Annotated in this window: 50 protein-coding genes and 2 pseudogenes; 32 read left to right on the top strand and 20 right to left on the bottom strand. The window is 70.0% G+C overall.

Annotated features, from left to right (window positions below; translation table 11 throughout):
• The first annotated feature begins 584 nt into the window (after positions 1 to 584).
• The 5 genes from ACZ4UB_RS37130 to ACZ4UB_RS37110 all read left to right on the top strand — a co-directional run bounded on the left by ACZ4UB_RS37130 (position 585) and on the right by ACZ4UB_RS37110 (position 3,823).
• Complete coding sequence (locus ACZ4UB_RS37130) at positions 585 to 1,280, top strand: HNH endonuclease family protein (RefSeq protein WP_468077335.1); 696 nt, start codon at positions 585 to 587, stop codon at positions 1,278 to 1,280.
• 769 nt (positions 1,281 to 2,049) lie between these two features.
• A complete protein-coding gene (locus tag ACZ4UB_RS37125; protein WP_468077332.1) occupies positions 2,050 to 2,274 on the top strand; it encodes a hypothetical protein in 225 nt (74 codons plus the stop codon).
• A 6-nt stretch (positions 2,275 to 2,280) separates the two neighbouring features.
• Positions 2,281 to 2,943 (top strand): helix-turn-helix domain-containing protein, encoded by a 663-nt coding sequence (locus ACZ4UB_RS37120; protein ID WP_468077330.1) that lies wholly within the window; start codon positions 2,281 to 2,283, stop codon positions 2,941 to 2,943.
• A 308-nt stretch (positions 2,944 to 3,251) separates the two neighbouring features.
• Complete coding sequence (locus ACZ4UB_RS37115) at positions 3,252 to 3,584, top strand: DUF6233 domain-containing protein (RefSeq protein ID WP_468077328.1); 333 nt, start codon at positions 3,252 to 3,254, stop codon at positions 3,582 to 3,584.
• Positions 3,585 to 3,607: 23 nt separating this feature from the next.
• The gene (locus tag ACZ4UB_RS37110; protein ID WP_468077326.1) at positions 3,608 to 3,823 is read left to right on the top strand and encodes a hypothetical protein; all 216 of its coding nucleotides are present in this window, start codon (positions 3,608 to 3,610) and stop codon (positions 3,821 to 3,823) included.
• Positions 3,824 to 4,087: 264 nt separating this feature from the next.
• On the opposite strand, the gene ACZ4UB_RS37105 is transcribed toward ACZ4UB_RS37110, so the two are convergent.
• The gene (locus ACZ4UB_RS37105; protein ID WP_468077324.1) at positions 4,088 to 4,681 is read right to left on the bottom strand and encodes a hypothetical protein; all 594 of its coding nucleotides are present in this window, start codon (positions 4,679 to 4,681) and stop codon (positions 4,088 to 4,090) included.
• Between the two features lie 522 nt (positions 4,682 to 5,203).
• On the opposite strand from ACZ4UB_RS37105, the gene ACZ4UB_RS37100 reads away from it, so the two are divergent.
• Together ACZ4UB_RS37100 and ACZ4UB_RS37095 are read left to right on the top strand one after the other, a co-directional pair.
• Complete coding sequence (locus ACZ4UB_RS37100) at positions 5,204 to 5,419, top strand: DUF6207 family protein (RefSeq protein ID WP_468077322.1); 216 nt, start codon at positions 5,204 to 5,206, stop codon at positions 5,417 to 5,419.
• Positions 5,420 to 5,655: 236 nt separating this feature from the next.
• Positions 5,656 to 6,255, top strand: coding sequence for a hypothetical protein (locus ACZ4UB_RS37095; RefSeq protein WP_468077320.1), 600 nt, complete (start codon positions 5,656 to 5,658; stop codon positions 6,253 to 6,255).
• Between the two features lie 178 nt (positions 6,256 to 6,433).
• Here ACZ4UB_RS37095 and ACZ4UB_RS37090 read toward each other — a convergent pair whose 3' ends face one another.
• The 4 genes from ACZ4UB_RS37090 to ACZ4UB_RS37075 form a co-directional block, all read right to left on the bottom strand.
• The gene (locus ACZ4UB_RS37090; protein WP_468077318.1) at positions 6,434 to 6,976 is read right to left on the bottom strand and encodes a GNAT family N-acetyltransferase; all 543 of its coding nucleotides are present in this window, start codon (positions 6,974 to 6,976) and stop codon (positions 6,434 to 6,436) included.
• Positions 6,977 to 7,087: 111 nt separating this feature from the next.
• Positions 7,088 to 7,306: a hypothetical protein gene (locus ACZ4UB_RS37085; protein WP_468077316.1), complete on the bottom strand. Its 219-nt coding sequence runs from the start codon at positions 7,304 to 7,306 to the stop codon at positions 7,088 to 7,090.
• Complete coding sequence (gene dapF / locus ACZ4UB_RS37080) at positions 7,303 to 8,319, bottom strand: diaminopimelate epimerase (RefSeq protein ID WP_468077314.1); 1,017 nt, start codon at positions 8,317 to 8,319, stop codon at positions 7,303 to 7,305. Before dapF ends, ACZ4UB_RS37085 begins: the two co-directional genes overlap by 4 nt.
• Positions 8,316 to 8,558: a hypothetical protein gene (locus ACZ4UB_RS37075; RefSeq protein ID WP_468077312.1), complete on the bottom strand. Its 243-nt coding sequence runs from the start codon at positions 8,556 to 8,558 to the stop codon at positions 8,316 to 8,318. Before ACZ4UB_RS37075 ends, dapF begins: the two co-directional genes overlap by 4 nt.
• 135 nt (positions 8,559 to 8,693) lie before the next feature.
• Here ACZ4UB_RS37075 and ACZ4UB_RS37070 point away from each other — a divergent pair, with 135 nt between their 5' ends.
• From ACZ4UB_RS37070 to ACZ4UB_RS37000, 15 genes are all read left to right on the top strand, one after another.
• On the top strand, positions 8,694 to 9,452 hold the full coding sequence (locus ACZ4UB_RS37070) for a GntR family transcriptional regulator (protein WP_468077310.1): 759 nt from the start codon (positions 8,694 to 8,696) through the stop codon (positions 9,450 to 9,452).
• A gap of 47 nt (positions 9,453 to 9,499) precedes the next feature.
• Positions 9,500 to 10,690, top strand: a complete 1,191-nt coding sequence (locus ACZ4UB_RS37065) for an HNH endonuclease (protein ID WP_468077308.1) — start codon at positions 9,500 to 9,502, stop codon at positions 10,688 to 10,690.
• A 123-nt stretch (positions 10,691 to 10,813) separates the two neighbouring features.
• Entirely contained in the window at positions 10,814 to 11,719 is a 906-nt protein-coding gene (locus tag ACZ4UB_RS37060; protein ID WP_468077306.1) for a hypothetical protein, read from the top strand.
• A 28-nt stretch (positions 11,720 to 11,747) separates the two neighbouring features.
• Positions 11,748 to 12,908 (top strand): PIN domain-containing protein, encoded by a 1,161-nt coding sequence (locus tag ACZ4UB_RS37055; RefSeq protein WP_468077304.1) that lies wholly within the window; start codon positions 11,748 to 11,750, stop codon positions 12,906 to 12,908.
• A 152-nt stretch (positions 12,909 to 13,060) separates the two neighbouring features.
• A complete protein-coding gene (locus ACZ4UB_RS37050; protein WP_468077302.1) occupies positions 13,061 to 14,104 on the top strand; it encodes a fatty acid desaturase in 1,044 nt (347 codons plus the stop codon).
• Between the two features lie 198 nt (positions 14,105 to 14,302).
• Positions 14,303 to 15,544: a hypothetical protein gene (locus ACZ4UB_RS37045; protein ID WP_468077300.1), complete on the top strand. Its 1,242-nt coding sequence runs from the start codon at positions 14,303 to 14,305 to the stop codon at positions 15,542 to 15,544.
• Positions 15,545 to 15,761: 217 nt separating this feature from the next.
• Positions 15,762 to 16,400: a ParA family protein gene (locus ACZ4UB_RS37040; RefSeq protein ID WP_468077298.1), complete on the top strand. Its 639-nt coding sequence runs from the start codon at positions 15,762 to 15,764 to the stop codon at positions 16,398 to 16,400.
• Positions 16,397 to 17,416 carry a hypothetical protein gene (locus ACZ4UB_RS37035; RefSeq protein WP_468077296.1) on the top strand — a complete coding sequence of 340 codons (1,020 nt, stop codon included), beginning with the start codon at positions 16,397 to 16,399 and terminating at the stop codon, positions 17,414 to 17,416. The genes ACZ4UB_RS37040 and ACZ4UB_RS37035 overlap by 4 nt, the downstream gene beginning before the upstream one ends.
• Before the next feature lie 279 nt (positions 17,417 to 17,695).
• Complete coding sequence (locus ACZ4UB_RS37030; protein ID WP_468077294.1) at positions 17,696 to 19,801, top strand: type IV secretory system conjugative DNA transfer family protein; 2,106 nt, start codon at positions 17,696 to 17,698, stop codon at positions 19,799 to 19,801.
• Between the two features lie 155 nt (positions 19,802 to 19,956).
• The gene (locus ACZ4UB_RS37025; RefSeq protein ID WP_468077292.1) at positions 19,957 to 20,649 is read left to right on the top strand and encodes a hypothetical protein; all 693 of its coding nucleotides are present in this window, start codon (positions 19,957 to 19,959) and stop codon (positions 20,647 to 20,649) included.
• A 1-nt stretch (position 20,650) separates the two neighbouring features.
• Positions 20,651 to 21,151, top strand: a complete 501-nt coding sequence (locus ACZ4UB_RS37020; RefSeq protein WP_468077290.1) for a hypothetical protein — start codon at positions 20,651 to 20,653, stop codon at positions 21,149 to 21,151.
• Positions 21,152 to 21,174: 23 nt separating this feature from the next.
• Positions 21,175 to 23,256, top strand: a complete 2,082-nt coding sequence (locus ACZ4UB_RS37015; protein WP_468077288.1) for a hypothetical protein — start codon at positions 21,175 to 21,177, stop codon at positions 23,254 to 23,256.
• 162 nt (positions 23,257 to 23,418) lie between these two features.
• Positions 23,419 to 23,712, top strand: a complete 294-nt coding sequence (locus ACZ4UB_RS37010; protein ID WP_468077286.1) for a hypothetical protein — start codon at positions 23,419 to 23,421, stop codon at positions 23,710 to 23,712.
• A gap of 68 nt (positions 23,713 to 23,780) precedes the next feature.
• Positions 23,781 to 24,881 carry a hypothetical protein gene (locus tag ACZ4UB_RS37005; RefSeq protein WP_468077284.1) on the top strand — a complete coding sequence of 367 codons (1,101 nt, stop codon included), beginning with the start codon at positions 23,781 to 23,783 and terminating at the stop codon, positions 24,879 to 24,881.
• 100 nt (positions 24,882 to 24,981) lie between these two features.
• Entirely contained in the window at positions 24,982 to 25,179 is a 198-nt protein-coding gene (locus ACZ4UB_RS37000; RefSeq protein ID WP_468077282.1) for a hypothetical protein, read from the top strand.
• Positions 25,180 to 25,308: 129 nt separating this feature from the next.
• Here the strand turns inward: ACZ4UB_RS37000 and ACZ4UB_RS36995 are convergent, their stop codons facing one another.
• From ACZ4UB_RS36995 to ACZ4UB_RS36935, 13 genes and pseudogenes are all read right to left on the bottom strand, one after another.
• Positions 25,309 to 26,070: a hypothetical protein gene (locus ACZ4UB_RS36995; RefSeq protein ID WP_468077280.1), complete on the bottom strand. Its 762-nt coding sequence runs from the start codon at positions 26,068 to 26,070 to the stop codon at positions 25,309 to 25,311.
• 202 nt (positions 26,071 to 26,272) lie between these two features.
• The gene (gene tpg, locus ACZ4UB_RS36990; protein ID WP_468077278.1) at positions 26,273 to 26,830 is read right to left on the bottom strand and encodes a telomere-protecting terminal protein Tpg; all 558 of its coding nucleotides are present in this window, start codon (positions 26,828 to 26,830) and stop codon (positions 26,273 to 26,275) included.
• Positions 26,831 to 27,089: 259 nt separating this feature from the next.
• A pseudogene (locus ACZ4UB_RS36985) lies at positions 27,090 to 27,263 on the bottom strand (Pycsar system effector family protein); the annotation flags it as partial.
• 199 nt (positions 27,264 to 27,462) lie between these two features.
• Positions 27,463 to 27,660, bottom strand: coding sequence for a hypothetical protein (locus ACZ4UB_RS36980; RefSeq protein WP_468077276.1), 198 nt, complete (start codon positions 27,658 to 27,660; stop codon positions 27,463 to 27,465).
• A 12-nt stretch (positions 27,661 to 27,672) separates the two neighbouring features.
• Positions 27,673 to 29,364 (bottom strand): DUF2637 domain-containing protein, encoded by a 1,692-nt coding sequence (locus tag ACZ4UB_RS36975; RefSeq protein ID WP_468077274.1) that lies wholly within the window; start codon positions 29,362 to 29,364, stop codon positions 27,673 to 27,675.
• A 131-nt stretch (positions 29,365 to 29,495) separates the two neighbouring features.
• Positions 29,496 to 29,651 carry a hypothetical protein gene (locus tag ACZ4UB_RS36970; protein WP_468077272.1) on the bottom strand — a complete coding sequence of 52 codons (156 nt, stop codon included), beginning with the start codon at positions 29,649 to 29,651 and terminating at the stop codon, positions 29,496 to 29,498.
• Positions 29,648 to 29,782 (bottom strand): hypothetical protein, encoded by a 135-nt coding sequence (locus ACZ4UB_RS36965; protein ID WP_468077270.1) that lies wholly within the window; start codon positions 29,780 to 29,782, stop codon positions 29,648 to 29,650. The genes ACZ4UB_RS36970 and ACZ4UB_RS36965 overlap by 4 nt, the downstream gene beginning before the upstream one ends.
• Positions 29,782 to 29,973: a hypothetical protein gene (locus ACZ4UB_RS36960; protein WP_468077268.1), complete on the bottom strand. Its 192-nt coding sequence runs from the start codon at positions 29,971 to 29,973 to the stop codon at positions 29,782 to 29,784. Before ACZ4UB_RS36960 ends, ACZ4UB_RS36965 begins: the two co-directional genes overlap by 1 nt.
• A 225-nt stretch (positions 29,974 to 30,198) precedes the next feature.
• Positions 30,199 to 31,140 (bottom strand): hypothetical protein, encoded by a 942-nt coding sequence (locus ACZ4UB_RS36955; RefSeq protein ID WP_468077266.1) that lies wholly within the window; start codon positions 31,138 to 31,140, stop codon positions 30,199 to 30,201.
• Positions 31,140 to 31,550 (bottom strand): hypothetical protein, encoded by a 411-nt coding sequence (locus ACZ4UB_RS36950; protein WP_468077264.1) that lies wholly within the window; start codon positions 31,548 to 31,550, stop codon positions 31,140 to 31,142. Before ACZ4UB_RS36950 ends, ACZ4UB_RS36955 begins: the two co-directional genes overlap by 1 nt.
• 10 nt (positions 31,551 to 31,560) lie before the next feature.
• Positions 31,561 to 32,208, bottom strand: coding sequence for a hypothetical protein (locus ACZ4UB_RS36945; protein WP_468077262.1), 648 nt, complete (start codon positions 32,206 to 32,208; stop codon positions 31,561 to 31,563).
• Positions 32,205 to 32,591 (bottom strand): WhiB family transcriptional regulator, encoded by a 387-nt coding sequence (locus tag ACZ4UB_RS36940; protein WP_468077260.1) that lies wholly within the window; start codon positions 32,589 to 32,591, stop codon positions 32,205 to 32,207. Before ACZ4UB_RS36940 ends, ACZ4UB_RS36945 begins: the two co-directional genes overlap by 4 nt.
• Positions 32,592 to 32,605: 14 nt before the next feature.
• A complete protein-coding gene (locus tag ACZ4UB_RS36935; protein WP_468077258.1) occupies positions 32,606 to 32,779 on the bottom strand; it encodes a hypothetical protein in 174 nt (57 codons plus the stop codon).
• 300 nt (positions 32,780 to 33,079) lie between these two features.
• On the opposite strand from ACZ4UB_RS36935, the gene ACZ4UB_RS36930 reads away from it, so the two are divergent.
• The 3 genes from ACZ4UB_RS36930 (at position 33,080) to ACZ4UB_RS36920 (ending at position 36,499) form a co-directional block, all read left to right on the top strand.
• Positions 33,080 to 33,826 (top strand): GntR family transcriptional regulator, encoded by a 747-nt coding sequence (locus ACZ4UB_RS36930; protein ID WP_468077256.1) that lies wholly within the window; start codon positions 33,080 to 33,082, stop codon positions 33,824 to 33,826.
• Between the two features lie 64 nt (positions 33,827 to 33,890).
• Complete coding sequence (locus ACZ4UB_RS36925; RefSeq protein WP_468077254.1) at positions 33,891 to 34,205, top strand: helix-turn-helix domain-containing protein; 315 nt, start codon at positions 33,891 to 33,893, stop codon at positions 34,203 to 34,205.
• A gap of 422 nt (positions 34,206 to 34,627) precedes the next feature.
• Complete coding sequence (locus tag ACZ4UB_RS36920; protein ID WP_468077252.1) at positions 34,628 to 36,499, top strand: hypothetical protein; 1,872 nt, start codon at positions 34,628 to 34,630, stop codon at positions 36,497 to 36,499.
• Positions 36,500 to 36,760: 261 nt separating this feature from the next.
• On the opposite strand, the gene ACZ4UB_RS36915 is transcribed toward ACZ4UB_RS36920, so the two are convergent.
• Positions 36,761 to 36,961 carry a hypothetical protein gene (locus ACZ4UB_RS36915; RefSeq protein WP_468077250.1) on the bottom strand — a complete coding sequence of 67 codons (201 nt, stop codon included), beginning with the start codon at positions 36,959 to 36,961 and terminating at the stop codon, positions 36,761 to 36,763.
• Positions 36,962 to 37,176: 215 nt separating this feature from the next.
• On the opposite strand from ACZ4UB_RS36915, the pseudogene tpg (ACZ4UB_RS36910) reads away from it, so the two are divergent.
• From tpg (ACZ4UB_RS36910) to ACZ4UB_RS36900, 3 genes and pseudogenes are all read left to right on the top strand, one after another.
• A pseudogene (gene tpg, locus ACZ4UB_RS36910) lies at positions 37,177 to 37,626 on the top strand (telomere-protecting terminal protein Tpg); the annotation flags it as partial.
• Positions 37,627 to 37,708: 82 nt separating this feature from the next.
• Positions 37,709 to 37,948, top strand: coding sequence for a hypothetical protein (locus tag ACZ4UB_RS36905; protein WP_468077248.1), 240 nt, complete (start codon positions 37,709 to 37,711; stop codon positions 37,946 to 37,948).
• A 441-nt stretch (positions 37,949 to 38,389) separates the two neighbouring features.
• Positions 38,390 to 38,593: a hypothetical protein gene (locus ACZ4UB_RS36900; protein ID WP_468077246.1), complete on the top strand. Its 204-nt coding sequence runs from the start codon at positions 38,390 to 38,392 to the stop codon at positions 38,591 to 38,593.
• A 533-nt stretch (positions 38,594 to 39,126) separates the two neighbouring features.
• Here ACZ4UB_RS36900 and ACZ4UB_RS36895 read toward each other — a convergent pair.
• Positions 39,127 to 39,279: a hypothetical protein gene (locus ACZ4UB_RS36895; RefSeq protein WP_468077244.1), complete on the bottom strand. Its 153-nt coding sequence runs from the start codon at positions 39,277 to 39,279 to the stop codon at positions 39,127 to 39,129.
• Between the two features lie 220 nt (positions 39,280 to 39,499).
• On the opposite strand from ACZ4UB_RS36895, the gene ACZ4UB_RS36890 reads away from it, so the two are divergent.
• The 4 genes from ACZ4UB_RS36890 (at position 39,500) to ACZ4UB_RS36875 (ending at position 42,758) form a co-directional block, all read left to right on the top strand.
• The gene (locus ACZ4UB_RS36890; protein ID WP_468077242.1) at positions 39,500 to 40,801 is read left to right on the top strand and encodes a hypothetical protein; all 1,302 of its coding nucleotides are present in this window, start codon (positions 39,500 to 39,502) and stop codon (positions 40,799 to 40,801) included.
• A 614-nt stretch (positions 40,802 to 41,415) separates the two neighbouring features.
• Complete coding sequence (locus ACZ4UB_RS36885; protein WP_468077240.1) at positions 41,416 to 41,616, top strand: hypothetical protein; 201 nt, start codon at positions 41,416 to 41,418, stop codon at positions 41,614 to 41,616.
• Positions 41,617 to 42,147: 531 nt separating this feature from the next.
• Positions 42,148 to 42,408 (top strand): hypothetical protein, encoded by a 261-nt coding sequence (locus ACZ4UB_RS36880; RefSeq protein ID WP_468077238.1) that lies wholly within the window; start codon positions 42,148 to 42,150, stop codon positions 42,406 to 42,408.
• On the top strand, positions 42,405 to 42,758 hold the full coding sequence (locus ACZ4UB_RS36875) for a hypothetical protein (protein ID WP_468077236.1): 354 nt from the start codon (positions 42,405 to 42,407) through the stop codon (positions 42,756 to 42,758). The genes ACZ4UB_RS36880 and ACZ4UB_RS36875 overlap by 4 nt, the downstream gene beginning before the upstream one ends.
• The last annotated feature ends 710 nt before the right edge of the window (positions 42,759 to 43,468 follow it).

Raw genomic sequence — 43,468 nt, 5'->3', positions numbered from 1 at the left:
CGCCGAGGTGGAAACCGCCATGAGCAGGACCGGAACCGAGGCGACCGCCAGCGCAGCCCGCCCCTTAGAAATCTTAAACATTCGAAATCCCCCATTTACCTAGCACGACAGCACTACGGATTATCACCCGCCCGTCCGGCTGGTCCCGGATTTGCGGTGAATTAATCCCTGCGAACACCTCGACACTATCCAGGGATAAGCGGGCGCTCAACAATGTTGATGAAAATTTGAGGTGGAGCGATAAGTTCCGCTTGCCGATTCATCCGACATGACGCCAACAGGAAAATCGCCTGGATCGTCAGTCAGTCGGGCCCAACAATCAATGCGACGGCCTTCGCCCAGGCGTATTAAGGCAGTTGGTGTGCGGAGCACACAAGCGCGGGGGCTACGCGGGGCGGCCCGTGTCCGTCAGCAGCCCGCAGAGCGGGCGGTGCCAGGCGTACGGCCGCCACCGCAGTCCCACACGCAGGACGCAGGGGCGTTTCTGCGGTGAATTCGGCCACCCTGGCGGGTGAGTTGGCTGCTCGGGGGCTGTCGCAGGTGGTCTTCGGGCGGCTACACCCGCCTATGTGATCAAGAACTTGATGCGCCGCGGTCTGCCCGCGCTCGCGCTCTGCGCCCTCCCCCTCCTTGCCTCCGCACCCGCCGCGCACTCCGCCCCCACGGGGAGCGGCGTCGCGGCCGCTGGCCCGAGCGGGTACCGGGCTCCGCTGCCGTTGTTCGAGGCGATCGACCGGCTCCCGGTCGCCGCCGAGCACCGCGAGGGCTACAAGAGGGACCTGTACAAGCACTGGAACCGCGGGCTGAACACGGTCGATGGCTGCGACACCCGCAAGGAGGTCATCCTGGCCGAAGCCGCGGTGGCGCCGCAGGTCGCGGCCGGCTGCAAGCTCACCGGCGGCTCCTGGCGCTCCGCGTACGACAACCTTGTGGTGACGGACGCGGGCCGGCTCGATGTCGACCACTTCGTGCCGCTCGCCGAGGTCTACGACTCCGAGCAGACTCCGTGGTCGGCGGCGCGGCGGGAGGCCTACGCGAACGACCAGGGGTCGCCGGACACCCTGATCGCGGTCTCGGCCGCCTCCAACCGCAGTAAGTCGGACAAGGACCCGGCCGAGTGGCTGCCCTCGGACGGCTCCTACCACTGCACCTACGCCGCGAGCTGGGTCGGCACCAAGCTGCGCTGGGACCTGGCCGCCGACGACGCCGAGGTCCAGGCGCTCCTCGGGCTCGCCGAGGACTGCCCCACCACCACCGTCGTCTACGAACCCGCCCCCTAGCAGCAAGCGCCGCCCAGGCTCCGCCTGCGGCTTGCCGAACCAGGTCGCAGGCAGGTGCATGTCCGTAGGGCAGAGGCCCGGCCGGGCCAGGACGTTGACTGGCGACGGAGGCTGGGCAGCGCTACCCACCGAGCAGCGTGAGCTTCAAGGGGCGCTCCCCGCCGCCGACGAGCCCGTCGGGCCTAGTCGTTCACTGGCCCGCTCGCTTGCGTTGGGGGACCGGGGAGCCGGGCCTGGGGGGATGTGCCGAGAGCCGGCACCCGTGAAGGGTGCCGGCTCTGTTGGCAGTTTCGCGCGCCAGCGCGATCGTGCGGATTCCCTGGAGGTGCTTCGGTTGGAACCGTCAGCAGCAGGGCGCCTTACCGGGCGAGCCCGGCCAGGCGTTGATGCTCTCAGCCGCGGGCGGGGTTGGGCAAGCAGGCGCGGGACGAAGAGGAGCCAATCAGGCTCTCCAAGATCACCATCAGCGAAGCGCAGGCCATAGCTGGTGGGTTGGGGCGGCGTTCGCCCTGATAGCCGACTATCACACCAGGCCGCGCATGCCCTTCTCGTGGATGAGTTCGATTTTGTTCTCACCCGGACGGCCAGGAGCCAAAGGGCGCGCAGGGTGAAGAGCGGCGCACACGGGGTGACAGGATGCTCTTGGGTCGCGACGGCGCCAGACGCCGCGACCCGCGTGAATCAGGTTGGAACCGCGGGGACTTGACGTCCCCTTTCCCGCCCTGCCCGCCACGTTGTGCGGGCACGGCGCCGAACTCAGGGAAGAGCCATGAACGACACCGTCTTCACCAAGCCGCAGCCCCCCAGCGGGCACGCCGTCGCGGTCGCCGTCTCCACGGCGTGCGCCACCGTCCTCACCGCGACGGGCACCTCGATCACCCACTCCCTGCTCCTGGTCGCCGGCGCGGGCATCGCCGGGGCCATCTCCGGCCGCCTCAGCAGCGGCCGGCCCGTCCGCGAGGTCGTGCGAAGCCTCCTCAACTCCCCCAACTAGACAGCCGTGGGCCGGCCCGAGAAGCCGGTGGCACGCCAGGCCCGAGCCCTGGGGCGCCTCGCCCTGGGGCTGCGGGCCGCCCGCCACCAAGCAAAGCTGTCCTACCGGGACCTGGCCGCGAAGAGCGGCTTCAGCCGGCCCGTCCTGCAGCGCGCCGCCTCCGGGACGACCATCCCGACGAAGGACGTCATCACCGCCTACGCGAACGCCTGCGGCATCGACCCCGCCCCCTTGCTGATCCTGCGGGAGAACGCCAAGGCCAGCAGGGAACAAGCCGCCCGTGGCGCCCGGACGCGGCCTCCCGCCGTCCGGCAGATCCGCGACGAGGCCGACATGGGCGCAGCCCTCGGCAAGGTCCACCGGGGTGCGGGCGCGCCGACGTACCGCGAGATCGACCAGCGCACCCAGACCACGGTGGGGATCATGCGGGTCAACAAGACGACCGTGCACCTGATCCTCTCCCGACAGCGCTTCCCCAGCTCCCGCGCGCAGCTGAAAGCCCTGCTGGTCGTCCACGAGGTCCCCGCGGCCCAGCACCGGGAATGGATGCGGGCCTGGACCCGCGTCAACCGGATCATCCAGGCCGAACGCCGCGCCAACCGCGCCCGCCGCGCCAAGCTCAAACTCCGCATCACCCGCACCCCCCGCCCACTCGCCGGGACCCTCTAACCCCAGCAGCACCCGTCCCGGGGCGCACCTCTCCGCGGTGCGAGGCGGTGGCGGAGGTGTGCGGCACGGCACCTAGGCAAGAAATTCGAACATGCGATCTAATGGAGGGAGGTAGTCCGCACCGTCGAGGAGCACCCCGTGAGCACCACCGCCTCCACCCCCGCCAGAGCCCAGCCCGTCACCTGGGCGCCCAGCCAGACCGGCCCGTGCGCGGCCTGCCACTCCCCCTGCTGCCGGTACGGGGTCGGCGCCTCGACCTTGTGCGTGAGCTGCAGAAACGCGCGTCAGATGGTGGTCCAGGGCCGGTGATGTCCGAGCTGCCGCCGGACGCCGCCCGGCTCCGCACCGTCGTGACCTACCTCCGCACCGAGCTCACCCGCGCGGAGCGCGCGCTCCTGGTCGCCGAGCAGGAGGAAGCCGCGACGGCGCAGCGCAGGACGCCGCCGGCGCCGCCCGCGTGGCTGGTCGAGCACGGGATAGGTGTCGGGCGCCCACCCACCCAGGTCCACGTCGGGGACTGCTGGGCCACCGGAAAACGCTGCGTGCCCGCCTCCGCCGAGCAACTGCGCGAACTCCTCGCCCGCGGTATCCCCGCCTGCATCCACTGCCGCCCCGACACCGCCCTCGGCGTGCTGGAGTGAACGCCTGCCCACAGGGTGAGCGCATGGACGCTGAAGCGCCGCGGATCCTCGTCGAGGCACCCGACGGCCAAGGCCGCCGGCGCGTCCGCGTCGACGGGATAGGCCTCGGGCGCGCCCGCGATCTGCGCGACATCTTCGAGTTCCTCCGTCGGGCCGGTCTCGACCCCGACGACATCGACCCCTACGACCGCACCCTCTTCACCTGGGACGGCGCCGGCCCCGGCTGGGGCCAGCCGTAGGACGGCGTGCCGGGTTCGGCCAGTTCCCCGATCTGGAGGCGCAAGGAGACGCGGCCGCACCCGGAAAGCTGCTGCCGGCCTCGCGCGCCCGCGCAGCTGGCGGATCCGCGGCAGCGCGCTGCCTGGCTCGCCCAGGTGAGGGTAGGCAACCCCCTCGACCGCTGCGGGATCGACGGCTGTGGTCGCCGAGCCGCGGCCCTGGGCAAGCCGCGCTCCGGTGGGCTTGCCCAGGGTCGCCTCAGGCTTGCCCACCACGTCGTGGGCTTACCGGCCCCGGTAGTGCGCGAGGAGGTCTTCGGCCTGGTCCGCGTTGATGCCCAGCGCGACGCCGACTTCCGCCGGTTCCATCGACCGGCCCGCGATGTGGGCGGCGTCGTAGCCGATGCTCCGCGCGAGGATCTCCAGCCGGCCCGCGGCCTTCAGCGCGCCGGCCGGCGCGTCATCGACGAGCCGGTCGAGTGCCTCGGTCAACTTCTCCAGCAGATGGTCGACCTCCTTGGGGAGCGCGATCGTCGATTCCTCGACGGCGGCGATGTGCCGGTCCCAGTCCTCCCGGCACCTCGCCGCGTCCTGGTGCGCCGGCTCGTCCTCGTACAGCGGCGCATCGCCGATCCGCGCCCAGTCCAGCGGGTACCGGTCACCGGTCCAGCCGCACGCGCACACCGCGCGCAGCAGCTCGGCGCGGGGCCCGTAGAACGGGCGCCCGCTGTAGCCGGCCCAGAAGTCGCTCGTGTGCCCGACCGCGGAGTTCCCGTCGAAGTACACCGGCTCCGGCACGCTGCCGTCCTCCAGCAGCACCCCCACCCGGCCCCGGTGCGACGTCCCGAACTCCTCCGTCGTCCACGACTCGTTCCGCATCCCCAAACCCCTTTTCCGCCCCTGCACACGCGGCCGCGGGCACACCAAGACCATCCCGCACCCGGTGACCCACACGAGGCGGAATCCCGAAGAACACAGCGAAGGCATGACGGCACTGCGGGCCAGGGTCCAGGGGTACAGCACGAGCGCAAAGTCGCCGGCTGCCGGCCGGAATACGAGGAGACCTCTCCCCTCGACTATCGTGAGGAAAGAGGTGTCGTTCTCCGAAAGAGGCTTGCCCACGGCCCCTGACCTGCACGAATGGAAGATCACCAAGTTCGGGGGGTCCCACCCACGGTCACACCTGCGGTCCCCCGCCTAGTGCACCCCTGCAGACAACCCTCCAGCCCCCTTCCGGTGCAACCCTCCTGCGGGGCAGGGTGCGGCGCCGGCCTCCGCGGCCGGGGAGGCTTGCCCAGGTGCGATGGACGGACCGGACCTGAGCTACCGTCTCCTCCCTCGTACGGGTGGCTCCGTCACCGCCGGCGAACCGCCCGGCGTCGTCGTGCTGTCGCAGTGGGCATGAAGCCGATCGACGAGCAGCACATCGCGGAGCCCGGCCTGGTGGTGCTGGACATCACCGGCGGAGACGAGGACACCGTCCGATCCGTCGCGGCCGCGCTGGAGAAGCGCTGGGCGACCTCGGGTATCGGCCCGGTGCGCAGGGATCCCGGCGAGCCCGGTGTCCGGGCCCGGATCTACGCCGACGTCCTGCGCCCCGGGCGCGGGAGCCCGTAGCCGAAAGCCTGGGCAAGCCGCCCCTGACGGGTGGCTTGCCCAGGCTGTCCTAAGGCTTGCCCCTCGGGGGCCGCGGTCAGCTGTGGCGGCGGAAGAGCTGTGCCGGGGCGGTCCGGCACATGCTCCTCGTCCAGCAACGGCGGCGCGGCCGCTTCGAGCCGGCGCTCTTGCGGCTGTGCCGCGGGTTGTCGGACCGTAGGGGATCTGACGTACACCACAGGGGAGAGAACAAGTCCGTGAAGGCAGTGGTGCTCTACACGATTCTCTGGGCCGTCACGGCCGGGGTCGCCTGGCGGTGCTGGAGGAGGTGGCGCCAGGGTGCCGACCAGTTGTGGCCAGCGAAGTGGGGTGCCCTGTCCGTGACGCTTCTTACGCTGGCCTTTTCGACGGTGTTGACGCTTCATTCCCTCGGCGTGGCGCCGGCCGTCACCATCAGCGTGGTCACGGTCCTGCTGGGAGGGGCTGCAGCGAGCATGATCGCCACGCCCGTGTCCGTCCGCCGTGCCGACGCCGCGACCCGGGCGATGCGCAGTGAGCTTGGGCTTCCCGTGGAGAGGCGCATGTGGCGCCCTGCCACCATCTGCACCCTGTGGTGCACGGGCGCCTTCGCGCTGTGGATCGTATGGATGTTCGCCCTCTCGATCAACCAGCAGCGACGGGTGATAGAGCAGTCTTTCGATCGCGGTCTCGCGATCTTGTTCTGCGTCATCGTCGTAGGGCTCGTGCACACCGGCGTCCAGGAGATGCGCGTCCTGCGGGAACAGCAGCGCGTCCGCGATGCCGAGAGCGCATACCTCGCCCCGTCCATACCGGACTCCGATCGGCCCCAGCAGTAGTTGACCACCTTGAGATCGACGGTGTCGGACGTCGAGTTGTGCTGGGCAAGCCGCGCCTCGGTGGGCTTGCCCAGGCTCCCCTAAGGCTTGCCCAGCAGCAGTCCGTGCTCATCAGTGACCCGCGACATCGAGGTGGCGAGCGGGGCGCCGTTCCGTGCTGGTGTTCCCGCCGGCCGTCTCACACGCTGGTGGAGGGGCCCTTCCAATGACGGGCGAGGAGTCCGTAGGTGTGGCTGTCCGTCCATTCACCGCGGATCAACTCGTCCTCGATGCCGTGTCCTTCGAGGCGGAATCCCGCGCGTTCCAGGACGCGGATCGAGTCGGTGTTGCGGGCATCGCAATGTGCTGAGAGGCGGTGCAGTCCGTGGGCGACGAGGTGGCCTACGACGCCGTGGACAGCTTCGGTGGCGTAGCCGTGGCCGTGGTGGTCGGGGGCGAGGGTGCAGCCGAGGTCGGCCTGGAGGCGGTTTTCGTGGAGGTCGACTCCGAAGTCGCCGATCAGCCGGCTGTCGGCTTTCAGCTCGATCGCGTACTGGAACCAGCCCGGGGCTTCGGGCTGGGCTTCGGCATATCCGCGGACGATCTCGGCGGCCTGGGCCACGGTGATTGGTGAGGCCCAGCTCTGGTATCGGGCTATGCCGGGGTCGGACCGGTAGGCGGCGAGGGCTGGCGCGTCGTCGGGACGGAACCGTCGGAGCAGCAGGCGCGGAGTCTCGATCATCGGATCAGCGTGCCACGTGGGGGCGGGCGTGAGGTTGGTGTCGTGGAATGCCGCGGCCCCGGCCCCCGAGGGTGCCGGGGCCGGGGCCGTGATGTGGTCGGTCAGGAACGATTAGGAAGCGCCGAGGGGTTCGATGTTCTCCAGGGCGGTGGGGAGTTCGACGCCGCCGGCGGTGGGGCGGATGTAGGCGCGCCGTGTCGTGCGGGGGGTGCCGTTGTGGGTGGGGAGGTCTTCTCGGACCACGGCCATCAGGTGGCCTTCGGTGCCTGAGGCGATGTCGCGGACTAGGCGGCCGATGAGGTGGTGGGGTTCGTGTCCGTCGCGGCTCATGGGGTGGCCTCTCGGTCGGTGATGCCGCTGTGTTGTTCCGCGAGGCGGGTGAGGGCGCGGTCGGCTCGGGCGAGGAGGGCGGGGGTCGGGGCGCCGTAGGCGGGTCGGTGGAGGCCTCGCTGGCCCCCGAGGCCGGCGTCGGGCCAGGAGGCGTAGAGGCGGACGGTGCCTTGGGTGGTGAGGTAGGCGGGGCCGGTCAAGGTCATGCTGCCGTCGGTGGCGACGTCAACCAGGAGGCGGCCGCCGACAGCGTCGACGGTGTACCGGAGCGGTCCGGTGGAGCGGGGACGTCGCTGGATGGCGGCGGCAACCGCAGCGCAGGCCCCGGTGCCGCACGAGGGGGTCTCGCCGACGCCGCGCTCGTGAACGCGGAGCACCAGGTGCTGGGAGCCGAGGTCGTGGACGAACTCGACGGTCACGCCCTGGGGGTAGGCGCTCATGGGCGTCACCGTCGGGGCGCTGGTGAGGGTTCCGGCGTGGTCGAGGTCCTCGACGAAGACCACGGCGTGGGGATTGCCGACGTCGACGTGGAGGGCGCGCCACGTGTGGGTGCCGGCGGTCACGGTGATGTGGTCCGGGCCGGGGAGGGTGGGGGTGCCCATGCGGACGCTGACATCGCCGTAGTGGGCGCCGGGGCCGGCGAGGACGTCGAGGTGGCGGACGCCGGCGCGGGTGGCCAGGGCGAGCGTGCCGTCGTGGTGTCGGCCGGTGGCGGTGAGGTAGCGGGCCAGGACGCGGATGCCGTTGCCGCACATCGCGCCGAGCGAGCCGTCGGGATTGCGGTAGTCCATGAACCACTGCGCGCGGTCGGACATCGCGAAGGCGTCCGGGGCGGCGGTGCAGCGGACCAGGCGCAGCAGGCCGTCGGCTCCTATGCCGCCGCGGCGGTCGCAGAGATGGGTGATGTCGGCGGGGGTGAGGTCGAGGGCGCCGTCCGGGTCGTCCAGGACGATGAAGTCGTTCCCGGCGCCGTGGCCTTTGGCGAAGGGGACGCCGATGGGGATGGAGGTCATGAGCGGGGGTCTCCCGGTTCGATGCGCAGCCAGACGGTGCTCTCGCCGGCCGCGGTGCTGGTCATGCCGTAGGAGGTGCCGGTTTCGAGGACGGCGACGAGGCGCTGCCAGTGCTCGGCCGGGATGTGGGAGGTGTCGGCCCGGATGGTCACCACGCCGTTGTGCTCGGCGGTTTCGGGTGCCTGGCCGGTGAGCTCGGCCAGGGCTTCTATGGCTGTCGTGGCGCCTGATTCGTGCATTGAGCCTCACCCCGGACGATCGGAATCACGCATCGCACTTCTAGTCCACTAGTTTTGAACTAGTGGACTAGATTGTCAAACGGATCAGGAAACTCGCTGACCGGCAGTCAGCACCGCGACGGACAACGGAGACTCATGGCCGACACGACCAGTGCCCCCTACCTGGTGGTCGCCGCCGCCTTCCGCACCCTCATCACCAGCGGCGACTGGGCCGTCGACTTCCGGCTCCCCTCGCGAACAGCCCTCGGCGAGCAGTACGGCGTCGGGGAGAACGTGATCCGCCGCGCCCAGGAACTCCTCATCACCGAGGGCCTGCTCGAAGGGCGCCCGGGGGCCGGGACGTACGTCCGCGCGCCGCAGGAGCGCCTGCACATGCTGCGCTGCCCGGCCCCCGGATACCCCAGCGCCCCGCTCGCCCCGGCCGGCATCTCCACCTGGGACGCGCAGAGCACCGCCAAGCTCGAGGCCCCCGCTGACATCGCGGCACGGCTGCAGATCAAGGCCGGCCAGCACTGCGTGCGCACCGAGTACGAGTTCCTCGACGCCGCCCGGCGGCCCGTGATGAGCAGCACCAGCTGGGAACCGATGTCCATCACCGGCAAGAGCGCGGTGGTCCTCCCCGACGGCGGGCCCTTCGCCGGCCGCAGCGTCGTCGACCGGATGGCGCACCTGGGCATCGCCGTGGTCCGCGCGGTGGAACGCACCCAGCCGATCCAGACCGACCGCGATCAGGCCCAGCAACTCGGCGTGCCCGCCGGCTCCCTGGCCACCCTGATCGAGCGGACCTATTACGACAGCGACGACCGGCCCGTGGAGACCGCGGACATCGTCATCCCCGCCGACCGGTGGACTATCGACTACGACGTGGCCCTGACCCGCACAAGTACGGCCTGAGACCTCCGGGCATCCTGACTGTCAGTGCAGCGCGCTAGCGTCGCAGCGTGGCCAAACGATTACTTGACGACAAGCAGGCTCTATGGGCGCGGGAGATGGTGCAGTCCGGGCAAATGAGCCAAACCGCCGTTGCTGAGAAGCTGGGCGTGACGCTGTCTCGGATCAACCAGTTGGTTCAAGGCAGGACGTACAAGCACCTGCACGGGACAGCGGGTATGCGCATAACCGATGGTGGCAAGCGCTACGGCATCATCGAGACGCCAGAGCGGCGCGCTTACCGGGAGGCCCGGTTTTGGAGCCGTGTCGATCGCTCGGCGGGGCCCTACGCGTGCTGGCCGTTCAAGGGTGTCAAGGGCAACGCATACGGGCACACAGCGGCAGGCCAGAACATGACGGGGTCGGCAAGCGCTCACGTCGTCGCCTTCACCCTCGCTCACGGCCTTTCCCAGGCACTTCCCGGCAGCACGCTGCTCAGACATCTCTGCGACTTCAAGCCCTGCTGCAATCCGGCGCATCTGCGCCCTGGAACCAAGAGCGAGAACAACCGCGACACCTGGGTGGCACGACGGGAGGGACGCACAGGAGCTCGTGCCGTGACGTCCCCCGAGCCTCCCCCCGCCGACGGATGGAAGATCACAACGGGTGACATCGACGGATTGGACCGTCTCGCCCGGATATCGGAGTTCTGGGCACAGATCGACCGAAGCGGCGGAGAAGACGCCTGCTGGCCCTGGCTGGCCAAGAGCCGAAACCAATTCGGGTACGGGCAGTTCCGTTGGGAAGGTGTCCAAACAGCCCTGACGCACCGCATCGCCCACGCACTCGATCGCGAGGTCTCCTACAAGGACCTGGAATCCTCGACCATCCGTCACGTCTGCCCAGAGCCCACATACAGGAACAACTGCAACAACCCCAGGCATCTCGTGGCCGGCACCCAGGCCGAGAACATCGCCGACAAGACCCTGCACGGCACCATGCCCCTGGGGGAGAAACACCACATGGGCAAGAGGTTCCCCGACAGCCTGATCCGGGAGGTGCGGACGCGCTATTGGCTGGCGCCTCCAGGCCGACGGCCGACCTTCACCGAGCTGGCAAACGAAGCTGGGACCTCTGTCACCGTGATGAGCCGCTGGCTCCGCGGGGAGTCCCGGACCGAAGCCGGCGGACCAATCCGTGATCTTCCTGGCCTCGCCTCCCCATCCGTCCCCACCCAACAAGTGGCGCCCGAGGCGGATTGAGCGAGCGGCCGGACGAAATCCGGCCGCTCGACCGCGATCCCGTCATTTTCGTGAGGCCTCCGCACAACCTCGGGAATCATGGTCCCTATGGCCTGACCAGGCCGACATGGGGGAGGAACCGAGATGTCCCAAGCGCAGCCGAGCCCGCTCAGCCGAGCCAGCGCCGCATTGAATTCACCCGCGCTCGGCGCAGTTCTCACCATCGTGGGATTCATCGTCCCCGTGGTCGGATGGGTCATGGACCGCGTCAACCTGAAAGCGCTGCTCCTCCTCCAGGCCGTGCTGATCCTCATCCTGGCCATCGGGCACTACTGGACGCAGAAGACCTTCATCCAGCTGCGCCGGATCACTAACCTCAAGTCCATGGATGACGCCCAGTACTACGACCGGGTCCGTGCCCAGCTCGAAGCCGAACTCATCAGCGACTACGGCGAGATCGCCGACGGCCACCTGCGCGTGTACGCCTCCGAGGTGCCGCGCCTATCCACCCTCCTGGTGAACACCGTCACCGAGGCCCAAGCCCAGCCGCAGCGGATCCTCGCCGCGGACCTCACCACCGACCCCACGCTGCTCACCGGCCGCCGCGAGTACATCGCCGCGAACCGCCGCTTCACCGAGACCGGCGGCCGTATCGACCGCCTCTTCATCGTCCGCGCCGCCGACCTCGCCAACCAGGACTTCGCCGCCTCCCTGCTCGCCCTCGTAGGCCAGCACCGCGACCTCGGCGTCACCTGCGGCCTCGCCGTGCGTGACCGCCTGCGCGCCGACCAAGCCGTCGACGTCGTCATCTTCGCCAACGCCGCGGCCCTCGTCGAAGAGGAACAAGGGGACGCCGACTACCAGCGCGGCCGCTCCTCCGTGTACTTCAAGGGCGTCTCCCGGTGGGCCGGACGCTTCGAAAGCATCTGGGGCCACGGCGCCGACTCCGCCCCTCGCATCTTGCAGTCCTACGAGGCCACGGCCCGGCCGATGCTGGACGCCGGCACCTGGGACGACAGCCGCATCAACGCCACCGTCGCCAGCCTGTAGCAGCCATGCTCCGTGGGCGGGAGGCCCTGTGATCGTCCTCGACACCAACCAGTTCTCCAAAGCGGTCTTCCCCCACGGTCCCGCGCTCGGCATGATCCGCAAGCTCGCCGTCTTCCGCGGCCGGGTCCTTGCCATCCCCGAGATGGTCGCCGTCGAACTCGTCGCCCACCATCAGCACGCAGTGGAACTGAGCCTCAAGGCTGCCCGGGACGCGTTGGGCTCACTCAGTGATGCCTTCGGCCGGGACTTGGCAGCCTCGACCGGCGCGCTGTCGGCGGAGGAGGCCGCCATGCGGTACCGCGACGCGCTGAAAGAGGTGTTCACCATCCTGCCGACACCTCCCGGGGCCGCGGAGGAGGCACTGCGTCGGGAAGCCAACAGGATGGCCCCGGCAGAGCAGGTCTGGTCTGACGAGCGCGGCAAGAAGGTGAAGGCCCGCGGTGCGCGGGACGCCGCGATCTGGCTCACCCTCCTGTCCGCTGCCGAGACCGAGAAAGAGGTCTGGTTCCTCTCCTACGACGGGGACTTCGGATCGACGGACGGGTTCCACCCCGCGCTGGCCGAGGAGGCGCAGAACAGGCTCGGCGAGTCCTCCGGCCGGCTCCGTCTCATGAGCCGGGGCGTCAAGCAGCTACTCGAGGAGCTGGCCGAGGAGTTCACCCTGCCCACCCAGGAAGTGAACGCGATCATGGGCGGCCCGGTGGTACGGAAGGCCGTCACCAACCACATCGCGGGCATCACCACCTTCCTCACCCTGATGCCCACGGCGCACGGCCTGGAGAGGGCCTACCACTCCTCCGCCCCGCTTGTGCGGGTCGACAAGGTCATGGACGCGAAGGCGTACCACGTCGGTGAGCGCATCTGGTTCAGCGCGCACGTACGGTGGCAGGGCACCCAGGTGTACACCCTCATCGCGGACAAACCGAGCTGGGAACACCGGGTCGACTTCTCCTTCGACACCACCGTCCTGGTCCAGCGAGGCGAGGAAGGGGCCGCCTCTGTGGAGGTGGTCGCGACCGGCCCTCTGCTGGTCAACGCCCGCCACTTCGTGCACCTTGCCGAGGAAAGCGAGGAGATCGGCCGGGACCGGGAAGCCTTCGGCAACTGGCAAGCCGGGGACCATTTCACTCCCGCATGGCTTCACCGTCCCGACCGGGCGCACGCCCAGCTACCAGACGCTTCTGAATGAGGAGTCCAGCTCCGGACCTACAGGCGGTCTGACGGCGGCAGCTTCACAAGATCCCCAGTTGGGGAACCCACAACCACTAACTAGTCCACTAGATGTACGGTGTGTAAGACCGGTGGGGTTGTGGCCCACCCCTGTCTTACGGGACGTTCCTCATGCTGCTCGCGTTATCCCTGATCGCCCTCGGCTTGGCGCTTCGTCTGCCTGACCGCTTCCGCTTCGCCCGCCGTGTTCCCCGCGTAGCGGACGCCGCCCTCCTCATAGCCATCCAGCGGGCGCGGGCGAACGACTGGACACCGACGCTGTTGCTCATCGGCGAGTGGGTGCAGATCGTCGGCTACTGGCAGTTGGCCAGTCACGGCCCCTGGGCAGCCAGCGTCGCCGCAGTAGCCACTGCAGTGCAGCTGCGTCACCTCCAGGAGGTCAGCCACCACGCCGTCCACGGCGTGCTGGCCCGTACCCGCCGCGCCAACCGCATCCTGGCGGAGGCCTTCGCGCACTACCCCCTCGGCCTGATCCCGGAGCCGGTCCGCCGCGAGCGCCACGTACGCGGTCACCACCCCCAAGCCACCCTCGCCACCGACCCGAACCTCGCCGAACTCGCGCAAGCGGGGCTCCGCCCCGGCATCACCCCGGCCGGCTTCGCCCTCGCCCTGGTCCACCCCCTCACTCCCCGGGGCGTCCACGAGACGTGCCGCGCCCTCGCAACCGCGCTGCGGCCCAAGTCCGGCAACTGGGACCGCGGCGCCGCCCCGGTCGCCGTCCTCGCCGCCGCTTACCTGACCGGCGGCTGGCCCGCCGTCCTGGCCGGGGCGCTCCTCCCTCGGCTGGCGCTCTACCCGCTCCTGGCCTGGTGGTCGCTGGTCGCCGAGCACACCTGGTTCGACCCCGAGCACCGCGCCGGCACCACCGCCGAGATCGAGGCTGGCCGGTGCCTGCGCCTCTACCCGCACAACCGCGGTCTGGCCGCGCTCGCCGCCGCCACCTGGCTTCCGTACGGCGACCTCCACCACTACGCGCACTCCGCACACCCTGGTCTGCGCTGGAACTACCTGCCCGCGCTGGACCGCTACCTCCCCCGGCCGCACTTCACCCCGCGCGCCCTGTTCCTCGGCCCGGGCTCCGTCGCCCACCGCCACTACCGTGCCCTGAGCGCACAGGCTTACGGCGGCCTCCTCCAGACCGCGCGCCGCGCGTAGCGGCACCGCAGAACGGCCTCGGGCCCCGGCACCCCACAACGGGGGCCGGGGCCGCGGCGTTTCAGAGCGCCCGCGGGGCGCCCCCATCCCGCCCCGGCGGGATGCCCTGGCACGTTGCGAACCCACCCCCTGGCACTGCGGCAGTTCCGTCTTCGAAATCGGCTGACCGTCCGGGTGCGGGAGTGGATGATCAAGGGCATGACCCTGCATGCGCGAGACACCGTCACCGGGCAGCTCGTGACCCTGACGCCGGACCCGGCCAGCGCGGACCACCTCGCGCCCGGTCCCCTGGCGTCGGGGCGGTACCGGTGCATGAGCTGCGGGCGGCCCCTCGCGCTCTCCCGGCGCAGCGGCAGTCGCTCCGCCTATGCCCCTCGCTTCTCGCACGGCCAGAGCCTTGAGGCCGGGGCGGATAGCTGCGCGGCCAGGGCGGGAGTCCAGAGGGAGATCGAGGCCGGTCTCCAGGTCGTCATCGACCTCCGCGACCACCTGGCGAAGGCGTGGCCCGGGGTGCCGGCCCTCATCGAATGCCCCGAGCCCCAGACACCGGGCGAGGCCTCGCCGCCGGCGGTCATCGTCGCCACGGACGGCGGCCAGGTCCTCGTGATCGAGTGCCCCCACGGTCCGCTGGACGGGGCCGCCGTGCAGCGGCGCATGCAGGCCGTCCGGGCCCGCTACGGCTCGAACGCCGCGCACGTCTGGTTCTTCGCCGAGGACGAGCGCCACTTCCGCCAGGGCGGCCTCAAGGAGAAGGCCGTGCGCCCTGCGGGCGACGCGACCTCGGTGCGGCACAAGCGGGTGCGTCCCACGCAGCAGCAGCTCCAGATTGTCGAGGCCGGCGGGGCCGTCTACTGGGTGAACGGCGCGATGGTCTACATCCCCTACGGTGGCCACGAGTTCGCTCACGAGCCCAGGCTCGATCGCGAGGATTGGGGCGGCGACGTCGCCTGGCGCCGCAACGATTGGAGGATCAGCCACCCTCGCCCGCGGCCTGGGGCGCAGTGGTGGGGGCTCGTACCGATCGGCCTGTCCACGCTCCGCAGGGGCCGCGCCGGGTTCCACCCGGCCGAGGCGCACGAGGTGATGGAACGGCTCGAACGGTCCCAGGGTGCGCGCTGGTCCTCGGCCCGACGGCACGCACGCGAGCGCTACGAAGCTCTGCACCGCCCGCCTCCGCCACCCCCACCGGCGATCGACGCGGTCGAGGAGACCTCAGCGCCGGAGGTGCCCCCGGCGAGCCCGCTGCCTTCCTCTCCGCCGACCGAGCCGGCTCCTGAGCTGGCGGTCGTGGCGCGGGAGCCGGGAGAGGGCGCGCAGCGGCCGTTGGCCCTGCCGGCCCGTCCCGAGTACGAGCCGTACACACCACCCGCTGCTACTCCCCTGCCTCTGCCTCGCAGCCCTCTTTCCCGACTGCTGAAGTGGGCACGTCGCAGAAGCTGAGCGTCAGCCCGGTCATGCCCACGGGTGGGCATGACCGGGCCCTGGCCAGCGGGCCTATTGCCGGTTGGCTTCCTGGGCGCGGTGTCAGGCGGTCGAGCCGGGCCTGGCGGCGGGCTGGCTCCGCGTTGCGGAGGGGGGTCTGTGTATGGGGCAGGCCACAAGGCGTCTGCGGGGTGGTTGATGTGTTGATCTCAGTGATGGCCGTAGGGTCGTGACCATGCTCATTGCGAACGTGTCCCCGAGGACGATGGCTAAGACGACCGACACGGCGTGGCTCAGCCACGCCTTGATGGAGTCCGAGGCCGCGTACGAGATCGAGGGGTACGACGCCGACCACTCCATGCAGTTCTGGGACTGGTCGGTGAAGGCACCGTTCACCTTCACGGTTCACAAGAAGGCCACGGCGCAGTTCCACGAGGAGGTCGTCCCGATCCCGGGCCGGTTGAGCGTCGTTGACTGCGGCCACGCCGAGAACCATCCGCACATCACGGACAGCGTCTTGCGCGTCGCGGACCTGGTGATCTTGCACATGTCCCCCACTCAGGCGGACTGGCTCCGGGTGGACAAGCCGCCGGAGGCCACGCCGTTCCAGGACGTCATCCGCAGGTCGGGGTTGTTTCGCGCGGATGGGCGGCCACCGGAGACGTGGGTTTTGTTGAACAGGACCGTCACCAACGCGTCGTCGACGGGGTACTACCGCGGGCAGCTTGAGGAGAAGGGGTGGAACGTGTTCAGCACGACGATCCCCCGTTCTGAGACGTATGCGCTGTCGATGAACTTCCCGGTCATCGGAGCCAAGAAGAGCGCTTTCGGCGCGCTGGTGACCGAGATGGAGAAGCGAGGGCTGCTGCCGTGAGCAAGTACATGAAGCTCATGCAGAAGCAGGCCGCGGAGGAGCGCGCGCGCAAGGACGACCCCGCCGAGGCGGCGCCGTCCGTTCCCGGCCCCAGCGGAGAAGTGAACCCGGCGCCGGCCGCCGCGCCGGCGGAGAAGCCGGCCTACCGGCCGCAGCCTTTCACTCCTGACCTGATCCCCGAGCCCAAGGAGATCGAGGCCGAGGGGAACCTGACTGCGCAGGAAGCCGGCGATCTCGCGAACTGTGAGCAGGCGTTCGCGTACGCGGACCAAGCTGAGTGGATGAGGGGCAAGGCGGCGCACGCGGTGCGGTCGCGACGGCTGTACCGCGGCGGCGGCCGGCTGTGGCCGGAGTACTGCCAGGAGGTCCTCGGCGAGTCCGAGTCGGACGTCAACCGGAGGATCCAGCAGTGGCAGCTGGCCCGCGCGATCTTTCAGCTCTGGACTCGGCCGACGCCCGCTTCCCACATCCAGGCCCTGCTCCCTGCCGTCGACTCGTACGGGGAGGAGCAGCTGGCCCGCGGGTACGTAGAGCTGCGCGGCTGGGCTGCACAGAACGGGACGCGGGTCACCGCGGCCGACCTGAACGGGTGGGTGAAGAAGGCCCGGGCCGCGGTGAGGGAGAAGACGGCACCGCCTGCTCTGAGCGGGCAGACCCTGGCCCAGGTGCGCGCGGACAGTGAGCGCCGGCCCGTTCAGGCTTCCGTCCGCAAGGATTCGCGGGAGTCGCGCCGGGAGGCGAGCACGGTCCAGCAGGGGAACAAACCCGAAGAGATTGATTCAATGTTGAATCACCCAAATTTGGGTGATTCAACATTGAACGAAATGGCTGCTGCTCTACCCTCAACCAGCAGCGAGCACCCCGCCGTCCAGGGCTGGCGGGCGCTGGAAGTTCTGGCCGCAGGTCTGAAAGACCCCGGGGTTATGAGCGGCGCGAGCAGAGGCACGCTCATGGCGATCGAGCGGACCGCCCGAGGCCTGGCCAACGCCGCAGCCGAGATCCTCAAGGACAGGTAGCTGCACCGCTCCGGCAGGGGGAGGGGAGTAACCCAGATCTGGGTTACTCCCCTCCCCCTTTCCCCCCTGCGCGCCGAGCCCGTCCTGCCGTTGGGAAACCCGCAGGCGCCCCGGCGGACGAACAGTCAACCGACGCCATCCCGCCCCTGTAGGTGGCCGCCGCGCTCTCGGTCGCGGCGCCATCCGACCTGGAGGGTGGCCTTTGCCGTGCTCGGCCGGGTGGGCCGGGCACCGAGGCCACTACATTGAGCGATTGCACAGCAACAGGGCAGGGGGGCTATGGACGCCGACGGCATTCACGACACTTCTCACAGGGTTCCGCGTCCGGCGAGCCCTCCGCCAAAGCCGGGCACACCTCCTGGACTTGGCCACGTTCCGGCGCCGTCCCGTGCGCCCAGCACCGGCCCTACGCTCGGGGACTGGCTGCGGGTGCCGCGGCCTTCCGCCGAGGTCGGGGTCTGGCGGTACGGGCACGTGCCGCGCGCCGCCGAGGAGCCCGAGGTCACTCCGACTCGTCAGCTGATCAGCGGCGCCGCGCTCTCGTTGATCGTCGGTTTGATGCTGTGGTCCCTGCTGTGGAACGGCTACCTGGGCAGCTTCTGGATCTGGCCGTTGCTGATGTTCACCCCCGACTCCTGGCGCGGCACCACCGCCTTCGTCGTGGCCGGGTGGACGTGGTACGCCATCGTCGCCGTCACGTTGATCATCGTGTTCGGCCGCATGGGGCGGTGGCCCGAGCTGTTGCGCCGGCTCGTGCGGCGCCCCGCCACCGGGAAGCCGGCCGCGCCGCCGGCCCCCACCGTCTTGCCCGGTGAGCCGGCGGATCTGGCGGGCTGGCCCCAGCTGCGCTCCGCCGGGCTCGCGGAGGCGGCCGAGCGCTTGGCGCGCGAGGCCGAGTCCGGCCGGATGAACGACGTGGACTACGCGCGGATCGCCCGGGCCTGGGAGAGCGTACGCGTCGACGCCGCGCGACTGCGGCCCTTCGACGCGTCAGTGCGGGACAAGGGGGCCGCGGCGTGCGTGCACCCGTCGGGGGCCCGCGACCTGCCGGTGCGGGCGGCCCGGCACGACCTGTTGGAGCGCCAGGTGCTGCTCGGCACCGTCGATTCCGGCGCGCGGATCCCCTATGCCCGGCGCGGTACGGGCTTCGCCCTGGACCCCACGGTGCTCGGCACCTCTCTGCTGGCGGTCGGCCCGTCGGGGACGGGGAAGACCGGCCGGCTGGTTCGTCCGGTGGTGGAGTCCTTGGCGCTGCAGGCTCTGGCGGGGCAGGCCGCGGTCATCGCGGTGGCCGCGGCCGGCGCCCAGCTCGGCCCGGACGCCGCCTACGACGTCGTCGTGCGGATCGGCGATCCGGCCTCGGTCTACGACCTCGACCTGTACAGCGGGACCACGGACGCCGATGAGGCGGCCACGTTCCTCGCGGAGGGGTTCGTCGGGGACGTCCCCGGTATCGACGTGCGCCGCGCGGCGACCGCCCTGAGCCAGGTGCTCGGCCCGTTCCGGGCCGCGTACGGGCGCTTCCCGTCCGTCCCGGAGCTGCGGGAGCTGCTTGAGCTGATGAAGCCCGCGGTCGACGCCCTGCGCCAGGTGCTGGAGGAGGGTGGTCAGCAGACCATGCTCCGCGAACTCGACGCCCGGGTCCGCCAGCACCAGGGTCCGGGCGACCCCGGGGCGTTGCTTGCGGACCGGGTGGCGCTGCTGGACCGGCCGGCCTTCGCGAACTTCTTCGACACCAGCGGGGCGGGCCGCCCGTTCTCGCTCGCCGCGCTGGAGCACCCGCTGCGCGTACGGATCGACCTTCCCGAGCGCGCGCACGCCGACGCCTCGCGGATCCTGGCCAGGCTGCTCCTGGCTCAGTTCAACGCCGCGGCCACCGCGCGCGCTGACCGCTCGCTGTTCGCGTTCCTCGCCTTCGACGACGCCTCCCACACCCTCACCCCAGGCACTCTGCGGGGTCTGCAGCGGCTGCGGTCGGCGAACGCGGGCGTGCTGCTGGCGCTGCGCACCTTGGACGAGGTGCCGGAGGCGCTGCGCAGTGCGCTGTTGGGGGCGGTGGGGTGCCGGATGGCGTTCGCCGGGGTCACGACGTGGGACGGGCAGCGGTTCGCGGAGGCGTGGGGCACCGAGTGGGTCGAGACCCGGGTGGTCACTCACCGGACGGTGTTCGCCGACCAGCCGTTGACCCGGGCAATCCACTCGTTCCGCAAGTTGGTGAGCGGGAAGGCGGTGACCACGGATGCGGTGACCGTGCGCCAGGAGGAGCGGGAGCGGTGGTCGGCCTCCGACCTCGCGCACGCGGTGCCGCCGGGGCATGCGGTGCTGTCGTTGACCGCGGTCACGGGGGAGCGCGCGGCGCCGCTGCTGGTCAACCTGACGACCTGACGTCATCCAGCCAACTGTGGAGCCCGTTCCGGAACAGTTTCTCCCGTTCTGCCGTGAATCAATGTCCGGTGAAGGCCAGTTGACCTGCACAAGTGCGGTGTCGGCCCAGCTCGGGGGACGTAGATTCGGCTGGTGATCGAGGGGCGGGGGGACGGATGACAGAGGGCCAGGGAGCGTGGGATCCGGCGGACGGTTCCGCGCCGTACCCGGCGGCGCCGAAGGTCCCGCCGCCGCGCCCCGCCGAGCCGCCCTCGGCTGACCCTGCCGAGATCGCGGGCGAGGCGCCGGTCACCGACTGGTGGCGCTACCCGGACGTCCGGCAGGAGTGGCAGGACACCTGGGCGAGCGAGGGCCAGGAGGCCCGGGAGGCGGCCTGGGAGATCGGGGCGCAGATCGGCGAGGCGGTCACCGCCCACCTGCCCGCCCCGCCCGGCTCGGAGCCGACCCCGGCCGAGAAGGGCTGGCGGGGGCTGGATCTGGCGTGGCTGGGCCTGAAGTACAACGTGCCGGGCGTGCTGCTCGCGCTGCTGGTGACGTGGCGTGGGCAGAGCGCCGTCGACCAGATGACGCGGTCGGTCACCGAGGACGGGATCCTCGCTCCCCTGGGCTGGCTGCTGCTCGTCTTCCTCGTCGGCGTCGCCGTGATGGTCCTGCCGATCGGCCAGGTCCTCGCGGGCGTGGTCGCCTCCATGTTCCGGGGCCTGACCAACCTGATCGCGCAGGCCTGGAAGACCCCCTATATCGGCTATCTGATGCGCCTGATGGTCGCCATCGCGGCGTGGGCGTTCGTGATCGCCCTGCTCCGCGTCGGCGGCCGCGCGGCGATCCACTGGATGACTGGAGCGTGAAATGAACACAACGGGTGCCGCGGCCGGCGGGATCGGCTCGGTCGCGCTCGGCCTCGTGCTGCTCTTCTACCAGTTCGGCCGCTGGCGGGGCGGGGACCCCACCCCCAAGATCCACTTCTTCGCCGGGATCGCGATCGCCGCGCTGCTGCTCCTGGGCGGTGGTGTGCTCGGTGTGATGGGCGGCGCCGCGGCCGCGCTCGGCGACGGCGTCGGCCGGTATGCCCTGGAGGGGGCGACCGGTGCGGTCGCGACGGCCGGCTCGCACCCGCCGATGACCGGCGGCGAGAAGGTCGGCGTCGGCGGCGCGATCGCGGGCCTTTGTCTCCTCGCCCTGTACGCCGGGCTGATCAAGTCGGGCCGCTACGACCTCAAGAGCCCGCTGCTGCGCGGCGCCTTGGTCGGCGTGTGGCTGGGCGCCTCGGTGGGGCTGATCGGGATGGCCCTCGGGCTGATCCGCACCAGCGGCAACACCGTCGGCGATCTGCTCGTCGGCACGATCTGAGCCTGAGCGCGGGAGAACGAGCTGTGGCGAGAGCAGGCGGCACCGGCGGCGGGCTGGGTGCGGGAGCGGCACATCTGCGGGGCGAGTGGGGCCGCTGGTGGCGGACCGAGGACTGGACGGACACCCATGTCGCGCACTACGTCCTGAACGACCAGTTCAGGACGTGGCAGCGGTTCCAGCAGCGCAACCGCTCCGAAGTGCAGCAGAACATCGGTCTGCTGAAGGAGCAGCAGAAGATGCAGCGGCAGTCGCAGATGATGCAGATGAACATGCAGCGCCAGCGGCAGCGCCGCGGCGGGTACGGCGGGTACGGCGGCGGGATGGGCGCCTCCCCGGCGATCTCCTACCGGGTCATGCAGTGGGCCAGCCTCCAGATGCGCATGGGCCAGCAGGAGTTCCGGCATCTGGAAGTCACCCCCTCCATGCTGCATATCGGCCGCGGTCAGGTTCGTTCCCGCCGCCACTACGCCGCAGCCGCGTGGCTCCTTGGCCTCGGCGCCGCCTGGGCCGGCTTGTGGTGGGCCTCCGCCGCAGCCGGCTTGGCCGTCCTGCTGCTCGCCGCCGTCGGGTTCCTCATCGCGGCCGCGGCCGCCGGGCGCAATCCCAAGCCCCGCCGGCCCCCGGTGCCCAAGCTCCTGTTCATCCCGCCGTCCGCGCCCGCGCACACCGAACTCGCCGTCGAGCCGGAGCCCGAGCAGCAGCCGTTCCCGCTCCGTGAGGCCGGCCGGGACCCGCGCCAGGCCCGCGAGTCCGTCCGCCTGGCCCTGCTGAAGGAGCGGGCGAAGGTGTCCGAGGTCGGCCTGCCCGAGGAGACGGCCTACGGCTGGAAGGTCCCGCTGGTCCTGGAGTCCGGGACCGCCGGACAGCTGATCAGCATCCTGAAGGACGTCGCGACCACGCTGCGGGTGGGTGAGAGGCGCATCATGGCGCAGGCCACCTCCCCCGAGGACGCCGCCGCGGTCATGCTGCGCATCCTGCTGCGGGACCCGTTCACGACGCCGGCCCCGGTGCCGGTGAGGCTGCCCAACTCCTGCACGATCCGCGACGCGTTCGACCTCGGCCCCTCCATCGAGGCTGAAGGCACGCCCGTGATGCTCGCCGGGCAGCACGTGATCATCGCGGCGGACACCGGTGGCGGCAAGACCGCGCTCGTGCAGCGCATCGTGGAGTTCGTCACCGCCTGCACCGACGCCGTGGTCGTCGACGTCGACCCGGCCAAGCGCGGACTCAAGGTGTTCGCGCCGCTGGCCGCGCTCACCGCGCGCACTCCAGAAGAGGCCGAGGAGGTCCTGGAGCTGCTGATCGGGGAGGCCAAGCGGCGGATCGCGGCCATGCCCGCGATCCAGAACATCTGGCAGGCGACCGCACAGGACCCGGCGATCGTCGCGGTGCTGGACGAGTTCGTCCAGCTCTCCCCGCGGGGCAAGCAGCTGGCCGCCGAGCTGCTGCGGAACTTCGGGCGTGAGGCCCTCATCTCCCTCATCATCGTCACCCAGGACGCGACGAAGGACATGCTGGGCGACGCCATCGCGGACGTCCCCGGCGTACGGATCATGCTGCCCTGCCGCGTCGACGACGTGCCCCTCGTCGTCGGCCAACACAACGCGATCGCCCTCGGCTGGTGGCCGCATCTCCTCGTCCCCTCCCCCGACGAGAACGACCCCGCCGACGCCGGCCGCTTCTACGCGATCACGCCGAAGCACCGCGACCCCGTCCTGCGCTACGCCCCGCCGCTGCTCCCCGCGGACGCCGCGCGGCTCGTCGCCGAGCGCCTGGCCGCGCCCCGTCCCGTGCTGCGGTTGACCACGGCGGCCACCACGACGATCCCGAAGTTCGCCCGGCATCTCCTCGCCGCGTTCGCTACCCATCGTGATCCCGAAGCGTTGTCCGTCGAGCAGCTCCTGGCCCATCTGGCCACCGTGGATCCCAAGGTCTGGACGCAATGGGACCTGCGCGAGCGCGCGGACCGGCTCGCGCTGGCGGGCCGGCAGATCCGGAGCGAGTTGAAGGCGGCCGGCCTCACCGTGGCCTCGCAGCGCATCAGTTCCCTGCCCGGCCGGCCGACGGGCTACCGCCTGGCGGATATCCGAGATGCCCTGTCGTGACCTGCCACCGACCTGACACCCTCCTGTCATGGCCTGCCAACAGCCTGCCCGAGCAGCTAGCGACCTGCCGGCTGACCAACCAGCTGGCAGGCCAGCAGGCAGGTTGTGACCTGCGATGACAGGCCAGGCAGGTCAATTCGATACCCCCCCTCTGGAGGGCCTATGACGCACAATCCGGCCCAGTACGCCCGGGTCGCGGCCGACTCGCTCGACCGGCTCGTCGCGGACGTGCGTGCGGGCCGTGCCGAGTGGGCCCACTCGCACTCCGTCCGCCAGGCCGCCGAGGACCTGCTGCGCCTGTCCGACGCGATGGCCACCTCGCTCCAGCAGATGGCCGCCGCCCTCGACCCGCGTGACCCGACCACCCAGCGCAGCGCCGCCGCGCTCCGCCTCGCGGGCCAGGCCGCGGTCACCACCGCCGCCCAACTACGCAACGCCCGCCGCAGCCTTCACTGACCGTCACCACTGCTTCGCCACCCGAGGGGGAACCCGATGTCCACCACTCACGCCGCTACGGGGGCCTGATGCTCTTCGACGACCCCTGCGACGCGCTCTCGGGCCCCGTCCGCGACCAGTGCAAGCCCGGTAGCACGGGCGGCGGAGGCCTCCCCGGAGTGACCGACCCGGCCGCCGCGCTCGACCCGCTGGGCGAGCTGGCCCACTCCGCCGCGAAGGCGGCGCACTGGACCAGCGCGCAGCTGGGCAAGATGGTCGGCGACAGGAACGCCGTCGACCTGACGAACGCCAACTTCCTCAAGCAGTACGCGATCGTGTTCGCGGCCTCCACGATCCTGGTGCTGGTGCTCTGGCTCCTCGCGGTGGCCAAGCGCGCGATCCGGGGCGTACCGATGACCACCGCGATGTCGGAAGCGGTCGGCCTGCTGTGGATCGCCGTGGCCGCGAGCGCGTTCACCCCGCTGATCCTCTACACGGTGATCAGCGCCGCCTCCGCCGTCACCGACGTTCTCGTCAGCGCTCTCGGGAGTAACCCGAAGGGCCTGTTCGAGTCCCTCGGATCCGACCTCGAAGCGGGCAAGGTCGGCGGCGGCCCGCTGATCCTGCTCGTCGTCTCCCTCGCCACCATCCTGCTCTGCGGCGCCCTGTGGCTACTCCTGGTCATGAGGGCGCTCGCCCTCTACGTCGGCGCCCTCTTCAGCGTCGTCGTCTACGCGGGCCTGGTCGACCGGGACTGGTGGGGCCATACCCGCCGCTGGGCCGGGGCGATGTTCGCGCTGATCGCGGTCGAGCCGGTCATCGTGATCGTGATGGGCCTCGCCTCCGCCCTGGAGACCAGCCCGGACACCAGCAAGGTCGTCACCGGCCTGGGCATCACCCTCACCGCGCTCGCCATCGCCGTCTACCTGGTGGTCAAGGTCCCGGCCCTCGGCGACGCCGTGAAGGTCGCCCGCGGCGCTGGGAAGGTCGCCGGCGGCGCCGTCCGCGCGGTCACCGGCGGCGGCGGGTCCGCCGCGACCGGGGTGATGCGCGGCATCAGCACCCACGGCGACCGCGGAGGCGCGCGCAACGGGGGGTCCAGCAGCATCGGCACCCAGAAGGCGCCGAACAACGTCGCGGGCGGGATCGCCGCCCACTCCCAGCGCAAGCCGAAGGACGACCCGAAGTAGCGCCACCGCGAGCCCGGGCCTGACGCTCGACCGCAGCCCGTCACCGAAACCCGACCGGATCAGTCACACTGGAAGCCACCGACGAGGAGGGACGTCCCTGATGCCCGAGGACGTGATCGGCCAGGAGATGGCCCGCATCATCAACGAGAAGCTGCAGCGTGTGATCGACCAGCAGACCGAGCACACCGTGGCCCTCGCCAACCACACCGCGTCGCTGAACCGACTGGAACGGGGCCAGGAGGAGCTGAAGGGCCTTCTGGTCCAGCTCTTGGCCCACCAGCCCAAGGGCCAGCTGTAGCCCACCTGGCACGTCCCTGAGCCCCGGCATCCGTGCCGGGGCTCAGTCGTACCCAGATCCAGCAAGGCCCTCGTATCTGGCGCTGGGCGATAATGGCCTGGCCCGTGGACGGTGTACCGGGCTGTCGTACTATTTGGCGCATATCGCGTTGGGGTTTGCGGGAATCCAGGCTGACGGCCCCCCGGCGCCGAGTGCCCTGATTTGGAAGCATGCAGTGAACACAATCGCCTGCTCCCATTCCATGCTTCTGCGGTTCGGGGCCAGACGTGCGATCTGATTGGTCTCGGTATTGCGAATTTCATAACCGGTCACATCGGCGGCATCATCAACCCAGGCCAGGGCAATTTTATGGGGTTTACCGACGACTCTGCCGGCGTACAGCTGGGAAGACCCTTTAGCGGATCCGAAATTATGAGTTACGGTAAAATGCGCCAAAACTTCATCGGGAGAGTGGTATTCGCCATTCATTCCGGAAAGATTGACGCGCCTCGACGATCGCCCCTCACCGGTCACCGTGAATTCATTAGCTTCAGCATCAAGGTCACTATTGTCACAGACCGAATCTTCGAACAATTTCAGATCAGACGATGTGAAAACCGTCTCACCACTGAGTCGAACGTTGAACCTCAGATCTCCCCTGGCCTCACCACCTGCGCACTTGGACACCAAAAGGCGCGCCGACGGCCGATCATGCGTAAGAGTGGCCACCCTCGTGAAATTAACCTTCCTGGTGACCTCGCCCACCCCAAAGACCCCACAACAACTGGAAACCTGCAAGGAGCCTTTGATGACGACGGTGTGAGTGCTCGCTGCAGCTGCCGGCTCCACCGTGCCAGAAAGCGGGACAGGGGACAGAAACACCGCAACCGCAATGACACGTCCGAGCTTCATATCAGACCCCCACGATAGGGTCAGTTCGACAGGCATCGGGTCGCCAACTAGTGCGTCCACTATCCGTACCCCAAGGATCTCACCGGGGCAGTCCCGGCGCATCTCGCGAGGGGCGTCCAGTAGCGATCCTCTGTAGTTGATGACGCAAGGTCATGGTCGGCGGCATGTTCAAGATTCGGGGGCATGCGCCATAATTGATGGCTCAATAGTTGAGTTCGACGTAGTCGATGTCTGTGAATTCGACGAGCAGCCCGTCCGCGCGGCCGCCGCCGTCCTTGAAGTACACCTCCTGCAGCCCTTCCGCGACGATCCGCTGCAGATCGGCTTCGGCTGCCCCGGCTTCCTGGGCGGCCAGCAGGCGGTCCGCGTACTGCGGCGGGAGGTGCTGGGTGATCCGCCGCATCCGCCCGTCGTCCGTCGTACCGGCCGCCGCAGTAAACCCGAACCGTGCTCGCGTCTCGATCACGAGGCCGGTCTGCGTGGCAGCCTTCGCCCGGGCCCGCTTGCGCACCAGGGGCTGCCACCGGCGCCTGACCTCGCTCTCCATCCGGGCCGCGAGTGCCTGCTTGGGCTGCTTGATCTGGTCTCGCACGTACCGCTCGACGGTGCGCTGCGAGATGCCCAGCAGCCCAGCCACGACTTTGGTAGAGCCCTTGTGCTGCTGGACCAGGTACCGCATCTGCGCTCCGGCCGACTTCGGCACTGGGCGCGTGAAATGTGGCTCTCCGGCCCGGTCGAGACTGTCTCCGACGATTCCCATCTCGTCCTTTCCCGTCGCCTGTGGGCGACGTGCTGGTGGGCTCAGAGGAGGGCGATGCCCGCGGCCAGGGCGAGCGAGGTCAAGGAGGCCGCGGTGATGTCGATGGCGATGCGGAGCATCCGGAACTTCTGCAGGGCGAGATTGGAGAGGGCCACGATCCTTTCGGCGCTGCGGTCGACGGCGAGGTCGGCGACGACGTCGTCGGGGCGCAGGCGGCCCAGCGGAGGTAGGAGCCAGCGGCGGCGCCGCTGAGCCGGGGGCGGATGATCAGCAGGACCAGGACCGTCGCGACGGCCAGACCGACGATTCCTACGCCCACGAGAACGCTGGCAGCGGTGGAGAGGGTGCGGCCGGGGACGGCGGCGATGATGACCGCGAGCGGGATTCCCAGGACGGTCAGCAGTGCGCCGGCCTTGGCGTCGGTGCGGCCCATCTCGGCGAGCGTGTCCGTACGGGCCTGGAGGAGACGCTCGCGGGACTCGGACTGCCTGGGCTCCATGGTCAATTCCCCTTCTGCTTGTTCCCCCGCCCCGGGCCTGTACCGCCGGGGTGGGGAGGGTGGGATAGAACTGGGGCGAGGCCCGGGGCGATTGCAGCGCTCCGGGCCTCGCTCGCGGTCAGTGGGTATTGCCTCATCCGACGGAGTCGGACATGCGGGCCACGCAGTGGCGCAGGGCTCGGGTGCCGCCCGGATCGAGCCGGAGCCAGAGCCGGATGGTGCTGCCGTCCTCGCCCTTCGCGTAGGCCACGAGCGCGGCGGACCCGTCGGCGCCTCCTTCGAGGCCGAAGCTGGTCACCTCTCCGGTGAACTCCTGATCGGTGGTACTCATGATCTTCTCCTTCTAGGAGGCAGCGGGCTGGTGGATCTCGGGGTCGTAGCCGGTCGCCGGGTCGTAGCCGGCGCCGATCAGCAGCAGGGCCTGCTTCTTGTAGGTGGACGCGGTGGCCGGTGACGCGCCGCCGAGCAGCGTCGCAATGTGCCCGTTGTCGATGTCGCTCTCACGGTTCTCACGTACGAGCGGGTGCACGTACCGGGCGACCATGCGGGTCTTGATCTGCGTGGGCGACAGGTCCGCGAGCGCTTCGGCCTCGGCCGCCCGGCGGTTGTGTTCAGCGGTCACGCGGCGGGCTTCGGCGGTGGCCTTCTCCGATTCGGCGATCGCCTTCTGGTAGCCGGCCTTCTTCGACTGGAGCCGAGCCGTTTCCTCCTCGGCCCGCTCGATCTGCTCCTTGAGGCGCGCCTCGCGGTCGCGATGTTCAGCGGCCTTGGCGGCGGCTTCGGCGGCGGCCTGCTCGTCTTCGGCGGCCTTGCGGTTGCGTTCGGCCGTCCGAGCCCGGGCTTCGGCGACGCCGACGGACTGGTCGGCGACCTCCTGCGCGTCACGGCGGCGTTGCTCCTCGGTGGCCGCGCGCTGCACCGCGGACCGCTTCTCGCTCGCGCTGAGTTCGGCGGCCGCGGCATCGCCTTCGGCCTCGGCCGCGGCGACCTTCGTCGCGCCCCGCACCTTGGCGCGGAGCGCATCCAGGTCACCCTGCGAGCGGATCCGCTCCGCCTCGGCCGTGGCGGCTTCCAGCTCAGCCCGGTGCGCGAGGTTCCGCTCGTGCCGCTCGGCGTCGGCCTTCAGGTCGGCGGCCTCGCGTGCGGCGCGCTGCTCACGGTCCTGCTGCTCACGCTTCATCTTCGCGGGCAGGGCCAGCGCCTGGTCCAGGGTCACACCGTGCGGTGCCAGCAGGACCGGGAGCCGATCCAGGACACCGAGCCGGCCTTCTTCGAGACCAGCTTCGATCTGCTCCCGATGCTGGAGCCACACCTTGTGAATGGCCAGCTCACGGCGCTGCTCACGCACGTAGGCGTAGGTGAGGTCCCAGGTCTTCATCTCGCGGAAGATCCGCCAGGTATCGATGGGGTGCAGGGCCCACCGGTGCCAGGGAACCGGGTCGTACCCGATGCCGGTCGCCAGGGCGGCCTGGTGGACCAGCAGCTTGCGCGCGGCCTCGACGCTGATCACGAACAGCACGGGCATCATGCCGTGTGTGATCGCCTTGTCCCAGTGAGCGCCCAGCGATCCGAAGGCCAGGGCGTTGAACAGCACCGTGACGCCGGTGAGTACGTGTGCCAGGGGGCGCAGAACTCGGGAGGGGATGCGCAGCGCGGCGAAGAGCAGGTCGAACGCGAGGCAGGCGATGATCGCGCCGTCCACCCCGATGGCGAACAGCTTGGAGTCGCGGCCCGCGGCGAACCCGAAGCGGTCGTGGCCGGCCTTGGCCAGGTTGTGGAAGGACAGCCAAAAGCCGATCAGCCCGATCAGGAGACCCGCGGCGATGGCGACGGCCCACAGCGTGCGCCGCAGGGTCTTGCTCACCGGGCGGGCGGCCGCCGAGGCCTCGGCGGCGGTCCCCGAACCGGTGTCCGTGGCGGCCGAACGAGTCGGTGCGGTAGGCGAATCCGGGGCCGTGGCGGCCGAAGCCGGGTCGGGCGCCGCCGAATCCAGGGCGGTCGCCCTCGAAGCCGGGGCCGGAATGGTGGTGGTCACTGCTCTCCCTACTCAATGTGGTCAGGCGATGGGCCGGGCAGGCCCGAAGGCCCGCCCGGCAGTGCTGCTGGTGCCGCGGTGGCGATGTCCCATCTTCCGGGGTGCTCTTCCGCGGCAGGTGCGCCGGTGGGTCAGTTGCCGGACAGGTGAGCCGCGATGTTCGCCGCGAGGGCGGCGGCCGCCTCCGAGGCGGAGCGGGCGGCCTCGGCGGCCGCCTCGGCGGCGACCCTCGCGGCCTCGGCCTGGCTGGCGGCCTGCGCCGCCGCGGCCTGCATCTCCGCGCTCACTGGGCACCCCCGAGGGCGAGGGCCAGCAGACGGGTGGTCCAGCCACCGCAGCGGGCACAGACGTACTGACGGGACTTGGCGTCGTGGCGCATCCGGCGGCCGTGGCAGGCCGGGGCCGTGTGCCGCGCCATCAGTTCCACCACTTCCGGGCACCGGAAGAGTCCTGGTCCGTGGTGCCGGTGCCGGCCACCGGCTGCTCCTTGACCGGCTCCGTCCAGCCGCCGGTCTCGGCGGAGTAAGACTTACCGTGGCGCGCCCGGTCCGCGTCGGACTGCCCTGCGCCAAGCTCGGACTGACTGATCGACTTTCGGAAAAGTGCCATGATGGGAACTCCTGTTCCGTGAGGGATAGGTGTCCCCGGGGCGGCCGCCCATCTGCCAAGAAAAGTCGGCCGCCTCGGGGTTCTTCTTTGGTGCTCCCGGCCCCTCTCGGGGTCGGCATCCTGGGTGTCAGGGAAGGGCGTCAGGGGCCCAGTTAGGGCCTGTTAGGTGCCTGATAGAACCGCAGGTCAGACGGCCGATAGGCCGGTCTAACAGGCTTCCTGGGCCTACCCCTGGGAAAGGGCCGGGGAAGGGGCGGAATCGGGGTCCAGCAACCCCCCGGGAATCAGCCGCAGGACGGCCGGTGCGGGGGTGCTGACGGGGACCGGTGCGGGGGCCTCAGCAGGGGTGCCGGCGGCCGCCTCGGCGAGCCCCTCCCCGACCGCCTGAGCAGGCACCCGGGCGGGGGCCGCAGCGGAGGCCTCCCCCCGGTTCTGGACGGGGGCCTGGGAGCGGGCGGTCAGCAGGGCCGTGGGCGTCATGCCCAGGGCCGCCGTGGCCGCGTCCACTCGCAGCCCCACACGGGTGGTGGGGATCCCGTTGATCCGCATCCCCAACTTGTCCGTCGTGGGTAGCCCCGCGGCCTCCACCCAGGCCCGCAGGGCGGACACCTCCGTGTCCTGCGCGAGCAGCCCGGCCGCGACCGCGGAGGCCAGCACCACGTCCAGGTGGACGCCGGTCCGCCGGGTGTACTCCGCGTCGGACAGGGCGGTCACCACGTGGAGGAGGAGCGCCGTACCGCGGTCGGCCTCGCCGGCCTCGGTGTCGTGCGGCTGCTCCTGGTCGTCGTCCTCGGTGGCGGAGTCGTGGTCGTGGTCGTCCTGCTGACCGGCGATTAGGGCGGCCACGCCCCACACGACCGGGGCCGTGGTGAGCACGGTCGGCATCCACCCTCCGACCACCGGCCACAGGAAGAACGCGCCCCCGGCGGCGTAGCCGAGGTGGCGCACGCCGATCCTCCGGCGGGTCTTCGGCTCCGGCGTCTTCTCCGGCTTCTTGGCGGGGGAGTCCTTGGTGGGCTTCTCCCCCTCGGCCGCCTTGGGCTCCTCGGTGGCGGCCTCCGGCACGGGCACGGCTACGGGCTCCTTCGCCCAGGCCAGCACCGGGGCCAGCATGCGCCGGTTGCCACGGCCGAACGCGTCCAGGCTGATCCCTTCGAGGTAGCGCATCACGCCCCCACGACGGAGCGCAGGAGCGCACCGGTGATGGTGATGGGCAGCGCCCACGCCGCACCGGCCGCGGAGAGAGCGCCGGGCGCCGCGACCCCGCAGATCAGGTCTTTGAAGAAGCTGGGCTTCGAGCCGAACGCGATCAGGACCAGGATCGCGGCGGTGGCGGCCGGCCCGACCGTGCCCACCGTGGCGGATTGCGACTGCATGGCGCTCTGGAAGGTCTCGGACACCGTGCCGACCTGCCGGAAGGCTTCACCGGCACCGGCGGCCAGGATCCCGATCGCGGCGCCCCAGTAGACGACGTGGTGATCCTTGACCGGCTGGAACTTGCCTCCGCCCCGCTTGTACAGGAACAGGGCGACCATGATCACGAGCAGCGCGCCGCCCGTGCCGAACACTCCGAACATGGGGGACTCCTCAGTGGTGGAAGGGGGAGAGGCCGAACAGCGGGCCGAGGCCGGACACGACGGCCAGCGCGGACGCGAACGGGATACGGACGATCACGGCGATCAGCAGACCCACGCCGCGCACGTCGGACAGGCGCAGCGCACCCCGGCCCCGAACCCGCCAGTCCAGGACCCATGAGGCGCCCAGGACCGCGTACGCCACCGGCCGGGGCGGCACGGTCAGTGCCTGCACCGCGCCGAACGCGAACCCGAGGGAGGCCGAGGCGGCCGTCAGCAGCACCCACCGCCGGAACCGGCGGGCACGCTCGGAGTGGTGGACGCGGTACAGGGCGGTGTCATGGTGGTGCTGCTCGCGCTGCTCCTGACGGTGGCGGATCCGCCGCTGTACCCGCGTCTCCCCCTCCTCCTCGAAACGCCGTTCACGTTCCAGGTGGAGGCGGTGGCGGCGCTCCTCAGGGGTCTCGGCCATGACCGCGCCGAGCCTGTCCGCGAACGCGGCCATGTCCGCACGAGTGAAGTACGGCGACTCCTCCACGACCTCGGCCTCGGCCGCCGGAACGACCTCGGCCCCGACCATGCCCGCGTTCGTGTCCGTGTCCGTGCCCCGGTTGATCATCTTCCGGCGGGCCGTGGCCCGTTCCCAGGACGTGGCGCTCATGACTGCGCCCCGTTCCGCGGCCGCCGGCCGAACACCTTCGCGTGCAGCGCCCGCCGGTCCCCCTGACGCAGCCCCCCGCGTACCCCGACCACCTTCGACGGGGTGGAGGAGTCGAGCAGGTCCCGCTCCAGGCACCAGTCACGAACCGGGCAGCCGTCGCAGTACGCCAACGCCTTGCGCTCCGCCTCGGAGGGCACGACCGTGCCGGTCGTCGTCTCCCACGGCTCCGGGTAGAACACCTTCGGGGACACGCCCACGCAGGCCGCACCGCCCGACCGCTCCCGACGCACCGCCGGAGCGGGCGCCAGGTCGGCGCACTCCCACAACCGGTCCAGCCAGTCCACCGGCCGCGCCGCGGTCCAACCCGCCGGCAGCGGGGGCACCCCGCCCACCCGGCTCACAGCGCACCGCCCAGGCGGGCCACGAGCCATGCCCGAACCCGCAGTTCGTCCCCGCCCAGGGCCAGCGCCGCCGGCGCCGCCGAGGCCGGCACGATCAGCGCCGTGGTGCAGCACCGCGACGGGAGGACCGTCCGGGTCCGCACCACGGCGCAGCGCGCACCTCGCTGCATCCGCCACCTGCTCAATACCTCTGTCACCATCACCACGTCGGCGTCCTCTCAGAGGGACCACCCGACGGCGGACACGGGGTTGCCGCCCCGTGTCCGCCGCCCGGTTGGTGTGTCAGCACCAACCGGGCACCTGCTTTTGCAGGCGGGTACTTCAGACCAAGGCAAACCCGCGGTCGCGAACCACGACCGTTATTGCCTAGGCATTAATGAGAATGCCTAGGCGGATGCGTGTTGTCAATAACGACTAGGCGATAAGGTGGACAGGAAGCCCCGCCGGGGCCATCGAAGGAGGCGACTCACATGACCAGCTCGGGAGACATCTCCTCCAACCTCCGCCAGCGCATCCGCACGGGGGAGTGGCCCGTAGGCGGGAAGATCCCGACGAACGCCGAGCTCATGGCCATGTACGGCGTGTCGAAGGCGACCGTCACCAAGGCGATCTCGACGCTCGCCGACGAGGGACTTCTGTTCTCCTCGAAGCGCGCCGGTACGGTCGTACGCTCACAGGCTCGCGTTCAGATCCCTCTGAGTCGCTACGGGGCGGTTCTCGCACCTGGAGGCGCACGGGGCCCTTGGGAGTCGACAACGGCCGCACAAGGGCTCGACGGCCACATGGAGCTCGTCTCGGTTGAAAGGGTCCAGGCCGACGCCGAGACGGCGGCTCTCCTCAACCTGCCCGAGGGCGAAGAGCTGGTCTACCGCCTCCGCCACGCCTTGATTCGACCTGCCGACGTAGTTCAGTTGCAGCACGCCTGGTACCCGGCGGCCCTGGCCGAACAAGCCGGCCTCGACGGCACGGAAAAGATCACGGGCGGCGTGTACGGGGCCTTGACAGCCGCTGGCCACCGCCCGGCATCCGCTACCGAGACGGTCAGCGCCAGGATGCCCACCGAGGACGAGGCCACTCAACTCCGGGTCGGCGGCCGCGTCGCCGTGCTCACTCTCACCCGCCTCACGCTCGACGCCGCCGGGAGGCCCCTTGAGGTCCTTCGCGCCGTCGCCCCCGCAGACCGCCTCCACCTCTCTTACGACAACCTTCCCCTGTAGTGGACCGACTCAACGAACGGCGCGACACGCAGGAAGAACACCGCACTATGGCCATCAGGAAGGTATGTTTCGCCTATCTATATGTGGGGGTGAAGAAGTGACGGCCGTTCATGACCCGGTAGCAGCGGTCCAAGAGCTGCTACAGACCCACGCTGTGCTACCGCCCGCAGCCGTGCGCGCCAAGCTTCGCCGCACGGCCGGCCTAACCCAACAGCAGGTTGCCGAAGTCGTTGGCGTGCAGCCTCTGGCCGTCCTGCGGTGGGAGTCGGGTGCCGTGGAACCTCGGCCTGGAGCGAAGCGCACCGCGTACATCCAACTGCTCCATGGGCTAGCCCAGAGATACCCCGACGCAGCCACGACCTCCTCCGGAGGTCCGTAGAAACGCTGAAGGCCGCCCCTGCGCCAACAGGAACGGCCTCAATACAGCTCGACTCGCCCGCCTCTCACAGCTACGAGTCGTGTCCGGTGAGGTGACCTCGCCGGGGGTGATACCCGTGGGCCCATAGGCCCTCGCGGTCACCAATACCCCAGGATAGGGGTCCCCTCACTCAGGGGCCACCATCTCCTGGCCCCTGTCTGGTCACATTCTCTGTCCACGACTCCCCATCTCAGGGGAGATCATCCCGTGCATGAACAGCGCTTTTATCCATATCGCGCCAGCACAGACGCTGGTCGTCCGCAAGGCAGCAAGATCGTTATCTTGTGCGTGAAATCCGCTCGCTCTCTGCCGGGGGTGGGGGAGTGAAGCGCCGCCCGTCCAGCTCGCACCGTCCCGGTGTCTCGCGGGCGGGTGGGGTGGGGATGCGCTTCGGCATGTTCGCCGTGTGCGTGTCCGCCGACCCGGACCCTCTTCTGAATGAGGGGCCGCCCACGTTCGCGCTGTACTGCCGGTTGATCGGGTTCGCGGACGCGGGGTCGCGGGACACCGGCCAGGGGCACCCGTACCGGTCCGTTCTCGCGTCCTCTCTGTCCTGCTCGAAGCAGACCGTGGACCGGGCCACCAACCGACTTGAGCTGGAAATCGGCCTCATCACCGTCGAGCGGCGGAAGCTGCCGGGGGAGACGGACGAGAACGACGCGAACCGCTACCTCTTGCACGATTCGTGGCTGATCAACGGCTTCCCGGCGCCCGCCGGAACCCCGCCGCAGTTGGTGGCTCGCTACGGGCACACCGTCGGCGGGTTCGACGTGGACGAGTGGCTGGCCGAGCACGCCCCGGACTTCGACCGGTCCGTGTGGCAGGCCGCTTACGACGACCGGCTTGCCGGCCAGCTGGCGAAGGAGTCCGAGCAGCGCCGCAAGGAGCGCGCTCGCCGGAAGCCGCGGAAGGGACAGTCCCCTGACCAGGAGGAACAGCTCCCTGAGGGGGGTGGCGTCAAAAATGACGCTACCCCCGAGGACGAGGCGCCCCGGGGGGGTGGCGTCAAATTTGACGCCACCGGTGGCGTCAAATTTGACGCGTCGGGTGGCGTCACTGGTGACGCGCTTCTTCTAGAGCCTGTTGTTCTAGAGCCTCTTTTCCAGACGTGCACCGGTGGTGACGGCCGTAGGCCATCTACCGGTGGCTTCGCGAGTGCGGGCACAACCTTGGGCGCGGGTGGTGAAGACCAGCCCGCCACGGGCGGCTCCGCCGCCGTCACCGAGAAGTCCGCCGCCAAGGGGAAGGCCGATGAGCCGGTGCCGGCCGGGAAGCCGGCGCGGAAGCGGGTGGCCGCTCCCGGCACGAAGACGCAGGAGCCGCGGCCGGTCGCCGGCGACGTCGAGGTGTTCGCGTTGCTCGATGCCTTGGGGGTGCTGAAGTCCCCGGCGAGCCGGATCCCGCCGTTGCGGCGGGCGGTCCGGGAATTCCTCGGCGCCCAGGCTGACGCGCGGGAGACCGCTTTCCGGATGTACCCGCGGTCCGTCGAGCACGCGGTGACCCGGATCAACGCCGGATGGCACCGCGCCCAGGGCGCTGCTCGCTCGGCGCCGGGGTTCATCGGGTGCCCGCAGTGCACCGAGACCGGGTGCACCGGCCCACAGGAGAGGTGCCACCGGATCCGCAAGCCTCAGGCGTACCTGGCCGAGCTGCTGCTTGCCCAGGATTGCGAGCGCCCCGATTGCGAGCGCGGGGTAATCCTCCGCAGCAAGGAGGAGTGCGGTATCTGCGACGCCCGGGCGCAAGCCCGAGCCGCCGACCGGGAGGCCGAGCAGTGGCTGACCGAGGAGTCCGCCCGTCGTGGCCGCGCCGCAGCAAAGGCCGCAGCAGAGCGGCAGGCCGCCATTGACGCCGTCTACGACGAAGCCGTCGAGGCCGATCAGCGTCGGGACCGGATCCGCGCCGACAGGGCCGCCGAGGCCGAGGAGACTGCCCGCCTGCGCGAGCAGCTGGCCGCTGAGCACCCCGAGCTGGCCGCTGTGGCGGAGGTCCCCGAGCCTCGCGGCGCGGAAGGCTTCGTACGGGCCGCCAGCCGCGGCCGGGCTGTCGCCGAGGAGCAGCGCGTCCGCGCCCAGCTGGTTAGTGACGGCCTTGTGGGTACCGCTCTGGACACCGAGGTTCGCCGCAGGATGGCCGCGTGGAAGGCCGACCGGCGCCGGGAGGCCGAGGCCGCAGACCTGGAAGGCAGGGCCGCACGTCCCGTTGGGGCCTGGCCCACGGCTCACCACCAGCAACCCGCAGCAGCCCCGTTCTAGCCGCTGCACGCCCCTCCTGTGCGCCCCGCAGGCCCCCCGAGCACCCGATGAGTCGCGGAGCGCCTGAAAGGCGCTCAGAGGGCCGCCTGCGGCCTCGGGTTGCCTGTGGGTGCCTCGGGGAGGGCCTGCGGGTCTGCCGGGGGCGGCTAGGGTCGGGTCCAGCCCTCGCCGATATGGCGTGCGCGGGCAAGGCCCGGTGCCCGGGGGCAGTACCGCCGGGCTGCCCCAAGCAGACAGCCATCCTTGGCCAGTGACGTGCGGTCAGCGCGCGTCGGCCTCCGGACCCGCGCCGAGCCGGCGCCGGCCGGGGGAGCGGGGCGTGGCCGCGGCCGCGCCCCGCTCGGCACCCACTTGCGGCGCCTCGGCCGCCTCGGCGGCGAGACGAGCCCGGCGGCCAGCCGTGGGCTGCACTGGGGGAGTGGCGGGGCGCGGGCCAGTGCCCAGGACACGACGTTCGTTCATCCGCCCATTCTCCCAGTTCTGCCGAACATGCGGGCCCCGCATTCCGTTTGGGCGCACGCTGACTAATAACAGAGCTCGGGCAGGCAAACAAATTTCGACGGGAAATTACCAATGGATGGAATTCAGTAACCTTCGAGGATTCCCCGCCAATTCCGCCGATGGATAGAAAGTGAGCGAGCTCTTCAGGTAACCAACACCTAGCCCCCTCCTCCGCCAAAGGCACATCGCTGGTCGCGCAGTTGCTCGGGATCTCGCAGCAGACGGTGGAGCGGTACGTGAAGGACCAGATCCGCTCGCCCCGGCCGGAGCTGGTGGGCCGGATGGAGGCGGAGGTGCGGCGCCGGTGGCAGCCCCTGGTCCGCAAGCGTGCGCGGGAGAAGGCCGCGCGGCAGACCGGGTTGGTCATCGAGACCCGCGCGCGGTTCGGGTTCACCGCAGCGCCGGGCACGACCGATGACGGCCGGATGCGGCGGATCACCCAGCACCTGTCGCCCGCGCTCGCGGGCCGGCTGCTTGCAGCGCAGGACGCCGGCGCCTCCGAAGCCGCGCTCCAGGCCTTGGCCGCGGAAGGCCTCCAGGAGGCGTACTTCAAGGACGGCGGCGGCCGGGCCCAGGGGCTGCTGGTGGAGTTCACCGACATCGACTACATCGAGGTGAACCTCTGACTGCTCGTCCGTCGTGGAGCGCGAGGTTCATCAGGTCGAAGCTGTATCGCGAGGTACGACCAGGGACTCCCTGCATCACGACTTGGGCGGGCTGGCGTACACGCTGGACTGCAAGAACATCGACCTCGTGAACGTCGAGTTCTACAGCGACATGGTCGCGATGCTGCTCATGTTGCATTCGTCCTCGCCGAGATCGATGGCCAAGAAGTCGTTCCTGATCGACGACGAGGTCGCCGACGCCGACACCGGCAAGACGCTCAAGCTGGTCCAGGTCTTCGCCAAGGCAAGATCACCGAGATCTACAAGCAGTCCAACCCGGTAGTGGAGGGCGAGTACGTGCGCAAGAAGGCCGTGGCCCGTCTGGTAGTACGTGATTGACAGGTACGCGAACAGATCCGCTCTCACGTGCACTTTCCGCGGGGCTGTCGTCGTCGAACGCGGCACATCCCGCTGTCTCAGGTGGTCTTCCCTGCCACGAAGTTGTCCCAGGGCGTGCACAAGTTCGCCAGCTCCCAGGACGACTGTTTTGGCTGGTAGGGGCGCGGAGGGCGTCGGCTCGGATCCTGGAGGCAGGCCTACAAACCCCTACTGTTCGGGTTTCCTCTCGGATCGACGGGTTGGTGCCTCAGGTCATGTCGGTACGGCCCGATACTCTGGGTCCTGCCATTCGGGTGCGCTCGTGCAGCTTCTGGGTGGCCGGGTTTTGACGGACCGTCGCCCCGGCCATCCACTTGTTGCGCGGCGGTCCTGAATGGGGGTTCACATGCCGGCACACGACAAGCCGCCGTCCGACGATTCGGGGGACGAGGGCACGCCGTCTGTCCGGGGTGGGAACCACAGCACCGCTCGCGATGTACTGCTCGCCGGAGTGGTCCAGGCCCTGCTGGCTGGTCTCGCCGACGAGGCCGCGCACTGGTTCGTCCAGTTCGTGGCGTGGCTGTACGAGATGCTGGTCAGCCGCCTGTAAAACGCGACGCGCCCCCTGGTGGTAGGACACCAAGAGGCGCGAGGTGCGGTTTCACCCGCGGCGGTTCCTGTCCTCGCATCGATGCCGGGCAGGGACCGCCGTACTGCGTTACATCAGTCTGCCGCGCGCCACTGACAACGCCCGAGGGCATGATCATCATGCACGCGTGCAAGTTCCGCAGGCCCCCACTGTAGCGAGCTGTCGACACCTGGCGACACCTGTCGACACCTGGCGACACCTGTCGACACCTGTCGACACCGATGGACCTGGCCGTCCCAGCGGATGCGGCGCCAGCTGTGTTCAAGGTCGTGAAGTCCGTTCTGGGTGCTTTTGGGGTCTACCTTCCAGGGGCTGTTCTGCACGGTGGACGTGGCCAACGACCCTGTCGCCGTGCTCGACGCCTTCGTCGGCCGTGAGCTCCCGCGGGTGGACTTCCTGCTCCCGCACGCCACGTGGAAGGTCTGCATCGCCCATCAGGCTCTGTCGTGCCGGCCGGGGCCGGCCCACGGGGAGGGTGGGCCGGGCCGGGTCGGTCACTGGCTGGTTTCGTGGGTTTCCTCGTTCCGCTTGCGGAGTGCTGCGCGGATCTTCTTGGCTGTGTATCCGGTTCCGGTGAGGAGGAACGCGGCGACGATGTTGCCGAGGACGTCATGGCCGAGGAAGGCGTACAGCGTGGACAGGCTCATGTAGCTCTCTCCTTGGTCGCGGGGCCGATCGAATGAGGGAGAGCGTGGACCGGGGAACGCTGTCCAAGGAGATCTCTGGCGCGTTGGCCCTGGTCAGGTGGCCTCATGAGCTTGGTCAACGCTGGTCAGGGCTGGACAGAACGCTTCGGGGAGGGGTGCGGTGACGGGGCAGATCCACGGGAGGGTCGCGGGGGACGAGCTGGCTGGGTTCCTGAGAGCCTTGACCTGGAACGCTACGGTCCGGGAGTTGGCCGAGAGGTTCGGGAGGAGCAGTTCCAGCTGGGGCAACTACCGCAACGGCTCCCAGCTGATCCCGGCCGAGCTCCTAGGCCGTGTGGTGGTCCACTACAGCGCTCCCGGGCAGGACCGGAACGACAAGACGGCCCGCGCGCAGAAGTTGTGGGCGGCGGCGGCCGCCGAGCGCCGCGGGGACGTGGTGCGTCAGCACCAGCGGCGCGACGATGCGCTCCAGCAGGTCATCGAGCTCAAGGACAGGGTCTCGAAGGCGCAGAGCCAGATCGACGAGCTGCAGGTCATGTACGCGTACACCAAGAGCCGGCTGGAGAACACCGAGCTTCAACTGCGGCTCGGCAACGAGAGCGAGCGGGTCCGCATGGAGCGGCAGCTGGGGCAGGCACGAGAGCGCCTGGGCCGGGTACGCGTCCAACAGGAACGAGCTCGCCACCGCAGGATGACGGCGGAGGAGCTGCAGGAGTACTGGCTGGCCGAGGCCCTGCGCGCGGACGAGGAGATCCGCCGGCTGGAGGGCGAGGCACAGAACCTGGCGGTCATCCCGCCCCAGGCGGTCGAACCCGTACGCCGCGACGCCCCGGACGACAGCGAATTCGACGACCGCTTGGACCGCCTCGCCGCCGAAGGCCTCGAAGACGACGCACTCCTCGAAGAGGACCTCCGACGGGCCGCTCCCGCCGAGGAAGACGACACCGACGCCCTGCTCGTCGTCCAAGCCGTCCAAGCCGTCCAAGCCGTCCAAGACGGTGTCCAACCCTTGTCCAAAATCGTGTTGGACAAGGCACCCACCAGCAGCGATACCGAGCGTCAGGCCGCGCTGAACCGGGTGGCACGGACCCTCCACGCGGCCGGCCCGGCACGCCTGGCCACAGCTCTCTACGCGGCTGGCCCTGCCCGCCTCGTACCGGCCCAACGTGCAGCCACTACTCCCGAGGTGGGCCCCACCCCGCCGAAGCTGACGGCCTTCTCCGCGGCCATCGCTCTGCTCAGGGCCGTGCTCGGCCCCATGTGCCTGGCCTTCTGCGTGATGGGGTACTTGATCGCCCAGGACCAAGGTGTAGGTCCTCAGGGCGGCGGCGCCGGCGACAAAGTAAACGCCGTGATCGTGGCAACGCTCATCGGCCTCGGGCCCCTCTACTGGGGCGTGAGGCTCCTTGCAGCCCCGAAGGTCCCCGCACGCATTCTGGTACTCGCCTTCCACCTGGCCTGGATCCTCCTGATGATCTTCGACCTCTTCCCCTGGACCGCTCCCCACTACCCGAAGAAGTAGCGCGGTGATACGCCGCAGCACCCCGTGCTGCCCTCCGACCTGCCACGGCCGCGGCCGCTCCCCGAGAAGTGCCGGCTGCTTGCTGCGCAGCACGCCGGCGCCTCCGAAGCCGCCCCCCAGGCGCTGGCCGCCGAGGGCCTCCAGGAGGCGTACTTCAAGGACGGCGGCGGCCGGGCCCAAGGCTCCTGGTGGAGTTCACCGACATCGACTACGTGGACGTCCAGTTCTGAACGCATCCGCTATCGACACGGGATGCCGAAGTTGGTATCTACCGGACATCTTCGGCCTGCGCACAGCAAGGTCGCGTGAGATTGGTGTGGGTGGTGGAATACGTGCTGGTCAGGGCGTTGTGATCGGGGAAAGTTCATCCCGTTGGGGAGGTCAGTCCGCTCTCCCGGTTTGGGCCGCCATACGTCTCTGACCTGCTGGTTTACCGTCACCAGCCGTAGAAGCTGCGGGACTTGATTGCAGAGTCGATCGGGGGTCGCCCGCGAGGGTCGATACTCTGGTTCTCACTCGTTCGGGCGTGTGTGCAGCTCTCAGGGCGCCGGGTTCTTTTGGACTGCTGTGCCGGCGTTCTGGCTGCTGAACAGCGGTCCGGATGGGGGGCTCCCATGCCCGGTAAAGACGAAGCGTTCCCCGACGAGTCGGAGGACGTGGAGCCCAAGCCCCGGGGTGAGAGCCGCACCACCCGCAGCAAGCTCCTGCTCGTCGGCGTGATCTCGGCCTTCTTGGCCGGCCTCGCGGACGAGGCCGCGCACTGGTTCATCCAGTTCGTGGTGTGGCTGTACGCGTTCCTCGTCAGCCACCTGTAGAACGCGGCGCGCCTCCTGGTGGTCGAACACCAGGAGGCGCGAGATCCCGGCAGTGTTAGCGCACTGGCGGGTGGTGGTGCGAACTACACCGGGCGGTCTCTGTCCTGTCCTTCCCAGGCCGGGCAGAGGCCGCCTTCTTGCTGTGGCAACGACCGCTTCCCCACGCAGACACTGCCGGCGTTCGCCGAGGTCACCCCCGCGTATGCGGGGAGGAAGCCCGGTGAACAGGCGCCGGAAGTACTTCCGCGGGTCATCCCCGCGTACGCGGGGATGAGGGGTTGGGGCGTACGCCACACCTCTGCCACTGTAGCGAGTTGTCCAAGACCGTGGACGTGGAGACCATGATCGAGAAGGTGGAGGCCACCATCGAGAAGGTGGAGGCCACCATCGAGGACGTGGCCGTCATACCTGTGACGGAGGTCTAGCCCAGGTTCGCGGGCCGTCGTCGTAGGGCCAAAGACTGATCGTTCTTCTGGCCTGCCCTCGAAGAGCGCTGGAGTTCCCCGACATCGACTACCCCGAGGCGAACCTTTGACCGCCCGCCTCGGCGTACGCCGCAGCACGTGGGACCACGTGGTCCGCCTCGGGTGGGTACGCCACGCCCAGGAGGTGAAGGTGAAGTTCGGCGCGGCCCGCGGCGGCACGGTCTGGATCCCGCTCTACCGGTCCGGCGACATCCAGCGGTTGATCACCGACCACCCGGAGGTGGACTGGCCCGCGCTGCGCGCCCTGCCCAAGGGCCGGCGCTCCCCGCTCGCCTCCCTGCCCACGCCGGCCGAGGTCGGCCGGTGAGCAGCGAGTGGGAGTGGGGCCGCTACCGAGACATGGATGCCCACTTCGGCCCGGCGGTCGGAGCGGCGCTGGAAGCGGCCGCGCACACCCGGGTCCCGTACCTGGCGGTCGCGTACCTGATCCGCCCGGACACCGACCGAGGCGCCGGCCGCGGTCTGGTCCGGCTCAACGTGGTTGCGCTCCAAGACCGCTACATCATTCACACCGCCGAATACCTGGCGGACGAATTCGACGGCAGGCGAGCGTCAATTCAGCTCGGGCGGGAAGGATACGGGACGGTCCTTTGGGAAGAATGCGAAACCGACTGTTGGACCGCTCTAGCAATTCCAGAACAACCTGAACAGTGGTGAATTCACCGACGTAAGACAGCCACTAAATACATCTGATGGTGTGTCAGGTTGGTGGTGTGGGGTGGTGGGTGCCGGGGGTGGTTTCGCGGTGGGGTGTTCGGTTCCGGGGGTTGGCGAGCGCGGCTCGTTGTGGGGCGTTTGGCTGCGGGTGGGCCCGTGGGGTGTCTATGCTGGCCACAGGCCGGTACACGGCCGTCCAGGGGTGCTCTCGGGCTCGTCTGGACGGCGCAGCCGGCCGGCGCGTGCGGAAGGTCGACCACGAGGGTGCGGGGGAGGCGGGGCCCGATGGTGAACGCCCCCGCGCTCTGTCCTCCAGGGGCTGGCCCCTGGTTCCTCCAGTGGTACATGCTGCATCAGCCTGATGTAGCCCCTGGGGCACCCGCGGTGAATCCGGGATCACACACAGTGAGTAATCGGGATGCAGCCGACCCGACCCCCTCACCCTTGCTGGCAGCCGGCCCGGTCGGGGAGCGCAGCGACCGGACCGCACAGGCCGTGAAACGGCCTCACATGCCTTGCGCAGCAAGGCATGTGACGAGGGAGCGGACTCGGCCAGCTCCTGGAGCGAAGCGGAAGGAGCCGGCCGGCGCAGCCGGCCCGGGGGGGGGGGGGGGGGGGGGGGGGGGGGGGGGGGGGGGGGGGGGGGGGGGGGGGGGGGGGGGGGGGGGGGGGGAGGGGGGGAGGGGAGGGGGAGGGGGGAGGAGAGAGAG

Source organism: Streptomyces sp. NPDC028419 (genome assembly GCF_055565515.1).
This window is presented reverse-complemented; position numbering and strand designations above follow the sequence as displayed.

Excerpts from the sequence above, each read along its gene's own strand:
- ACZ4UB_RS37130 (WP_468077335.1), top strand. The coding sequence starts at position 585 with ATGCGCCGCGGTCTGCCCGCGCTCGCGCTCTGCGCCCTCCCCCTCCTT.
- ACZ4UB_RS37085 (WP_468077316.1), bottom strand. The coding sequence starts at position 7,306 with ATGAGCCGCGACGGACACGAACCCCACCACCTCATCGGCCGCCTAGTC.
- ACZ4UB_RS37110 (WP_468077326.1), top strand. The coding sequence starts at position 3,608 with ATGGACGCTGAAGCGCCGCGGATCCTCGTCGAGGCACCCGACGGCCAA.
- ACZ4UB_RS36980 (WP_468077276.1), bottom strand. The coding sequence starts at position 27,660 with ATGAGTACCACCGATCAGGAGTTCACCGGAGAGGTGACCAGCTTCGGC.
- ACZ4UB_RS37025 (WP_468077292.1), top strand. The coding sequence starts at position 19,957 with ATGACAGAGGGCCAGGGAGCGTGGGATCCGGCGGACGGTTCCGCGCCG.
- ACZ4UB_RS37000 (WP_468077282.1), top strand. The coding sequence starts at position 24,982 with ATGCCCGAGGACGTGATCGGCCAGGAGATGGCCCGCATCATCAACGAG.
- ACZ4UB_RS36920 (WP_468077252.1), top strand. The coding sequence starts at position 34,628 with ATGCGCTTCGGCATGTTCGCCGTGTGCGTGTCCGCCGACCCGGACCCT.
- ACZ4UB_RS37090 (WP_468077318.1), bottom strand. The coding sequence starts at position 6,976 with ATGATCGAGACTCCGCGCCTGCTGCTCCGACGGTTCCGTCCCGACGAC.
- ACZ4UB_RS37050 (WP_468077302.1), top strand. The coding sequence starts at position 13,061 with ATGCTGCTCGCGTTATCCCTGATCGCCCTCGGCTTGGCGCTTCGTCTG.
- ACZ4UB_RS37020 (WP_468077290.1), top strand. The coding sequence starts at position 20,651 with ATGAACACAACGGGTGCCGCGGCCGGCGGGATCGGCTCGGTCGCGCTC.
- ACZ4UB_RS36915 (WP_468077250.1), bottom strand. The coding sequence starts at position 36,961 with ATGAACGAACGTCGTGTCCTGGGCACTGGCCCGCGCCCCGCCACTCCC.
- ACZ4UB_RS36955 (WP_468077266.1), bottom strand. The coding sequence starts at position 31,140 with ATGCGCTACCTCGAAGGGATCAGCCTGGACGCGTTCGGCCGTGGCAAC.
- ACZ4UB_RS37070 (WP_468077310.1), top strand. The coding sequence starts at position 8,694 with ATGGCCGACACGACCAGTGCCCCCTACCTGGTGGTCGCCGCCGCCTTC.
- ACZ4UB_RS37010 (WP_468077286.1), top strand. The coding sequence starts at position 23,419 with ATGACGCACAATCCGGCCCAGTACGCCCGGGTCGCGGCCGACTCGCTC.
- ACZ4UB_RS36935 (WP_468077258.1), bottom strand. The coding sequence starts at position 32,779 with ATGCAGCGAGGTGCGCGCTGCGCCGTGGTGCGGACCCGGACGGTCCTC.
- ACZ4UB_RS36965 (WP_468077270.1), bottom strand. The coding sequence starts at position 29,782 with ATGGCGCGGCACACGGCCCCGGCCTGCCACGGCCGCCGGATGCGCCAC.
- ACZ4UB_RS37100 (WP_468077322.1), top strand. The coding sequence starts at position 5,204 with ATGAAGCCGATCGACGAGCAGCACATCGCGGAGCCCGGCCTGGTGGTG.
- ACZ4UB_RS36930 (WP_468077256.1), top strand. The coding sequence starts at position 33,080 with ATGACCAGCTCGGGAGACATCTCCTCCAACCTCCGCCAGCGCATCCGC.
- ACZ4UB_RS36895 (WP_468077244.1), bottom strand. The coding sequence starts at position 39,279 with ATGAGCCTGTCCACGCTGTACGCCTTCCTCGGCCATGACGTCCTCGGC.
- dapF (WP_468077314.1), bottom strand. The coding sequence starts at position 8,319 with ATGACCTCCATCCCCATCGGCGTCCCCTTCGCCAAAGGCCACGGCGCC.
- ACZ4UB_RS37105 (WP_468077324.1), bottom strand. The coding sequence starts at position 4,681 with ATGCGGAACGAGTCGTGGACGACGGAGGAGTTCGGGACGTCGCACCGG.
- ACZ4UB_RS36960 (WP_468077268.1), bottom strand. The coding sequence starts at position 29,973 with ATGGCACTTTTCCGAAAGTCGATCAGTCAGTCCGAGCTTGGCGCAGGG.
- ACZ4UB_RS36900 (WP_468077246.1), top strand. The coding sequence starts at position 38,390 with ATGCCGGCACACGACAAGCCGCCGTCCGACGATTCGGGGGACGAGGGC.
- ACZ4UB_RS36945 (WP_468077262.1), bottom strand. The coding sequence starts at position 32,208 with ATGAGCGCCACGTCCTGGGAACGGGCCACGGCCCGCCGGAAGATGATC.
- tpg (WP_468077278.1), bottom strand. The coding sequence starts at position 26,830 with ATGGGAATCGTCGGAGACAGTCTCGACCGGGCCGGAGAGCCACATTTC.
- ACZ4UB_RS37060 (WP_468077306.1), top strand. The coding sequence starts at position 10,814 with ATGTCCCAAGCGCAGCCGAGCCCGCTCAGCCGAGCCAGCGCCGCATTG.
- ACZ4UB_RS36950 (WP_468077264.1), bottom strand. The coding sequence starts at position 31,550 with ATGTTCGGAGTGTTCGGCACGGGCGGCGCGCTGCTCGTGATCATGGTC.
- ACZ4UB_RS37040 (WP_468077298.1), top strand. The coding sequence starts at position 15,762 with ATGCTCATTGCGAACGTGTCCCCGAGGACGATGGCTAAGACGACCGAC.
- ACZ4UB_RS36925 (WP_468077254.1), top strand. The coding sequence starts at position 33,891 with ATGTTTCGCCTATCTATATGTGGGGGTGAAGAAGTGACGGCCGTTCAT.
- ACZ4UB_RS37115 (WP_468077328.1), top strand. The coding sequence starts at position 3,252 with ATGTCCGAGCTGCCGCCGGACGCCGCCCGGCTCCGCACCGTCGTGACC.
- ACZ4UB_RS37030 (WP_468077294.1), top strand. The coding sequence starts at position 17,696 with ATGGACGCCGACGGCATTCACGACACTTCTCACAGGGTTCCGCGTCCG.
- ACZ4UB_RS37045 (WP_468077300.1), top strand. The coding sequence starts at position 14,303 with ATGACCCTGCATGCGCGAGACACCGTCACCGGGCAGCTCGTGACCCTG.
- ACZ4UB_RS37125 (WP_468077332.1), top strand. The coding sequence starts at position 2,050 with ATGAACGACACCGTCTTCACCAAGCCGCAGCCCCCCAGCGGGCACGCC.
- ACZ4UB_RS37005 (WP_468077284.1), top strand. The coding sequence starts at position 23,781 with ATGCTCTTCGACGACCCCTGCGACGCGCTCTCGGGCCCCGTCCGCGAC.
- ACZ4UB_RS36995 (WP_468077280.1), bottom strand. The coding sequence starts at position 26,070 with ATGAAGCTCGGACGTGTCATTGCGGTTGCGGTGTTTCTGTCCCCTGTC.
- ACZ4UB_RS37075 (WP_468077312.1), bottom strand. The coding sequence starts at position 8,558 with ATGCACGAATCAGGCGCCACGACAGCCATAGAAGCCCTGGCCGAGCTC.
- ACZ4UB_RS36885 (WP_468077240.1), top strand. The coding sequence starts at position 41,416 with ATGCCCGGTAAAGACGAAGCGTTCCCCGACGAGTCGGAGGACGTGGAG.